The following is a 57,032-nucleotide window of genomic DNA, read 5'->3' on the forward strand; positions in this document are numbered from 1 at the left end:
AAGACTCTCTGCGCCGATGGTACTGCAAGGGGGACCTTGTGGGAGAGTAGGACACCGCCGGACTTCAATTGTAAAATAGCCACACCCTTCGGGGTGTGGCTATTTTGCGTTAACCACCCACCTGCACTGGCAGCAGACAGACTCGCGGCGTAGCGTGAAGAGTAGATGTACCACTGGCCCTCCCGCGAACTCCTCGCCTCAGGGCAACCCCGCGGTACACCTCAGGTGCCAGGAGGCAACCATGCAGGTCATCGTCAATACCGATAACAACATCTCTCTCAGCGAAGACACGATCGCCGCAATCACTGCGGAGCTCGAGAGTAAGCTCGCGCACTTCAGTGCCCACCTCACTCGACTCGAAGTCCACTTGAGCGACGAGAGTGCCGGTCGCAGCACCGGTGATGACATCCGCTGCCAGCTTGAAGCGCGCCCCGAGAACCGCACCCCGGAACTTGCCACCGACAACGCGTCAACAGTGGATGCTGCGCTCAACGGCGCCACTCGAAAGATGCAGCACGTGCTCGAGACAACCTTCGGTCGTGCTGACCACCACAAGGGCGCCAGCTCAATGGGCGGTGTCGAACCCCGCTAACGCGCGAGCAGCCGCTGCGCCGCGTTAGCGTGCTTCGAGGCGGCCGGCCGCGATTTCGCGATCGGCCATCGCCTCGAGGGCCTCGGCGAAGGCCGTGGCAGCGGGCGATAGGCGGCGGGTGTTGGCCCAGCGTAATCCGATCTTGCGGGAAGCATTCTCCGCGTTCACGGGAACGACAACCAGGCTGTTGTCGCGCACGATTCTGGTACCCAACGCACCCATGATTCCGATCCCCAATCCGGCACGGACGAAGGAGAAAACGGTCGTCGGCTGGGTTACCGCGAGGCTGCGTTCGTAGTCGAATGCGACATGCTCCAGGAGTTCCCGGAACTCGAGTCCCACGTGCGGGTCAAGGCCAGCCTCCCCGGTCGTGATGATCGGTTTGCCCGCGAGCTCCTCCAGCTCAAGAAAGCCTGCTGAGGCCGCCGGATGATCGAAGGGCACGACGGCGCGGAACGGGTCAGTCAAGAGGGCCCGCTGCGCGATACCGAGGCGCGGCGTGATCTCCATCGGGCTGATTCCCAGTTCGATCGTGCGGTGGGCGAGCGCCTCATCCAACCAATTGTTGGCGCCTTCGTGCACTTCAAAGCGGACTTCGGGGTGGGTCTCGGAGAATTCAGCGATCAGCGGAGCGATGAGCATAGCGCTCACGCTCGGCACACTTCCCACTGCGACATTGCCCCGCACCTGGCCCTGACCGGCCGCCACCGCGGCTAGCGCCGACTGCCACTCCGTGACGGTCGCGCGAGCATGGGGCAGAAACGCGGTGCCGGCAGCGGTCAGCGTTGGCGGGTGCACATCTCGGTGGAAGAGTTGAGCGCCAAGCTCCGTTTCGAGGGCTGCCACATGGGCGCTGATCCGAGACTGCGAGCGATGGAGGGTGCGGGAGGCCGCAGTGAAGCCGCCCTGCTCGTGCACGGCGAGAAACGATCTGCACCAGACGAGTTCCATGCTGCAACCTTAGCGACCGAGCGTCATCCGCTCATCTGTCGGACGTTGCGGCGCGGCCGGCTCGGGAATGGGCCCGGCGAGAAGCGGGTCGTGGGTATCCCGCATCAGCTGCTCCAGGCGAGCGACGAGGTCGGCTCGCAACTCGGCATACTGCGGATCGTCGATGAGGTTGGTGAGCTCCGAGGGATCCGCGGCGAGGTCATACAGCTCTTCGGCGGGACGCGGATCATTGGGCCAGTCACCCATACCGGCACGCGTCGAGCTCTCTTCTAGGTCGAGGGGAAGCGGCACTCGGACGCCCCGCTCGAAGTTGCGAATGTACTTAGCGTTCGGGGTGCGGATGGCGCGAATCGGGTCATAGCGATCGTGGAAGCTCTTTTCGAGCAGGAGTTCTCGGGTATCTGGCGCTGCATCATCCGTTGTCTGCAGGCGAGTAAGGATGCTCTCGCCCTCGAGCTCGTCGGAAGGGGTTCCGCCGGCAATGGTCACGAGCGTCGGCACGATGTCCAGGTGGCTGACGATGTGGTCGCGGCGGCCAGGCTCAACACCGAACGACTCCGGCGGGCGAACGATGAAAGCGACTTTGACTCCCGAGTCGTAGAGGGTGCTCTTGGCGCGCGGGAAGGCAACCCCGTGGTCGGTGGTGAAAATGATGAGGGTGTCGCGGCCCTTGGGCGATGCGGTGATGCGGTCGATGATCTGGCCGACCGCGGCATCCATCTGGCGAATAGCACCGTGAAAGGCGGCGATGTCGTTGCGCGTGTCTGCGTTATCGGGCAGGTACGGCGGCACGTCGACGGCTGCCGGATCCGCGTACTCGTAGTCTTCAGCAGGCCAGGGGCGGTGGACTTCCCAGATGCCGATCGTCAGCAGCGTGGGGGTGTCGTCGCGCGGTTGCTCGTACCACCAGTCAACGCGGCGGGCCACCTCCATCGCGCGGGGCAAGAATCCGAGTCCGTGCACTTCGTCGTAGCCGAGCACGCGGGCGTCAAAGTCCTCATGCTGCAGCCCAATGAGGGCGCTGCGGTAACCCTCGCGGCGCAACAACTCCGGCAGCGTCGTGACGCCCGGCTTGTAATGCCAACCAGCATGGGTGAGACCCATGAGCCCGTTTTGGTGCGGCAGGCGGCCGGTGAAGATGGAGGAGCGTGCAGGAGTGCACAGTGGCGCGGTCGCGAAAGCTGCATCGAAGATGACGCCGGAGTCAGCAAAAGCCTCAAGGCGGGGGCTGGGCACCGACGGCATGTCGTAGCAAGAGAGCCAATCGCCGAGGTCGTGGCAGTGGATGAGGACGATATCTGGCTGGGAGACCATCGGGGCAACTTTCGTGTGAGAAGGGATGAAGAAGGAACGCTCAGCGCGGGGGAGCGGTGGTGAGGTCGACGCCCCCGCGCTGAGAAGGAGCGACTAACCCATGGGGTAGCCGGCATCCTCGACTACTTGAGTGACCTGCTCCTGCAGTTGAGCCATTCCGTCTTCGGGGCTTACGTCACCAGCAGCGATCGCGGCGATGATGGGCTCCGAGACGGTGAGGAACTCGGTAATGAAGGTGAAACGGAACGGACCGACGGCGGTCGGGGCTGATTCGCGAACGACATCCAAGTAAGCACTTGTTTCGGCGCTGAGCCCGTCGGCATCGTAAGCATCGTCGCGGGTGGGGATTCCGCCGGCTTCAGCGAAGATCTCCATGCCGTGCTCGGACGTGACCCAGTCGATGAAGTCGACGGCAAGTTCGCGACGGTCTTCGGGAAGGTCAGCGGGAAGAGCCAAGTTCCAGAGTCCGGTAGCGGATGCTGCTCCGGGCAGTACCGCGTAGCCGACCTTGCCGACGACATTGGAACTGGATTCGTCATTCATGCTGCTCGCTGCTGCGGCTACGACATCCAGCTGTCCGGCGTCGCCACCCTGCATAGCGGCGATGGCTTCTGCCTGACCGACAGCCTTGGGGTCGGCGGGGCCGAGCTTGGCAAGTTCGCGGAAGTCGCGAGCGGCTTCGAGAGCCTCGGGGGTGTTGAAGGCAGGGGTCCAGTCGGAGCCTTCGTCGACGAAGAAGCTGCCGCCGACTCCGTGAAGCAGACCAGCGAAGTCGTAGGTGACGCCGGGAGCGCCGGGGATTCCCTGATATCGCTGCACGTAGCCGTAGCGGGCGGCATCCGCATCAATCATTGCTTGGCCGTTGGCAATGGTCTCGTCCCAGGTCGTGGGAACCGAAAGGCCGAGGTCGTCGTAGATGTCGGTGCGGTACATCAGAACCTGCAGGTTGCCCATGAGGGGCAGGCTCGTCACGTCGCCGTCGGCAGAGAAGCTGCGCGTCTCTGAGTTCCAATTGGTGACGTTGTTGTACGTGAAGATCTCAGGGTCGAGGGTATAGCCCGCTTTCGCCTCGGTGAAGGGCATCAGAATGCCGGAATCGTTGAGCTGAGCGAGATCCACTTCGTTGACCTGATAAACGTCGAAGGTGTGGTTGCCGGTCTGGGCGTCGTTGAGGACCTGGGTTTTGACGTCGGGGTTGGGGAAGGGGCGAAGGTCAACGTCGACCCCGGTCTCTTCCTCATAGGCCTTGACGACGGCGTCGTAGGCCGGGTTCCATGGAGCCTGACTGGTGATGACGACGAGGCTGTCGCCGGAGCCGAGAGCTCCGCCGGTAGTGCTGCCTGAGCATCCGGTGAGGGCAATGCTCATCGCGGCGACACTGCCGATTGCGATGAATGCTTTCTTCATGAACATGTACTCCTAGCTGTGAGCGGAAACCAAACAGGACGGGCCTGTTTAGCCTTTGATAGCGCCGGCAGTGAGCCCGGCGACGATTTGGCGGTTGGCGAAAATGGACATGACGATGATCGGGATGGCGGCGAGCGTTCCGGCCGCAGCGAGTTCGCCCCACGTGACCGCGAACGGTTGCAGTAGGCCGGCGATGCCGACGGTGACGGGCGCGGTAGCGCCGCCCGAGGTGAGGGTGAGGCCCATTTGGAACTCGTTCCACGCCATGATCGCGGTGAAGACTCCGACGGCAGCGATGCCGGGGCGAACAACGGGAAGCATGATCCGCAGCAGCACAGTCAGCTCGCTGGCACCATCCATGATTCCGGCTTCGCGGAGTTCTTCAGGAATGGTCGAAAAGTACGACGACATGAGCAGGACTGCGAAGGGAAGGTTGAGGAAGGCGTTGACCAACACGAGCCCCCCGACTCCGCCGATCAAGCCGAGATCAGACAGCAAGACGTAGAGGCCGGGCAGCAGCGTCATGGGTGGAATCAACGGAATGAAGCCGGCGATCACGAGCGCCGGGATAGTGATCCAGCGTGGCGGGTGCAGTCGGCTAAGCGAATAGCCGGAGAGCGTGCCGATGACGAGGCAGATGGCGACCGTGCCGAGCACGATCAGGAGGCTGTTGCCGATCTGGGCAATGAAAATGCCATCTTTGAAGACACGTTCAAAGTTGCCGAGCCAGAACGGGAAGTCCCAGCTCGAGGAGACGATCGCGCGGTTGGGGAGGAACGCGAGCAGCGTCGTGAAGGCAATCGGGATGATGCTGAGAACCAGTACAACCCCGAGAGCGATCTCTACGCCAAGGTTGCGCTTAGTGCCGGCGGTCTGGGCGTCGCTCATTTTTCGACCTTCGATCGGGTGAATAGCACGGCGCCAAGAACCAGCGCGGTAAGGATGACAACCACGAGCGAGAACGCTGACGCCTCGCCGAATTGGAGGCTGTCGAAGAAGAGAGTCTTGATGTGTTGAGTCACGAGCGTTGTCGCGAAGTTGGGCCCACCCGAGGTCAGGAGGTACATCTCGTCGAAGGCCTTGACGCCCATGATCACTCGCACGACAACGACCGCAGCGATGGCGGGGCGCAGAGCGGGAAGCACGACGTGCTGGATGATGCGCCACTCGTTAGCGCCATCAACCCGAGCCGCCTCGAGGGTTGCTCCGTCGATGCTCTTGAGGGCCGTATAGAGGAAGAGGAAGACGACCGGAGTCCAGTGCCAGACATCCACCACAATCACCGCGGCCATGGCGGTTGATTCTTGGCCGATCCACCCTTGGAGAGGCAGGCCGAGGGAGTAGAGCGCCTTGTTGAGTCCGCCGGCGGTGGGGCTGAGCAAGAGCAGCCACATCAGACTGACGACTACCGGCGCGATCACGGCAGGCCAGATGAGCACGTTGCGCGCCAGGGGGAGGAGCGTGATGGCGCGATCAACGAGCAACGCGAGGGCGAGGCCGACGATCAACGACAGAACAACGGTTGCCGCGACGAAGATGACGGTGTTGCCGAGCGAACGAAGACCATTGGCATCGGTGAGCACGGCGCCGAAATTCGCAAACCCGATCCAGGTCCACTCAAAAATACCGCCCCGGATCTGAACATCGGAGAGAGCCATGCGGACGACCTGGCCGAGCGGGTACGCGGCGAAGATAGCCCCAAAGACAATGAACGGCGCGAGGGCTACGATCGCGAAGACGGGCTTAGGGCGAGAACGCTTGCGGGCGGTCGGGCGCGGAGAGGCCGATCTCGTGGCGTTGGCGGTTGCGACCATTCTCGATACTCCATCGTGTCGGGCGGCCTGCGAAGCACCGCGAATCCCACGGTAGGGCGCTCGCCAACTATCTGTCCAACACGTAGTTCAGAAGGTCGCTATCTGCTTAACGGATAGGGCGTGCCGGCACTGCCGTCGCCGTCGCCGTCGCGCCAGCGTGGGCCGAGGCTCAGACGCGGGCGGACGGCTCTCCGGCGCGGGGGAGGTGCAGCTCAAAGGTTGCACCGCCTCCGGGGGTTGGCCGCAGCTGCACAGAGCCGTGATGCTGGATCGCGATTTCCAGCGTGACGGCGAGGCCGAGACCGGCGCCGTCGTGACTGCTCCGTACGCGAGAAGGATCTGAGCGGTAGAAGGGCTGGAAGATTTTGTCCCGCTCGTCTTCGGGGATGCCGGGGCCGTGATCCACGACGCTGATCACGGCTTCGCGCTCGGTGATGCTGGCCAGGAAAGAGACGGCGATGTCATCGGGGGTATGCCGGCAGGCGTTCGCTCCGAGGTTGAGCAACGCTTGATGGAGCTGTGCCGGATTGCCTACTAAGGGGACGTCGGTGATGGCGCTGAGGTCGGCGGCAATGTCGCGGGAGGGGAAGGCGACCCGCAGATCGTCGATGACGTTGCGGGCGACTGTGACAAGGTCCACCTGCTCGTGGGCAACTTCAATGGGCTTGCCGTCGCGTACGACTTGCAGCATTGAACTGACGAGAACATTGAGACGGATGCTCTCATCGCCGACCCGCGCCATCGCACGGTCAAGCGCTTCGGGGGTGGTGAGCATGTTTTGCGCGTAGAGGTCGCTGTAACCCTTCACAGCGGTTAGCGGCGTGCGGATTTCGTGCGCTACGTCGGCGAGGAGGCGACGCATGTCATCGCGGGCGCGGGTGGCATCAGTGGCGGACTGCTCACGTTCGGCCAAAGCGTCGCGCAGACGATTCACCATGCGGTCGATGTCTGTCGTGAGCTCGGCGATCTCCTGGGATCCGCCAGCGGGCTCGATCGGGGTTTCGAGCTCGCCGTCGGCAATGCGTGTCACACTTCGAGCGACACCGGCGATAGGGCGAGCGATCTGACGGGCGAGGAACCAGGCCATTGCCGCTTCAAGCAAGGCAATCGTGACGCCGCCGGCAACGAGGGTGCCGCGCAGGCTGGCGAGGGCGGCGTTGTACGTGTCGAGTGAGAGTGCGGTGATCTGTACGACACCATCCGGGGTCGGTGAGATGAGCACGCGATAGTTGTCGACCGTAACGGTGGCGGTTGAGGTTGCGGCTCCGAAGCCCGCGAGGTCTTCTGCGGTGAAGGGGTGCGCAACTCCCTGATTCTCGAGCAGGGTGTCGTCGGGGGCGAGGGTGAACTGAACCGGGAGGCCGGAACCGTCGCCGCTCGAGGAAGTGCTCGGTCGCGGCGCGGGCAGCTCGGGCGCATCGGTCGCGGGCGGCGGAACGGTGGTCACTTCGGCGCGGGCGAGTTCGGCATCCAATTCGGCTAGGCGTAGCGAGCGTTCGCTCACATCGACGGCGAAGGCGAAGGCAAGGAAACCGACAATGATGGTTACGAGTACGGGGAGCAGCAGCATCCAGCGCAGCGAAAGGCGCCTCATTCAGACGCCTCGCGCAGAACGTAACCTATGCCGCGACGGGTATGAATGAGGGGCGGATGACCGGCGTCAAGCTTGCGGCGCAAGTAACCGATGTACAGCTCGACCACGTTCTCGCTACCGGTGAAATCGTCTTGCCACACCTCGACCAGAATCTGGGCTTTCGAGAGCACAACCCCGCGGTTAGCCAACAGATAGTGAATGAGGCGGTACTCGGTCGCCGAGAGGTCGATGAGGGTGCCAGCGCGGCGCACCTCGTGGCCAGCCGGGTCGAGGGTGAGGGAACCGAGTTGCAGCAAGGCCGGACCTGCCGGCGGGGCGGTTCTGCGCAAGATGGCGGCAACCCGAAACACGAGCTCGTCCACGGTAAAAGGCTTGGTGAGGTAGTCGTCACCTCCGGTAGCGAAGCCCCGGATGCGGTCTTCGGGTTCCGCGAGAGCGGTCAAGAAGAGGATGGGCGTTGTCGAGCCGGCAGCGCGCAAACGCCGACATACTTCGAGACCATCGATGCCGGGCAACATGACATCGAGCACGATGAGATCTGCCGGCTGCGCGAGCGCAGACGAGAGCGCTTCGTGGCCGTTGGCGACGTGGGAAACCATGTGGCCCTGAAAAGAAAGGGCCGTCGTGACGACATCGCTAATGGCCTCGCTATCTTCAGCAACAAGGATGCGGTGGGTGGGGGCCTGAGCAGGGTTCGACACGGCCCGAATCTAGCAACAAAAACTGTTTCAATGTTGTGCCGATTTCCACAGCGTCACCACAGTAAAGCCGCTGACCCTGTAACTATGAACAACATCCTTGGGCGTGCACTCCGCCACAAACGATCCACGCTTCTCGTGGGCGCAGTGGTCATGGCAGTTCTTGCCACCGCTGCCTGTAGCGCCGTTGATGCTACCGACTCTGCGTCAACCGAAACCGCCGCTGTCACAACCGGTATTGACCTCGCCCTGTTCGCGGACGATGCCATCGTCGGTGACCCCGAGACCGTCGACTGCACCCTCAGCGGTGGAACGGAAACCACGTGCTACGAGATCACCATCTCGGGCTACCCCTCGACCTACGAAGTAGGGCCTTTCTGCCCCGCTACAACCGAGACCTCCGCCGATGACGCGGGAATTTGGTTCGATGGTGACGCTGTCTACGACCTCGACGGAGAGTTCATCGCAAACCTCGCTGAAACCTATGGCGACGACGGCTGGAAAATGTATGACGAAGACGGCAACGTCTACGTCACCGACACCGTCGAAGCATTCGAAGCTGCCGCTCGGCCCGACGTTGATCCCGAATATCAGAACTACTGCATCGAAGGCAGCCTTGACTTCCTCGATGGTGGCGACCCGATCGAGTCGACCGTGCTGATCCCGACCACTCCTGTTGTCGCAGACTCGGCGTCAGCGACATCCGGAAATTCAGGCATCACACTCGACGGCATCGTTATCGCCGAGCCAGCTCCCGTTGATGCCATTCTCGGCGCCTACACGATTGCCTCGTTCGACGACTGCGGTGGACACTTCAACCCCTTCGAGGGCTACCACCTGCACGGCTCACTCGGCTGTGGAGAAAACGGCGACGCTTCCGACGATGAAACTGCGATCTTCGGTTACGCCATGGACGGGTTCGCCGTGCACAGCGCGTACACCGAAGAACAACTGGCCAACGTAGAACTCGACGAGTGCAACGGCCACACCACCGAAGAAGACGGATACCATTACCACGCCAACTCGGCCGAGAAGAATCAAGTTCTCGAGTGCTTCATTGGCGAAACCGTTGCGGGCGATGAGGCCGCTGGCGGACCACCTGCCGATGCGCCGGCTGGAGGGCCTCCGGCTGGAGAGGTTCCCGGTGAAGAACCAAACGAATAGGACGATCATGAAGACATCCCTACGGACCGCGCTGATTCCCCTCACGTGCCTCGTGCTCTTGGCGAGCGCCTGCGCGACTGGTGAGACAACGACGGAGAGTTCGAGTTCTGCCTCGGACGACACAAGCCTGAGCACCGTCGCGGCATTGTTTGCCGACGGTGCACTGACCGAAGAAGCGGTCATCGTGGACTGCACCCTCGAAAACGGTAGCGAGACCACCTGCTACCAGTTTGAGGTCGACAGCCTCTCGACGACCGTTAACACGGAAGGGCCCTTCTGTCCGGCGACCACGACCGACACTGGCGGCATCTGGGTCTGGGACGGCGATGAGCCGGGGCTTTATGCCCTCGATGAGGACTTCTGGGCGCTCATGGAGGCCCAGGGCTTCGAGTTCGCGAATGAAGACGGCGACATCACTATCGTTGACCCCGCTGGCGGGCAACCTGACTCATCCGGCACCGAGAACTCGTGCCTCGAGGCAACGCCCGACGGTGACTACCACCTGCAGGTATTGATTCCCACGAGCCCCGAGATGCTTGACGAAGTGACGGATCTTTCCACGATCTCTCAGGTCGGGCTCGCGCTCGACGGCGTCACGATCTTCGGCGACGCGCCCTCTGTTCTCGACACCGGTGGACTGCCCGCACTTGACGCCTGCGGTGGACACATCGACCCCTCGGGGTACTACCACTGGCACTTCGGTGCCGAATCGATCCAGTCGAACCTTGACGCTGCAGGAGCTGGCGTCACGTGCGACATCGAGCAAGACAACGAGGCAGTGATTGCGTTTGCCTACGACGGTTACCTCATCTATGGACCGGAAGAAAACGGAACGGTGCCGACCGACCTCGACGAGTGCGGCGGCCACGTTTCTGACACTGAAGAGTTCGGTGAGGTTTACCACTACCACTACAGCACCGAGTCGCCGAACTTGCCGGAGTGCCGCGTAGGCGCATCAGCGGTGGGAAACCTGACGAGCCCGGATGGTGAGAGCGTCAACCTCCCTAACGGTTCTGGCGGCGGCGACGGTGGGCCACCCGCTGGCGACGCACCAGCTCCCGGCAACTAATTAGTGCACGCCTCTCGCACCACTAGTGCTGCGCACCGCGGTGGACTGTCGCCCCTGGCGAAGTTCACCGCGGTGGCGGGCATCGTTCTCGCCACACTCAGCCTCGCCGTGCCCACCGCAGCATGGGCCCACGACGGAACGAGTGAGGCACTGATCTTCTCGATCGACGAAGGCCGTGTTGTCGGCACCGGATTGGTCGAGTTCTCAGCGCTCGGGCTCGAAGACACCTCCGGTGACGGCCTCATTGACGCCACCGAAGTCAGCGAGCAAGAAGCAACCGTGGCGACGACTCTCGTTGACACTATCCGCGACAACGTAACGATCGCGGTCAACGGCGAGGAGCTGTCGATCATCGGGGCGGGGCTCTCATTCCAGAGCACCAGCGCGACGACAGACACCACCGCGGAGACCGAAACGGACGCGAATGCCGCGGTCGACGCATCCGAATATGTCGGCGTTGCATTCGCGACGTCTGCATTCGAAGGCGAGACCAACGAGATCGCAATTTCGTGGTCCTTTAGCTCGCCGAGCAACGCCATCCTGCTGTCGGATTCTGACAGCGCCGTACTCGGGCACCTCAACGATGACGGCGAGGTCCTGTTCTCTCTCGGAACCTGGGCAACCGCAACCAGCTTTCTCGTGCAGGGGTTCGAGCATATTCAGCTCGGGCCCGACCACATTCTCTTTCTCGTCGCCCTCGGGCTCGGCGTGCTTGGCGTGAAAACGGGGCGCGCAGCGATCTGGCCCGCCGTGAAACTCGTAACCGCCTTTACGGTGGGGCACGCCATTAGCTTCAGCCTGGCGTACTTCAACCTGGTCTCGGTGCCCGCTGCGATCGTTGAACCGCTGATCGCGCTTTCTATCGTCGCGGCCGCTGGGCTTGCGTTGAGACGCAAGGGCGGCGACTTCCGCTGGTGGATCGCGGGCCTCGTGGGGCTCGTGCACGGTCTTGGTTTCGCCTCGAGTCTCTCCAGCCTGGGACTCGTGACGTCGGAGCACGCTGTCGCGCTCATCGCCTTCAACCTAGGTATCGACCTCGCGCAGACCGCCGTTGTGCTACTGGTGCTCGCGGTCGCCGCTCTGCTGACACGACTGCTGCCCAAGGGATTCGAAATCATCCGCATCATCATCTGCGTCGCGATCGGCGCGATGGGGCTGTTCTGGACAGTGACGCGGGTCTTCGGGCTGTAGCTCGCGGTTGGGGTTGGGGTTGGCGGTGTGAGCGCTGGTCGCGCCGGCCGTAAGGTGGCGCGTGGGCCGGCTGGCCGGCTACGAAATTTACTTCGTAGCTAGTGAGTGCAGCAGCCCCGGCGTCGCACTCATTGCGCCTGCGCGGTCGACCGTGATGACATCCACATCCCACCGGTCAGTTACATCGTCGAGGGCGGTCTGGCCGCCCGCCACGATCGCCGTTGCCAACACATCGGCGGTCACGATGTCATTCGCGACGACGCTCACTTGAACGAACGAGATCGGCTCGGTGCTGCCTGCGCGCCAGATATGGTCACCGCGTTGTGCGCTGCCCGACGTCGCAATCGCGCGCCGCGGATGTCGCAACTCCAGCGAACACAGGAGCTCCGTAGGCGAGAGCGGCTCGGCGATCCCGGCGCGCATGACCCGCGGCCCGAGCGGCGAAGCCGACGCGGTGGCAGGAGTGGCTGCGCCGGTGGGGGAGACGAGGATGTCGCCACCGACGTTGATGCTCCACTCCGGGCATCCGACCGCGATCAGGTGCTCGCCGGCGTGCTCGATAGCTTCGGCCTTGACGATGCCGTTGAGATCGATGGTGCCATCGGGGCGATGGGGGCTGAAGTTGCCGCCGGTAGCGGAGCGCCACTCGAGGGCGCGAGCGTAACTGGCGAGTAAGGGTGGGCTAGCGTGGGAGAGCGAAGTGTGACCGGCGGCGATCAGACTCAGCTCGGAGTCGGGCGAATAGAGGCTGTAGCGGTCATCAATCATGCGAAAGATGCGCTGCACCTCGCTGACTTCGGAAGCCCACGCGGCAGGCAGTTCGATCGACGCCATCGTGCCCATGGTCGCAAACGCGCGCCGCATCACGCGCCGGCTTGATCGAGCGCCGATTGAAGCGAACTCAAATACGCATCGGTGGTGTACGTTGCCCCACTCACGTTCGAGACTTGGGCGGACTGCGATGACAACACCTCACTGCGCAAAATGGGGGCGGCACGGTTGCTGATCTGCACCGAGCGCCCATCCTCGTCGGTCAACTGCAGGGCGGTGACATCGGTGATGCTGCCGGACGCGATCGTGACCGCCACCTGCACGTTACCGAACCGGGTGCTTACGCTCGACCCGGTGTAGGTGCCGTCGGCAGGGCCCGCTGTCGTGGGGGCAGCGGCAGCGGTGTCCGAACCCGGCGTGCTTGAGCTGGTGCTTCCGGTGCTGCTGTCAGTAGTCGCATCGGTGCCGGCGTTCGTGCCGCCCGCGGTGCCGTTCGTCGCAGCATCCACCGGTAACGACAGCGAAGTGCCGTCGCTCGTCGTGACGCTCACGCCTGCCTGATAGCCGACGATCAGTACGCTCGTCGAGGCGAGAATGCTGCCTAAGATCGCTCGTGTTCTCACCAGTCGAACCTTTCTGCGTGAATCTGCTGGGGGCGGATGCCGGAAGAGTGAACGTCAGCCTCAATAAGATCGAGCCACGCGGTAGGGCCGCAGAGGAAAACGTCCGAGTCAGCCAGGTCGGGGAAGGCGCTCTGCAGGGTGACACCGCGCTCATAGTCCGCAGCGGTCATCCAACTGTCGACTCCGCGGGGGCGGTGGCCGATCATCGAATAACAGGTTGCACCTTTCGCTGCAGCAATGGCCCGGATTTCGTCCCAGTGGTAGGTCTCTTCGGCGGTGCTCGCGCGCAACAGGATGGTCGCTTCGCCGGGCGCGAACGACGCTTGTTCGAGGAGCGCGCGCACCGGGGTGACACCGATCCCGGCGGCGATGATGGCGAGTTTGGGGGAGGTGCGGGCAGCATCCGAAAACAAACCGTAGGGCCCCTCGATGCTCACCCGGGTGCCGACGGGGATGGTGGTGAGTTGGGCGCTGCCCTTTCCCAGATTGCGCACGGTGATGCGTGCCGAGCTGGCCGTCGGCATGGCCGACAGCGAGATGGGGTGCGAGTGCCACCAGGTGCGCGGTGTCCAGAAACGCCAGATGAAGAACTGGCCGCCGGATGCTTCGAGCCCCCGTAGATCGTTGCCCGCAAGTTGAATCGTGCTGACGCCCGGCGCGATCTCGGTGACCGCGGCCACGCGCATCCGGTGGCGGAGGCTCGAGACGAGTGGCTCGGCGAAACGGAACGTTACGATGCTACCGAGGGCGACGACGTAGAGCGCGATCCAGTACACGCGCTGAAGGGTGCCGTCGGCGAGCACGCCACCGACGCTCAGCTGATGGGGAAGCGCGAACGCGACCGACACGTAGCTGAGCAAGTGGACCAGGTGCCAGCCTTCGTAGCTGAATCGGCGACGAACCGCGATCAGCGACGATACGACTACGGCGATCATCAGGCCGAGCGCAATAAACGCGAGGGGCATGTCGGGCAGCGACAGCATCGGGCCGATTTCGGCGATCGGGTTGATGCCCGAACTGAGCCCGTAGCCGGTAAGCAACAGGGCGCCGTGGGCGAGAAGAAGGTAGAGCGCCGGCTTGCCGAGAGAACGGTGAACGGCGATGGCGCGGTCGTGGCCGATGGTGCGATCGATGAGCGGGATACGGGCGGCGAGCACCAGCATCACCAGAATGAAGTCGGTGCCGACCAGGCCGGAGACGATGCCGATGCTCGTGACAGTCTCAGCAACCGAGGTAAATTGGTCGACCCCGCCGGAGGCCAGAAAGAGGGCGGCCGCTGCTGCGCCTGAAGCCCAGAGCGCGACGACGAGCAAATCAGAGAGGCGTGCCCGCCGCGCAAAATTGCGGCGGTAATCGGGCGCGGTAGCGACGGCTGCTAGGGCAGTGCGAGGCCGGGCCGTAGCGGCGCGAGGGCGAACCTGAGTGGACATGTCCCTACTGTGCTGGCTTCAGCTATGGGATCGCTAAGAAAAACCGCCCATTTGCGTGAGCGAATTCACATGTTGGGGATCAGCACCGTTGCACGCAAGCCATCGCCGGTGTTGTCGACCGTGGCCGACCCTCCCGCCGCAGTCGCGATGGCCTGAACGAGAGCAAGCCCGAGTCCGCTGCCCCCAGTCGCGCCCGTGCGTGAGACGTCGGGGCGCGAGAAGCGATCGAACGCGATCGGGATGAACTGCTCAGGCATGCCGGGACCATCGTCGGTGACCTCGAGATGGAGACCATCCACTTCGATACTCAGGGCCGCAAGAATGCCACCGCCGGTCGAGATCGCGGCAATCGCGTTGGAGAGCAGATTGTCGACGAGGCGACCGAACGACTGCGCCCCGATTCGAAAGCGCGCCTCCTCATCGACGGTGGAACACGTGAAATCGACTCTCGCCGCCTTCGCCATACCGAGAAGACGAGCGCGGTCAATGCTGCCCGTGAACTCATCAACAAGTTGTCCGGCGCTCGCCGTCGCCGTGCTCGCCTCCGTCTCGATGCGACTCAGCTCGAGAAGGTTGGTAGCCAATGACGTCAGGCGATCCACGGATGCTTCCGCCGCGGTGACCTGGGCGGCGAGAGCCTCCGCATTGCCAAAGTCGGCGTGTGCGAGCTCAAGCTGGGTGGTGAGCGCCGCCAGCGGCGTGCGCAACTCGTGGGCGGCATCCGACACCATTTGTTTTTCGCGATCGGTGGAGGCTCGCAGGCGGGCGAGGAAGGCATTGAGGGTTGTGGCGAGGGCCGCGAGCTCGTCATCCGCACCACCTACGGGGAGGGCGGTGTCAGTATCGCCGCTGAGCTGTTCCGCTTTGCGGCGCATTGCGTTAACCGGGCGCAGCGCAGCGCTGGCGAGCCCCCACGAGGCGAGGCCGAAGCCGAGCAGCAACACGACCCCCGCAACGATGAGGATGCGATCGAGGCCGTGAAGCGCGAGTTGGCTCGCGGCGGTACTGCGTGCCGCCCACAGCTGCCAGCTGCCCGCGTCCGTGGTGAGGGTGCGCCCGGCAACGACAAACGATAGGGCATCGTCGTCGTCGGTGGCTTTACCGTCGTGGTCGCTGCCGTCATCCTGCACGACAATCGTGGTGTCGCCGGGGTCGGTGCGCGTGACTTCCTTGGTAATGCCCCGGGGAAGAGTATTCACTTGCACATCCCCGTTGGGGTCCGTGATGTAGACGAGAACCCCGGTGCCCGGGTCATCCACAGATTCGTCGGGGTGCGCCGTGATGTCCGCCACAAACGGTGTGAGGTCACTGGTGGCGAGCGAGCGATCAGCTTCGGTAAGAATGTCTTGCACCGCAATGCGCACCACGACGAGCGCGATGAGCAGCAGGATCATTGCGGCCGCAACACTGCCGAGAGTGATGCGGGCGCGAATCGACAGCGTCGAGAACATCACTCCACCTCTGCCAACGAGTAGCCGACACCGCGAACCGTGCTGATGGTGACGCCCGACACTATCGGGTCGAGTTTGCGCCGCAAGTAGCTGACGTACTGGTCGACAACCGTGGCATCAATGTGGGCGCTCGTGCCCCACACCTCCTCCAAGATTTCGGCGCGGCTGAGCGTCTCGCCAGTGCGAGAGCTGAGCATCCAGAGCAGAGCGAATTCTTTAGAACTCATCGGCAATGCTGTGCCGCCGGATGTAGCCCGCACGGTGGCAGCATCGAGCACGAGGTTGCCAATTTTGCGGCTTGCTTTCGCGGCAGTCGTATCGCGGCGAACAAGCGCCCGGATGCGGGCCGCGAACTCCGCAAATGCAAACGGTTTGGTGAGGTAGTCGTCGGCACCGGAGTCGAGGCCGAGTACCCGATCTTCCACGGCGTCGCGCGCTGTGAGAAGCAGCACGGGAAGGTGGTTGCCTTGTTCGCGCAGGTGCCGACAGATTTCGAACCCCGACATTTCGGGGAGCATGACATCGATGGCGGCCGCCGAGAAGTCGTCGCTGGCTACCGCAATGAGCGCATCCATGCCGTTAGCGACCAGAGTGACCGTGTAGCCCTCAGCTTCGAGGCCGTGCTGAACGAGCGCGCCCATGGTCGCGTCGTCCTCCACGACCAAGATGTTTGTCATGATGGCCAGACTACGCCCGTGAACGGGGAACTCGACGAGGTTGCGCGGGCGGACGCCGCGATACCATTGGCGCTGCAGGTGTTGAGAGAAGGGGCATCAATGTCCGAGCAGAATTCGCCGATCGAGCCCCGCCCGGAAACCCCTATTTCGAGCAGCGTAACGGCGCCCGCCTACCTCGACGACGCGGCCGTACGGGCAGCGATTAGCCCCGGCGCGGCCGTTGCTGCCGTTCAGGATGCGCTGAAGGCAGGCTTCGAACCCGGCACAGACCATGCGCGCGTTTTTGAGAAACTGACGCGCGGCGACTTTCTGCTGATGCCCTCAGAAGTTGGCCCGTATGCGGGAATCAAGGTGCTCACCGCTGCTCCGGATAATCCGGGCGTCGGGTTGCCCCGCATCCAAGGTCTCTACATTCTGTTCGACTCCGACACTCTTACGCCGCGACTGTTGCTCGATGGTGCTGCGTTGACGAGCATCCGTACCCCAGCGGTGTCGCTGGCCGCTACGGCGGGGGCACTGCTGCGCTCGTCGGAGCCGCTCGACGTTGTCATCTTTGGGGCGGGGCCTCAAGCGGTCGACCACCTCGCGACCCTGCGTGCTGTTCTTGGAGATCGTCGGCCCCTCGCCTCGGTCACCGTGGTGGTGCGCACGCTGCGTTCGGTGGAGCTGCCCGGTGCGCGGGTCGTGCAGACCGGAAGCGCCGAGGCCGAGGCTGCCGTCGCTGCGGCCGGGGTCATCATGTGCGCCACGACCGCGCGAACTCCCTTATTCGACTCCGCTGTCGTGCGCTCGGACGCCGTGATCATTGCGGTGGGTTCTCATGAACCGGATGCTCGTGAACTCGATAGTGCGCTGATGGGACGATCTCAGGTCGTCGTCGAAGATGTTCCGACAGCGTTGCGCGAATCCGGAGACGTGATCATGGCGATTGCGGAGGGCTCTCTCACGGCGAAGGACCTCATTCCGCTGGCGGACGTTACCCGGGGCGGGAGGGTGCTCGATGACGCTCGCCCGGTGCTCTTTAAGAGTTCGGGAATGAGTTGGGAAGACTTGGCCATCGCGGCTGCCATCGCGCACAGTATCGCGCACAGTACCGAGCACAGTATCGACGCGCCGCAGTCGCCCTAGCTGGCCCCGCGACTCCCGCGGTCCCTTCACATTTCACCTCCGCACGCCACAACGAAAGACAGCACCATGCACTCGACTTCTGATTCTCACCAGCACACCGCGCCGGCGGCTTCGACGACACCCTCAGTTTCATCAGTTCCGCATCCCGATCGCGGCGACCCGCGCCTGCCGCACTTGCGCAATGCCACCGGCTTCGTCGAGTACATGAAGTCGGGGTGGGCGACTCCTGATCGCACGCCCGACACGGTTCCCGGCATCGCGGCGGCGACGGCAGCACATCGTGCACGCCTGAGCCCGGCGTTTCCTGGCCGCACGATTGTGGTGGCCGGCGGTGTCGCTCCGGTGCGCGTGAACGACAACTACTACGGCTTTCGCCCCGACAGCAGCTTCTTCTGGTTGAGCGGATGCTCGGCCGAAGACGCCGTACTCGTGATGAGCCCCACGGCCGGCGGCCACGAGGCCACGCTCTTCATTCCCGCACCGGCATATCCCGGCGAAGCGGACTTCTTTGCGAATGCCGCGCACGGCGAACTCTGGGTTGGCTCCGCACCGGGCATGCCCGAGTGGACGGCCGCGCTGCAGATTGAGACGCGTCCACTCTCGGAACTCGAAACAGCGTTGAACCGCGCGAGTGACATTCTGCTCACCGGCTCACTGCACGGAGCCCACCGGCTGCTGCGCGACATCCCGGTCTCGCACGATCTTGGCCGGGTGCTCTCGGAGATCCGCATGATCAAAGACGAGTGGGAGATCGCCGAACTGCGCGGTGCCGTGAACCACACGATTGAGGGCTTCAAGGCCGTCGCTCGCGAGATCCCGCAGGCCATCCAGTTCGGCGGTGAGCGCTGGTTGCAGGGCACCTTCGACCGCTACGCGCGCACTGTCGGCAATGGCACCGGCTACACGACGATCGTCGGAAGCGGCAAGAACGCCCCCGTGCTGCACTGGGTGCGCTGCGACGGCCCCGTGGATCCCGACGCCGCCGTGCTACTCGACATGGGAGTGGAAGCCCGCTCGCTCTATACAGCGGATGTCACCCGCACGTTGCCGGCATCCGGAACCTTCTCTGCCGCCCAGCGTCAAGCGCACGACCTGGTTGAGAAAGCGCACCGGGCGGGACTCGCGGCGGTCGGCCCCGGCAAGATCTTCAGCGACTTTCACCTCGCCGCGCTCGAAGTAATTGCGACCGGTCTGCACGACTGGGGCATGCTGCCCGTCTCGGTCGATGAGGCGCTGAGTGCCCAAGGTCAGCACCACCGTCGCTACATCGTGTGTGGCATCGGGCATCACCTTGGCCTCGACGTTCACGACTGCGCGCAGTCGAGCTATTCCGCCTATCAGAGCGGCGAACTCATGCCCGGAATGGTCATGGCAGTCGAGCCCGGACTCTACTTTCACGAGTGGGACCTGACCGTGCCTCCTGAGCTGCGCGGCCTTGGCGTGCGCATTGAAGACAACGTACTCGTGACCCCGACGGGCCACGAAGTGCTCTCGGATGCCCTGCCAATTACAGCGGATGGCATCGAAGGGTGGATGCGCGCGCTGTAACCAAGGACAATGGGTGGTGATCGCTCATTTTCTGAAAGGTGCATACATGGAATTCTTCGCCACTGGCGGACTCGTCCTCCTCATCGGGATCGGGGTGGTCGTTCTTGTTGTACTTTTCTTGGTCATGCTGTTGATCGCCCGCGCCTGGTTCAAGGTCGCTCGCGCCGACGAGGCCCTGGTTGTCTCGGGTCGTTCGCAGAAGGATGGCGCGGGTAATGACTCCGCTGTCACCGTTATCGTCAACGGCAAGGCTTTGGTCAACCCGATCACGCAGCGCCACGAAACGATTTCGCTGCGTTCGCGCCAAGTCTCGATGACCGCAGAGGCGCAGTCGGCTGACAACGTGACGCTTCAGGTCGAAGCCGTGGCGATCGTGAAGATCGGTTCTGACGCGAACCTCGTGCGCCGCGCCGCCGAGCGCTTCGCTTCGCAAGACAGCGCCATCGAGCAGTTCACGACCGAGCAGCTTGAGGGTGCCCTTCGTGGTGTCGTGGCAACACTGTCGGTCGTTGAACTCATGCGTGAGCGCAAGAAGTTCTCCGACCAGATCGCTACCGATGTTTCTACCGAGCTGTCGGAGCAGGGTCTGATTCTTGACTCGTTCCAGATCAAGGGCATCGGCGACAAGGTTGGCTACATCCAGTCGCTCGGAACCCCGCAGATCGAGTCGAAGCGTCGCGAAGCAGAACTCGCTACGGCCGACGCGAACCGTGAAATCTCCAAGCGAAACATCACCGTTGCTGAGGCGAACCTGATCGAGCAGACCGCGCTCGACAAGAACACCGCAGACTCCAAGGCCGAGGTCGGTAAGGCTAACGCTGAAGCCGAGCAAGCCGAAGCTCTCGCCCGCGCCCGCGCCGAGCAGGGCGTTCTGCAGCAGCGTGCTGAGAACCGTCAGGCAGAGCTCGACGCCGACGTGAAGCGTCTCGCTGACGCCAACCTGTACAAGGCTCAGAAGGATGCCGACTCCGACGCCTACCGTCTCGTCAAGGGTGCCGAAGCTCAAGCTCAGATCGCCGCCGTTGAAGCCGAAGCAGTGCGCGTTCGCGCCGCTGCTGACGCGGATGCCACCCGCCTTGCCGGTGAAGCAAAGGCTGCCAGCATCGAAGCAGAAGCTGGCGCGCTCGCCAAGCACCAAGACGCGCTCCTCGCGCAACGTGCCCTCGAAACTCTGCCGCAGGTTATGGAGCAGTGGGCCAAGGGTTACGGCCAGATCGGTTCTGTCACCGTTATCGGCGGCAGCGGAGCCAGCGGTGGAGATACCGTCGGCACCGAAAGTGCTGTCGCATTGCGCGGCACGTTCGAGTCGATCAAGGCTGCAACCGGTCTCGACCTGGCGTCGATCATCCAGGGCCGCACCGTCGGTCAAGCGGTCGGCGAAGGCGCTCGTGGCCAGTCAGGTGACAGCACCCTCGCTGCCACCCTCGCCCACGCCGCTAACACCGTGGCGGATGCCGCACCCCAGTCGGCTCCGGTCGCCAGCGAGGGCGACACCGCCGAGTAGCACAGCGCCACACGGCAGTCGCGCTGAGCGATAGTCGGAACGCGCGAAGGGCGGGCATCCTGTGGGGATGCCCGCCCTTTCGTGTGTCGTGGAGCGAACGTTAGTCGTGCGGGCGTGCGCCGGACTCAGGCGTGTGAGCCGCATCCCCCGCACCGCTCGGATCGATGCCGAGGCCCAGATAATTGACCGTGCGAGCGGCGCGGCGCTGCCCGTCATCCTGACGCTCCAGCTCGGCCAGTTGGCGCACGATAGCGTGACCAACTCTGCGGCAAAAATCAGCGGGTTCGACGTCGGCAGTGGGCCATTCTTCGACGATTTCGTGGACGATCCCGTCGTCGAGCAGATCCTGAGAACGCACGCGCTGCTCGACCGTCATGCTCGCCGCATGGGTGGTGTCGCCGAACATGATCACGCTCGCGCCCTCGGGCGGTAGCGGTGCGAGCCACCCGTTTCTGGCCGCGATCACCCGGTCGGCGGGCATGAGTGCGAGGGCGCCGCCACCCGTTCCTTCGCCGAGAATGACGGCAATGGTCGGCACCGGCAGGTCGAGCATTTCCGCCAGACAGCGTGCAATTTCTCCGCCGAGACCGCCCTCCTCAGCCTCGCGAGAAAGGGCTGCTCCGGGCGTATCAACGACGGTGATGAGCGGCAGCCCGAGCTCAGCGGCGAGAGCCATTCCGCGACGGGCTTGGCGCAGAGCATCCGGACCCAGCTCGGCTTCGCCCTGTGCTCGCCGATCAAGCCCGACGACAACAGTTCCTCGTCCGCCAATGGTGGCCAAGGACACCACGGCTGACTTGTTCGACTCGCCTTGACCCGTTCCGCTCAGGGGAACGATGGAGGTCGCGGCGTGGCGCAGAAGCGAACGCAGGCCGGGGCGCCCACTGCGGCGCGAAATCTGAATCGACTCCCACGACGATGGAATTTGCGTCGTAGGTTCCTCCGCCGGCGGGGGAACGTAATCCCCGGAAGCAGCAATGATCGCGAGTGCCTCGCCCGCCATAGTGCGCAAGTGTTTGGCATCGAGCACGGCGTCGACGATGCCGTGGGTGAAGAGGTTTTCAGCAGTTTGAACACCCTCGGGAAAGTCGGTACCGTACAGCGCCCTGTAGACCTTCGGGCCGAGAAAGCCAACGAGAGCTCCCGTTTGGGCAACCGTGATGTGGCCGAGCGAACCCCATGACGCGAACACTCCACCGGTCGTGGGATGCCGAAGATACACAAGGTACGGCAGTTTTGCCGCCTTGTGTGCCACGACTGCTTCGGTGATCTTGACCATCTGCAAGAACGCTCGGGTGCCCTCTTGCATGCGCGTTCCCCCCGAGATCGGGGCCGCAAGCACGGGCAAACCTTCTGCCGTTGCCCGCCGAACTGTTTCCACCATCCGGGTCGCGGCGTTGACGCCGATCGAGCCTCCGAGAAAACGAAACTCGCCAACGATGACTGCCACGCGTGAACCGTTAAGCAGGCCTTCACCGGCCACGAGCGACTCGTCTTCGCCGGTCTTGGTTCGCGCGGCCTCAAGCTCTTTACGGTAGCTGTCCTCGATGGGCAAGGCAGGTAGCGGTGAATTCCAGCTGACGAATGTGTCGTCATCGAGCGTCATCGCGATGAGTTCGCGGGCACTGGGGCGGGCGGTCATTCGCTTAGCCATTCGCGCACAGAGTCATTGTGTTGCCCCAGCGTGGGCGGCGCACCGTGCGCTGTGCGGGTTCGTTCTTCGCCGTCCGCGTTGAAGAATCGCAGTGGTGGCCCGGGCAGGCTAATCGATCCGAGAGTGGCGTGGTCAACATCCACGATGAGTCCCTGCGATTGTGTTTGGTCCCATTCGTACACCTGCTGAAGGTTGCGCACTCGCCCGGCCGGGATCCCTGCTTCTTCGAGAGCGAGGAGAAGATCATCCGCATTCCACGAGGAGAATATTTCTTCCAAGGCGGTGATCAGCGAATCACGGTTGTCAACGCGCAGGCCGTTGGATGCCCACCGCTCGTCATCGACGGCGATCCCCGTCATGGTGCACAAACGGGCCCATAGTCCCTCTGAGCCCACTGCAATTTGCACCGCACCGGAACCCGTGTGAAAGAGCCCGTAGGGAGCGATGGACGGATGATGGTTGCCATTCGCGAGGCCGACTTCGCCGGCGACAGTCCATCGGGTTCCTTGGAAAGCGTGCACCCCGACAACGGAAGCGAGAAGCGACGTGCGAACAACCTGACCTTTGCCTGTGCGCTCGCGTTCGAGTAGCGCCGCGAGCACGCCGTAGGCGCCGTACATTCCGGCAAGCAAGTCACCGATGGGAACGCCGACGCGCTGAGGGTCATCGGGCTTGCTGCCCGTAATCGACATGAGGCCGGCTTCGCCCTGCGCAATCTGGTCGTAGCCCGCCCGACCGCCCTCCGGACCGTCGTGCCCAAATCCACTAATCGACAACAGCACGAGGCGCGGGTTGAGTTGCTCTAGTCGTTCGGGAGGGAATCCCAAGCGGTCGAGGGTGCCGGGGCGAAAGTTCTCCATAAGGACATCAGCGCGCGTGATGAGGTCTGCCAGCAGTGCCGAGTCAGACGGATCCTTCAGGTTGAGGGTGATCGACTCTTTATTGCGATTCGCGGAGAGAAAGTAGGTCGACTCGCGTGCTCCCTCATCGCCGACAAACGGTGGGCCCCAGCCGCGGGTGTCGTCGCCGGTGCCCGGGGTCTCCACTTTGATGACTCGCGCACCTAAGTCGCCCAGCATCATCCCAGCATGAGGGCCGGCCAAGGCTCGAGTGAGGTCGAGTACGAGATAGCCGCTGAGCGAACCGGTGTCGTTCATGCTCGTGCTTCCAGGCTGGCGACGCCGAGTTGGTTACTGAAGGCGAGAATCATGGCGCTCGTCTCGGTCCCGGCAGAGGCACCAAAGGTATAAAAATCAGGGCGGATGAGCACGCTCTCGGCATTGAGCTGGTCGAGCCATGCCGCGTACGTGCCGTCGACTTCGCCAATCGTGATGACGGCGGGATGCTCACCGGAGAGCGCTACGACGGTGACGCCGCGATCGCGGAGTGCATCAGTTGCCTCCGCGGTGACGAGCTCGAACAACTCCGCTTGCGCCAGCATCAGTATCGACCCTGAGTACAGATCGTCGAAGCGGGCAGTGGAACCGTCGAAACGGATAGCGGCTTGGGGAGAGAGCTGTCCGCCGTCGGGCAGGTGAAGCCCTGGCCCCAGAAGCGGAGCCGGAGGTGCAGGGGGAGCGTGTCCCTTGGCGAGTTCGGCGATCATCCGCTCATCGCGTTCTGCTGCTTCTGCAGGGTCGGTGATGCAGATCACCCGCCCCAATGAAATGGAGAAGTCGATGAACTCGCGAATGTGGGTGAGGCGTTCGGTCTCGTAGGTATCGAGAATGCTCTCCGCTGCGTGGCCGTCGAGCACTGCCCCGAGCTTCCAGAATAGGTTCATGACATCGCGCAGACCAGCGCCCAAACCCTGGCCGGCGAACGGAGGCATGAGGTGGGCGGCATCTCCCGCTAACAAGACGTGACGCTTGCGCCAACTGGTGGCCCAGCCAGCTTGGAAGGTATAGACCGAGTGGCGTTCGAGCTCCGAGTTTTCGGGGCGGATGCCAAACGGTTCGAGCAACTCCCACGCCCGTTCGGTCTTGTTGAGCGACTCGATCGTCTCGTGCGGCAAGCGCATGAACTCCCAGCGCCGCCGCCCGGGACCACCGGGAACCATCGTGGCGGGGCGAGCGATGTCGCAGGTCTGAATCGCGACATGAGGAAACTCAAGCGAGGGATCGGGGATGACGTCGACAACGAGCCAGTCATAGAAGAATCCCATGTCGTGCCAGTCGATGCCGGCCCACCGGCGAACGGTGCTGTTCGCTCCATCTGCGCCCACTAAATAGCGGGACGTCACGAGGAGTTCCTCTGCCGTGGCGAGGTTGCTGAGCGTGGTCGAGACTACGTCGTCATCGGCGATGACCTCTGCCGACCATCCGCGAAGCACCGTCACAGTGGGCAATGCCAGGAGCACCGCCTCCATGCGGTCTTCGAGCGCAGGCTGGCTAAAGAAATAGGTGTTGTACCAACCGGAGGATCCGATTCCGCTCCAGTCGACTTCGACGAGGCTTTCACGGTCGGCATTACGCCAGACATACATATCGTCATACGGCTCGGTGATCTCGGGGATCGTATCCGGCGCAAGACCGATCGACTGCAAAATCCGTGCGAACTCAAAATCATGAGTCACTGCCCGGGGCAGGGGATAGCCCTCAGTCTTGCGATCAGCGATGAGAACGCGGTGGCCAGCACGGCCAAGTTGGATGGCCAGTAGCTTTCCCACTGGGCCAAGCCCCACGATCATTACGTCATAGTTGTCGGTTGCCGCTGTTGGCGGCGTAGCTTCATTGCTCACGTCGCCGAGCCTAGAAGTAGCGAAAGCGGGCGCCGAAGTTCTGTCCCGAAATACGGGATGGAAAGTTGTTTGCTCGCCAACAGGGTTTGAGTATGGGGTATCCCGTGCACCACGGGCCGCAATCAAAGGAGATTCGCGATGCACCTCAGTACCCGACGTAGGCGCTTGGCTGGCGGCCTCGCGTTCATTACGGCAACAGCACTTGCCCTCACCGGCTGCAGCCCCATAGGGGCGGATGGCGAAACGTCTGATTCCTCAGAACCCATCCGAATTGGAGCAACAATTCCGCTCAGCGGAACCCTCGCCGGCTTCGGTAGCTTCCTTCAATGGGGCTACCAGCATGCCGTCGATGAGGTGAATGCCGCTGGCGGCATCATGATCGATGGAACAGCCCGCGAGGTCGAACTCACTCTCGTTGATGACAAGTCCGACCCCAATGAGGTCACCTCGTCGATCAAAACCCTCATCTCTTCCACCAACGTGGATGCGTTGCTCGGTTCCTGCACGCCCGACCTCGTCAACCCAGGGGCTGTCGTTGCCGACGCGCAAGGCGTTCCCTTTGTGGCAGAGTGCACTCCCATCGAGGTATTCAAGTCGGTGAAGGAATGGACCTACGCCTGGGACATCTTCTTCTCGGTTGCCGACCAAGCTGTCGCTCCGTTCGAAGCGCTTGAGGCCAATGGGATTGAAACCAACAAGCAGGTTTTCATCCTTCACGACAACGGTCCTGATGGTCAGGCAATCGGAAACGAGATCTGGCCGGTCGTTGCTGAGGAACAGGGTTACACGGTCGCAGGAAACATTGAGTTCCCCGCCGATAACACCGACTTCTCGGCTGCTATTCAGAAGGCGAAAGAGTCGGGAGCTGACATCGTTCTCATCTCGTCGATCACTCCAGCGGCGATCTCGATCCGCAAGCAGATGGCAGCCATCGGGTGGACCCCGAAGGTCATCGTCGCCGAAAAGGGCGCCGAGCCAGTGCAGTTTGCTGAAGCACTCGGAGACCTCGCCGATGGCATCATCGTCGGAGCGTACTGGGACCCGTCCTTCGGCTACCCTGGCGCAGAAGAACTGAAAGACGCTTTCGAATCCGAGACCGGCCTGACCTCAAGCCAGCACATTGCCGACAGCTACACGGCAGCAATGGTGCTGATGGATGCCATCGCAGCAGCAGGGTCGCTCGACAAGGACGAAATCAACGACGCCATCGGAGAAACTGACGGCATCTATGCGGTCGGCCCGGTGAAGTTTGACGACGAACACGCCGCCAAGATTCCCGTTGTGTCGTCGCAGTGGCAAGACGGCGTGCCGATCATCGTGTGGCCCACCGACCAGGCAACAGGGGACTTCCTCTTTCCCGTTCCCTAATCCGGTGTCTTAGGGGGTCGGCGTTGAAGTGCCGGCCCCTCACCTCACCGCCCCTACAACGATGTGGATGACCCTCGAATGAATTCGATCGACCCTGTAGGACTGGCTAATACAGTCCTCGGCGGAGCCCTTCTTGGTGGGCTCATCGCCCTCAGCGCGGTAGGGCTCTCCCTCGTGTTGGGCGTGATGAAGCTCGTCAACCTCATGCACGGCCAGATCGTCGTGCTCGGCGCCTACGCCGCCTTCTATCTTGCAGCGTTCTGGGGCATCAGCCCTCTTCTCGCGTTGCCCATCGTCTTTGTGCTCGGGTTCGCCTTCACGGCACCTGTTGAGAAATTCATTCTTGCGCCGGTAGCCAAACACGGCGAAGAAGCTGGCCTGCTGACCACGTTCGCCCTCGCGATCATTCTTGAGAACCTGTTCATTCGGTTCTTCTCTGGCGACAGCCGATCGCTCGACACCGCGTTCAGCCGCGAGACGATCGCCATCGGCCCCATCAACCTCCCCACGATTTACCTCATCGGGTTCGCCATCTCACTGACTGTCTGTCTCGCTGTGTGGATGCTCGTCACTCGCACCTCGTTCGGCCGATCGCTGCGGGCCAGTTCAGAAGACCCGATCTCGGCGGCCATCGTGGGTATTCACGTGAGCCGGGTGCGCTGGGGCACTTTCGCCCTCAACGGCGGGTTGGCATCGATGGGTGGAGTGCTCATCGCACTGTGCTTCTCGTTCACCCCGTCATCCGGCTCCGAGTACCTCCTCACGGCGTTCGCGATCATCGTGCTCGGCGGTCTCGGCAACATCATGGGCACCTTCGTGGGCGGAATAGCCCTGGGGGTTATCCAGTCGCTCGGCGCCTACTTCTTCGGCGACGGCTACCGCACCTTCGTCGGCCTTGTCATGCTCATTATTCTTCTGGCCATCGCGCCTAACGGAATCCTAAAACGGAGGCGCTCACTGTGAAGAATGGCATCTCAATCCTGCTCAGTCGCATCGCGACCCCCACCCGTGTGGGTCCACGAGACTTCATCATCGTCGCCGTGCTGGCCGCGATCGCGTTCGCGGTGCCCTACTTCGCCGGCACTTACCAACAAGAAGTTGGCTTTCGCATCCTGCAGCTGGGCGCGCTCGCTGCAGCATGGAACATTGCTGCCGGCTATACCGGCCTCGTCTCACTTGGCTCGGCAGCATTCTTCGGAATCGGCGTGTACACGATGGCAATGGCAAGCAATGCCGGTCTCCCGCTCGTTCTCTGCGTTGTACTCGCTGCGGTAGTGGCGGGGCTGTTCGCACTCATTGTGAGCCCCGCGTTGTTCCGTCTTCGCGGCCTGTATTTCACGGTGGGAACCCTCGCGCTCGCTGAAGCGATGCGCATCTTCGTCGTGAACAGCCCGTGGTTTGGTGGCCAAGCAGGTATCTTCCTGACGGCCAAAGCGCCGAAGGCCTACGACCTGTACTGGATCGCGCTTCTTGTGGCGGTGATTGTTGTGGTCGGGGTTCTGCTGTTGCTCCGAAGCCGATGGTCGTACCGGATGCAGGCCGTGCGTGACGATGAGGATGTCGCTAGTCAGCTGGGGGTGCGCACCTATCGCACGAAGCTCTGGGCGTTCGGCCTGTCGGGCGCCTTTATCGCCATCATCGGATCGATCCAAGCGCTCAATCAGGGCATCGTCCAGCCCAACGGCGGGTTCGGAATGAGTTGGACGATCGACATCGTTTCTGTTGCCATCATCGGCGGCATGGGTACCAAAGTTGGCCCGTGGGTCGGTGCCGTGTTTATCGTTCTGCTCGGTGAGTTCCTCATCCAGTTCCCGGAGATTCACTTGGCCGTCGTTGGCGTGGTTCTCGTGCTGGTCATCCGCTTTATGCCCAATGGAATCTGGGGCACGCTGACGCTCGCTCTGCAGAAGAAGAGGAACTTCTCATGACCGCTGTTTTGCAACTCGAGTCGATTACCAAGTCGTATGGCGGGGTTCGTGCGCTCGACAGTCTGTCGTTGCACGTCGCTCCCGGCGAAGTTCTGGGCGTGATTGGTCCGAACGGCGCCGGCAAGAGCACTCTCATCGGAGTAATCGGCGGTGCACTCACCCCGAACTCCGGAACGGTCACCTTCGATGGCCGCGATATCAGCACACTGAGCTCTGCCGATCGGGCCCGCCTCGGCATCGGTCGCACCTACCAGATCCCCCGACCATTCACTCGGATGACCGTGGCTGACAATGTGCGTCTGGCCGCAACAAACTCGGGTCACCACCTTTCGCACCGCGAGCTCGAGCCCTTCGTGGCTGGCATCCTAGAACGCTTGGGGCTCACCCCGTTTGCGGAGGAGGTAGCGGGCAAGCTGCCCCTGCTGCGCCGCAAGCGCCTCGAGCTGGCACGAGCGCTGGCGTTGAAGCCGCGGGTGCTGTTGCTCGACGAAATCGGCGCTGGACTGGTTCGTTCCGAGACTGAAGAGCTGATTTCGATCATCCAGAGCCTGCGCACCGAGGTCGAGTCGATGGTGCTCATCGAGCATGTGATGGATGTCATTTCGCAATGCTGCGATCGCACCGCGGTTCTTGACTTCGGCAAGATGGTCACGGTTGACGAGACGCCCAAGGTGCTCGCTGATCCCGTGGTCGCCTCCCTGTACCTCGGCTCGGTCGCAGAGAGTGCCGACACTATTGTGGTTGATGAGAGTAAGCGGGCAGCGATCCGTGCCTCGCTGACGTCACTCGTGAGCGCACCGAACATGGCGTCCGGCACGCCACTCCTCACCGTCGACGACGTGTGGGTGCGCTACGGCGGACTGAACGCCCTCAAAGGTGTCTCGCTCTCGGTGAACCCCGGCGAATGCATCGCCCTGTTGGGTGCGAATGGTGCGGGCAAGACCACAATGGCGCGCTCACTGGCGGGCGCTGTTCCACTGACCTCGGGAACGATCTCGTTCGCAGGCAAATCCATTGCGGGCCTCCGCCCCGATGAGGTCACCGCGCTGGGAATCGCTCAGTGTATGGAGGGTCGCAAGATCTTCGGCACCCTCTCGATCGAGGAGAACCTCATCGCGGGCGGGCTCGATGCACGCAAGCACGTCAAGGCAGAACGACTCGAGGCGGTTTACTCGATCTTTCCCATCCTCAAGCAGCGCCGCAAAAACTCAGGAACCGCCCTGTCTGGCGGGCAGCAGCAAATGCTTGCCATCGGCCGCGCGCTCATGTCTGCGCCAACGCTCCTGGTCTTCGACGAGATCTCCCTCGGGCTCTCGCCCATCGCGGTCGACGAAGTGTACGAAGCGCTCGGAGCGATCCGAGACTCGGGCGTCTCCATGATCGTCGTCGAGCAGAGCGTCGACCGCGCATTGGGCCTTGCCGACCGTGCGATGGTGCTCGGCCAGGGTGAGATCACGCTCGAGGGCAAGCCTGCAGAGCTGCTCGCAGATGCCCGCCTGCTGGCGAGCTACCTCGGCTGACCGGCGGGCGGCTGGGCGGGGTGCCTAGCTAGCTAGCTGGCCGATGGAATGTTGCGAGGATCGAACAGAAGGTTTCGGGTGTCGACACTGCCTTGCAGCTTCGTGAGCCGTTCAACGAAGAGTGCCTGCAGCACGTTAAACCGTTCGGTGGGGGCCACAATCGCCACAGCTTGATTGACGCCCGCAGAGTTCTGGATGCAGGTAGCAACGGCCGAGATACCGACGTCGCGTTCTTCGTGGTCGAACGCCAGATTGTTGGCGCGTACCTCGTCGAGCTCGGCGATGAACTTGTCGACGTCGGTGATCGTTTTGTTAGTGTGTCCGACGAGCACGGTCGGCAGAACTTCTCGCACTTTCTCGTTGGGCAGCTGCGCCAAGAGCACTTTGCCGATGCAGCTTCCGTGCAGAGAAAAGCTCTTACCAACTTGGGTCACAGCGTGGAGCCGGGCGGTCGAGGCGACCTGGTCAACGACAACGACCTCGCGACCGCTAAAGATGGCGAGCTCAACGTTCTCGTTGACGGCGCGGGCGAGAGAGGTGAGCACGGGGCGCATGCCAGCAACGAGTTGCAAGTGGCTGTTCATCCCGAACTTCAATACGCCGGGACCGAGGGCGTAACCGCCGGCCGAGGATGCACGAATGACGAAGCACTCACGTTCGAGTTCTTGGATGATGCGGTGCACGCTCGAGCGGGGCAGGCCGCTGCGTTGGGAAAGGTCGGTCAGGGAGAGCTGCCCGCGGCCCTCGGCAACAATATTGAGGATCGTTGTGGCGCGGCCGAAGATGGACATCAGCTCACCGGCCACGTTCGAGTGACGATGAGGGAATCGATACCCCAGGTGTGCCCGTCGCGCGAGAATGACATCTGGTACTCTCCCATCGTCGTCAAGAGTGGGGCAGGAGTGAACTCCCACCGGTTATATAAAGCTACGGCTGAGTATCCCAGTTCTGACTCAACAAGGCGAACATTGGTGATGACGTGGCGGTGGCTGTTGGGTTTGCCCCACAGCTCGGAGTAGAGCTCGGTGAGCTGAGCATCACCGGTCACCGAGCGCTGCGGAAACGTCACTGTTGCCCGGCGAAAGAGCTCCAGCGCTGCCGGAATGTCTTTCGCGTCGGCGATCGCCCCATAGCTATAGAGAAGCTGTTGGGCTGCGGCCAGCGCATCCTCAGTCATGCGTGGCCTCGTACTGGCGAAGCAAGGCTCGGCCGTAATCGTTGCCGTTGGGAGTGCGCACGATGGTGTGGATGTGGAATCCCGCAGGCTCAGTGTTGCTGAGGAAGACACCGCAGTGGTGGTCGAGTTCGAGAATCACGACGGGGCTCTGCACGCGGATGTAGAACACATCCTCGGGGCCAGTACCGCCGATCCAGGAGATCCAGGTCTCATCGAAGTGCGCCTCGATTTCGAGCTGTCGAGCTCGTGCGGGGCCTTCGGGTAAGTAGTCGATGAACTCGCGCACGAACTCACGGAGTCGATCGCGCGCATCCGAGCCGAGCTCTGAAACACACACGCCCTCATAAGGGATGACGCGGTTGTCTTGAAACGCGCCAGCAAGGTGGCGTTCATCGCCGGGATGGATGCGGCCCGCCGGCATAGCGGGATCAACCATCGAATCAAAGAGCACGGCTGTGTTCTTCTGGGCCGGAGTCAGGGCAGCCAGGAGCGCGCGAGCTTTCGTCACGCGCGGGGTCAGCGCGGGGTCGTCGCCATCGTGAAGCTTGTCCGGTTCGGCGCCAAAGAAAATCGGTGAAATCACGAGTTGGTCGGCCACGACCGCGCAATTCAGAGCGAGGTGGTGTCCGAAAATCTGCCACCCCCACGGCTCGGTGAGCGAAGGAGTTCCGTAGAAGGAGACGTTGTAGCTGAGGTCATTCATGATCGGCTCAAGGCCGGTGAGCCCGCCCAGGTAGCCATTGATGTGCATGAGCTTGCGAGCGAGCGTGGCGCCCTGGGGGCTCAGCGTTGCATCGAGCAGCCCCAGCAGTGCTTCGCGAGCGTCGGCGTTGAGAAACTCCAGCCGCAGGCCGGTGTCGTGTTGCATGAATTCGGGGTTCGCCCACGATTGCCACTGCACGGCATCCACGGGGTACTGCAGCGTTTCGCGCTCGGCGGGGGTGAGCGCCGCGAGTGCTGCTGTTGCTGCGCTCACCATCGCTGCGACGGGCGCACCGTTGGGGGCCGCTTTGAAGAGATCGGGGATGATCGTGCCATCAGAGGTGACGCCGACAAACTCTGAGGGATAGAGAGGTTGCCACCCCCGAATCAGGTCTCCCGTGAAGGCGTCGTGCTTCGCAGCCTCCCGATAGGAGTACGCATCGAGGCCCCGAAGGCCCACGATTCGTTCATCGTCCGATGGGTATAGGAATTGCCGGAAACCAGCGTCGTCGCTCATCACCTCGCTATTGAAGCACAGCAGCTGTTTGCTCCCGTAGGAGGTGTCCCGTGAAGTGAGACAGGCAGTTGACCGAGGTCGTCGGTGGGCTCAGGATCGATCTCAAGCAGGGTCGCTTAGCGCTAAGCCTGCATCCATCGCTTAGAAAGGCGCGGCATGAGGCTTGTCGGAGCACGACTCTCCCCGGGGAGCGATACGTTCATCGCAGAATTGACGATGAAGGATGGCGTGGAGGCCGCCCGCATCCTCACGGACCTAGAAACTTTTTGGGCTTCACCGGCCGCTGCCTTGGCTAGCTACTCGTCCGAGGGCGGAACGGTAGTTCCTCTTGACCAACTGCAGCTTGTGCCTCCCGTCTTGCCGAGCGCCCGAGTCATTTGCATCGGGCTCAACTATCTCGATCACGTGCTCGAAGGAAGCTATGCCGATGCAGGCCTTCCTGAGTACCCAACACTTTTTGCCCGCTGGACTTCGTCTCTCACCGTGAGTGGCGCGCCGATTCCCGTGCCGTCTAATGAGGACGGAATTGACTGGGAGGGCGAGATCGCTGCCTATATCGGTGTGCCCCTGACCGATGCGGATGCCGATAAAGCGCGTGCCGCCGTGATGGGATATTCGGCGTTCAACGACGTCACTTCGCGACGAGCCCAGAAGCTCACTTCGCAGTGGATCCTGGGCAAGAACGGCGATAACAGCGGCCCGTTGGGTGCGCTCGTGACGGTCGACGAAGTCGGAGACCTGCGCGACGGCTTGCGGGTGCAGACTCGCGTGAACGGCGAACAGGTGCAAGACGGCAACACCAAGAACATGATTTACGAACTGGGCGAGGTTCTCTCGCTCGTGTCGCACAGTTTCACGCTGAAGCCCGGCGACATCATCTGCACCGGTACTCCCTCGGGCGTCGGTTACTCTCGCACGCCCGCGTGGTTGCTGCAGCCTGGCGACGTGGTCGAGGTGGAAATCGAACGCATCGGAACCATCAGCAACCCGATCGTGTCGAACTCGCTGCGCCTCGAGGGCTAGTCGTCGTCGCTCACGAGTTCTGAGCCTTCGGGATACACGTCGAGCTGCGGCTTGCGGGCGAGAAAGATGATGCTGGCGATGAGGCCGCCCCAGACGAGCACTGCGGCGATGATGAAGAACGTGATGGCGATGCCGCTCATTTCTTGAGCTCCTTCAGTGCTTGGGTGCTGGGCCACGGGGCGAAGTCATCCGGATCGTGCTTCCAGCGCAGAGCCGTCATCGTGATTGCGCCAATCAAGATCACTGCGATGGTGCCCCAGCCCGCTACCGCGAGGTACCAGAGCGGGTATCCCTCGTAGCCTTCCGTGACGAGCACGATGATGCGTTGGATGAGCATGTAGAGCAGCACCGCCGGGGCGAGAACGCCGACGAGGAGCTGCCAGATTCGCCCGACCTTAAAGGTGGAGACAGCGTTGAGATGGCCGGCCAGTTCGGGGCCCTTGCGGAACACCCAGATCACGAGAATCGTGGACGCGATCGCCGCGACGACGATGCCGATATTGTTCGCCCACTGGTCGACGGTATCGAGAGTGATCAGGCCGGTAGTGGTCGAGAACAGCAGCACGGAGACGATCGCGAGAGCGGAACCCACTCGAATCGAAGCCTGGCGGGCGCTGATCCCGAACTTGTCTTGGAAGGCGGAGGACACGACCTGAAGCACGGACAGCAGGGACGTGAATCCGGCCATGACGAGCGAGCCAAAGAACAGTGCGCCGAAGAGGGGACCGCCCGGCATTTGCGACACGATCGCGGGGAACGTGATGAACGAGAGCCCGACACCGGTGATGCCTTCGAGCTCATCAATGCCGACACCTTGTTGGAAGGCGAAGAAGCCGAGAGTCGCAAAGACTCCGATACCGGCGATGATCTCGAACGACGAGTTGGCGAAGGCCACGACCAAAGCAGGCGCCGTGACGTTGGCCTTGCGGTTGCGGTACGACGAATACGTGATCATGATGCCGAAGGCGATCGACAGCGAGAAGAAGATCTGACTGTACGCGGCGATCCACACGCTGGGGTCGCCGAGCGCCGAGAAGTCTGGAGTGAACAGCGCGTCGAGGCCGGTCATTGCACCGTCTAAGAACAGCGCCCGCACGACAAGGATCAGGAAGGCGACGACGAGCAGCGGCAAGAAGATCAGATTGGCGCGCTGCACACCCTTGGCGATGCCAGAACCGAGCACAGCCAACACGGCAACCCAGACGAGCACCAGCGGGATGAGAACCGCGGGTACGAACTGCGCGCTGAAACCGGGAGCTGACGTTTGGAGGAATTCGTTTTGGAAGAAACCAGCGGTGTCATCACCCCAGCGCAGATCGAAACTGAACGTGAAGTAGCTGGCCGCCCACGCGACGACCGCCGCGTAGTACACGGCGATGACGATGCAGATCCACACTTGGAACCAGCCAAGCGACTCGAGCCACTTGCCTGCCTTGCCGCCGAGACGACGGAACGCGGTCGGTGCTGACCCGCGAAAGCGGTGACCGATCGCATAGTCCAGAAAGAGAATCGGGATGCCGGCCGTGACCAACGCGATCAGGTACGGAATCAGGAATGCCCCGCCACCGTTCTCGTAGGCGACACCGGGGAAGCGCCAAATGTTGCCGAGCCCCACGGCGGAGCCGATGGCTGACAGGATGAAACCAAGCTGGCCCGACCACTGTTCACGCGGTCGTGACGCGACCGTTCCGTGTTCTCCCGAATGCTGTTTCGTTGCCACAGTTGCTCCTCTGTGTGATGGTCACCCGAATGACCGTCGCTGGGGCCGCCCCGAAATAGTGGCCCGCTACCCCCGAGGGAGTGTTCTCACGTTAACACTCGAGGGTGTCGCATTGCGACATGTGACCGCACGAGAGACGCGAACGTCGGTGCGAATAGTGGCGGGCCAGCAGTCTGAAACCTAAGCGCTCACCGCCATCAATTGAACGGTCGCCGCGGTGCCGACATCCTGCGGCGAACCGGCAGAGACGGTCATGGTGCGGGCAACGGCATCCAGCGTCACAGTGGCGAGTGTGGCCCACCGGTCGCCAAAGACTGAGCCGGGCGCGGGCACGCAGCACAGTTGAGCGGCATCGCCGGGCTCCGACAACATATAAGGAATGAGGTCGCGCGCTACCGAAGGCAAGGGCTTCGCGGCGACCCGTTCAACGAGCACGTCGTAGCGCGCTTGCGTGTCGGGGTCATAGAGGCCGAGCTTTTCGCCGGTGCTGAGCACGGGATCCACGAAGTGGTTGGTATGCACCAGCACGCCGTCAACCGGCTGCAGCACCGCGGCGCCTTCGGGGTTCAGCTCGACAATCACCGCTCCCTCGGGGCTCACCACCGTGATCGCGCTCGAGGTGCTGACCGGGGCGGTGCTGAGAATCTCCACGGCCTCGGCGAGCGTGGTGGCTTCGGCAAGCACGCGTGCGCCGACGAGGTGAACGGGCACGCCATCCGGCCGGTCGGCGGTATGACCGAGGATATTGAGCATGATCCCGACGCCGGCATCGTTGATGCCGATTTTGCTGAGGATGCCATGCTCCGTGAGCCCCACAAAATTGCGTGGAGTTCCCGAGACTTCCTGTAGGTGCCAGAAGGCAGAGAGCTCTTCGTGCCAGTCCCAGGTCTGGGCGCTCACCGGGTTACCGGCGGCATTCACGATCGTGGAACATTCGCCCGGCTTTGCGCCGACCGAGCGAGACAAGATCTCGGTGCGGGCGTTGAGAGCCCCAATCTTCCACAGCGGAATCTTGCTCCCTGAGGCAACGCCGCGCATCTCATCAGCGAGATCGGCGCTCCACGCTTCGGTGACCACGACGGCTTGCTCACCGTGCTTCTGCACCTCGGCGCGCGGGATGCCCGAGGTCTCGAACAGGTCGAGGTAGATCTCGACTCCCTGACGCAGCGCCTCGGCGGTGTCGAGCCCGCGAGAGAGCCCGCGCTGAAACGCATCCACTGAATCGATGCGGATGATGGTGGGTGTCGTGCCGGTCATGAAGCGATCTCTTCTCGAAGCTTGGCGATCATTCCGCGTTGGGGTTTCCAGCCCGGGCGCGGAGCGCAGGCAAGCAACAGGCGGGTGTACGGATGCTGGGGTGCGGTGAGCACCTCGGTGGTCGTTCCGCGTTCAACGATGCTTCCCTTGCGCATCACGACCACCTGATCGGCGATCATTTGAACGACAGAGAGGTCGTGAGTGATGAAGAGGTACGTGAGCCCTTGCGAGACACGCAGTTCAGCCAAGAGCTCCAAGATTTGCGCCTGCACTGTCACGTCGAGGGCGGCGACCGACTCATCGAGCACGATGACCGAGGGGTTGGCAGCTAGCGCGCGAGCGATAGCCACGCGCTGTTTCTGGCCGCCGGAAAGTTCGCTCGGCAGGGCATCCATGAATCGTGTTTCGAGCCCGACGAGCGTGAACAGTTCGGCGCAGCGTTCGCGCCGAGCAGGCCCACTCAGGTCAGCGTGGGCACGCAGAACCTCGTCAACGGCAACCCGCACGGGCAGCCGGCGGTTCAACGAACTTTGCGGATCCTGAAACACCATTTGGATGTCGCGGGCTCGGCGCCGCAGTTCCTTGCGGTTCGCGCGCGGGGCGACGGGTTCGCCGTTGACAGCCACCTCACCGGAGTCAGGAGTTTCGAGCCCCACGATGATGCGCGCAAGGGTCGTTTTTCCCGAGCCGGATTCGCCCACGACGGCCAGGCACGAGCCTTTGTCGATCGTGAGCGAGACGGCATCGAGCGCCGTCATGCGCTTCTTGGGGCCGGTGGGAAACGTCTTGGTCAAGTTGGTCACGATGATTGCTGGCGTGGTCATGGTGTCGTGTCGCCTTCCAGAGTCCAGGTGATTCCCGCGGGGCGCGATTCCATCAGGGAGCGCGTATACGGATGCTGGGGGTTGTCGCGAAGCTGTTCCGGCAATCCGATTTCCACGATTTCACCATCCTTCATGACGGCGATGCGGTCGCACACGGCGGCGGCAAGGTCGAGGTCGTGGGTGACGAAGAGCATGGCCATGCCGAGGTCGTGACGGCATTCGTCGAGAATGGCCATCACTTCGGCCTGGGTGGTCACGTCAAGCGCGGTGGTGGGTTCGTCGGCGAGCATGAGCCGCGGCTTGCCCGCAATCGCTCCGGCAATGACGACGCGCTGCAGCATGCCGCCCGACAACTGGTGCGGGTAGGAACGCAGTACGCGCTCTACGGCATCGATGCCGACTTGCTCGAGCAGTTCGCCGGCCCGCAGCCGAGCGGTGCGAGTCGGCTGGCCTTGAGCGTCATGCATTCCCTCGATGAGGTAGCGCTCGACGGGCAGTACGGGATTGAGAACCGCGTGTGGGTTCTGGGCGATCATCGAAACATCGTTGGCCCGCATCCGTCGGAGCTCTTCGCCACGGAGGGCGCGAACGTCGACGTCGTCGAGGGTGATGGAACCGGTGACTTCGGAGCCGGTTGGCTCAATCTGCAGAATTGAGCGCAGGGTCATCGACTTGCCGCTGCCCGATTCGCCGACGAGTCCGACGGCTTCTCCGGTGGCGACAGCAAGGGAGACATCGCGCAGAATCTGGCGATCGGCGCCGATCGTGAGTGAGAGGCTGGTGATATCGAGCATCAGGCTTTCCTCCCTGCAGCGGCACGGCCGCCGAGTCGTTCGCCGACATAGCCGACTGCTGCCACGGTGATCACGATACTGAGGCCCGCGAGCACGCTCTCGGCGGGGTAGCCGTTGAGCAGCGATTGTTGACCGTTCGACACCATGAGCCCCCAGTCAGCTTCGGGCGGTTGAACGCCCAAGCCGAGGAACGACAGTGCGGCGAGCTCGATCATGGCGAACCCAAAGTTGATCGTGGCGCCCGTGACGATGAGCGGGGCAACGTTGGGCAAGAGATGGCGCACGGTAATGACAGCGCCGGAGATTCCCTGCAGTTCAGGGGAGCGGATGTACGGCAGGTTACGTTCGCGCATTGCCATGCTGCGCACCACACGTGCCGAATACGGAATATAAGCAACCGCCAGTGCGAGTGCCGCCGTGGTGAGGCTCGGGCCGAAGACCGCAATCGCGAGCATCGCGAGAAGCAGGTTCGGGAAGGCGAAGAGCAGGTCGAGAAGGCGGCTGAGCGCCGAGTCGACGAAGCCGCCAAACCAGACCGCGGTGAGCGCGATGCCGGTACCGAAGATAGCGGTGATCACGACGACGATGAGCGGCCCGGTCAAGCTGGAGCGAGCTCCCCACACCAGTCGCGAGAAGATGTCGCGGCCGGCCTGGTCGGTGCCGAACCAGTGCTCGGCAGACATGCCTTGGTAGCGCTGGGTGACGGATCCGATGGTCGGATCGTAGGGGGCAATGATCGGGGCGAGGAGCGCGCCGAGAACCACGACGAGGATGATGCCGCAGGCAATGAGGCCCAGCGTTCCCATTCGTTCAGCGAATTGTTTCATCGGGTCTGCTGCACTTTCACTCGCGGATCGATGGAGGCATAGAGGAGGTCAACGAGAAGGTTGATCACACCGAAAGCAGCGACGAGCACAATCGCGATGGCTTGAACGACCGCGAAGTCTTTGCGCTGCACGGCGTCGACGAGCAGGGTGCCGATTCCGTCGAGCGTGAAGGCGTACTCCACGACGAACGAACCAGCGATGAGGCCCGCAATGTGAACGCCGACGATCGTGCTGACCGGCAGCATCGAGTTACGGATGACGTGGCGGCGCATGACGAGGCCCTCGGCAACGCCGCGAGCCCGAGCCATCACCGAGTGTTCGGAGTCGCGCTCTTCGCGAATGGAGGTGCGCGTGATGCGCGCCACGACGGCAGACGAGGGGAGTGCGAGAGCAAGCGCGGGCAAAGTGAGATGCCAGACGCGGTCGATGAAGCCGTCGCCCGAACCAAACACCGGGAACCAGCCGAGGCCGACGCTGAAGATGCTCATCAGGATGAGGGCGGCGAAGAAGGTGGGGATGGCGAAGCCGAGGTTGGAGCCGAGCAGCACTACCTTGTCGACGATTCCACCCTTGGTGCCCGCGAGGATACCGAGACCGACACCCAACACGATGATGATGATGGCGGCAAGGGAGACCAGCATGAGGGTGGTCGGCAGGCGCCCGGCGAGGAGGTCTCCGACATCCTGCTGGTTAGCGAGCGAGCGGCCGAAGTCACCTTGAAGAACGTTGATGAACCAGTTCCAGAAACGAACGAGGAAGGGATCGTCGAGGGAGTACTGGGCGCGAATCGCGGCAAGCACCTCGGGACTGACGGTTCGACCCTGAACCAGAAAGTTTTCGGGGCTGCCCGGAGCCGCATACATGGCGGCAAAAACAAGAAAGCTGGAGGCGATGAGGACCCCGATGAGGGCCGCAAGTCGTCGAAGGATGAAAGTCACTGCGGTGTCTACTTCCGTGGGGATGAAACCCGGGGGCTGCCAGCCGAAGCGGCAGCCCCCGAGAATGAACTATTCGCCCGAAGCGCCGAGGTCGGCAGCCCAGGGGTAGTACAGGTAGACGAAGGATGCCGGAGCGCCCGTGATGCCATCCTTCATGAAGAGTCGTACAGCGGGGTCAACGATCGGGATCCACGGAAGGTCTTCCATGGCAGCTTCCTGAACCTCGTTGACGAGCAGGGCGCGCTCGCCTTCGTCGGTGGCTGCTGCGGCTTCGCTCAGGAGCGAGTCGATCTCGGGGTTGCTGTATTCGCTGTAGTTCTGCGAACCGTCGCTTCCCACGATCGCACGGAGGAACGAGAGCGGGTCCGGCACATCCATGTAGTTGTAGGTGACGAAAGCATCGTGACCTTCACGTGCGGCGGGGTCGGAGAAGAACGCGCCGAACTGCGCGCTGGGAACACCTTCGGGTTCAACCGTAAGCCCGATTTCGCGAGCACCATTGGCGATTTCCGAAATGATGTCGGCGTAGTAGGTGCGCTCCGAGGGGTAAACGATCGAGATTGGCTGAGTGATGTCAACCGTGGCGCTCTCGAGAACCTTCTTGGCTCCTTCGATGTCGATCGCGGTTTCGGCGAGGTCATCGCGACCTGCCGTGAACTCGCTGTCGCCGTAGGCCCAACCATTGTTGGGGACGAGTGAGCGGGAGGCGGTAGCCGTGCCCTCGAAGACCGTCGCGGCGATGGCATCCCGGTCGGTGGCCATCATGAGAGCCTGGCGAACAGCGGGGTCAGCAAAGGCGCCGTTTCCGGTGCCGATGATGGCAACGAGCTGAAGCGAATTGCCGAGGTAGAGCGTTCCGGCTTCGGATTTCTCCAGTGTCGGCAGTGCTCCGAGCGGCACATCGTACGAACCGTCGATGGCGCCGGTGTCGAGCGCGGTGGCGATCGAGGCGGAATCAACGATGAAGTTGATGTCGACCTGAGTGGTCTTGGCCTGCTTGGCGGTGTTCCAGTAGTTCTCGTTCTTGATGAGCGAGATCGACTGACCCTGATCCCATTCGCCTACCGAGTAGGGGCCGGTGCACATGACCTGCCCGGTGGGGTTTCCGTAGCTATCGCCGGCAGCTTCGCGGTGTGCTTGCTGCACGATGGTTCCCGCGGGAGTGACCATGTAGGAGTTGAAAGTGGCGTCAGGTTCGGTGAGGGTGACGGTGACTTCCCAGTCATCCGTCTTCTCGATCGAAGCGATGTTGCTGATCAGGCCGCCGGCCCAGTAGCTGCCTTCGTTGGCATCCGCGTGGCGACCGAGGCTGAACACTACGTCGTCGGCGGTCATTTCGGCGCCGTCCCAGAACTCAACGCCCTGGCGGATTGTGTAGATGTAGGTGAGGTCGTCGGGGGTCTCGACCTTTTCAGCAAGCCCGGGCTCAATCGAGAAGTCGGGCTGCAACTGCATGAGACCTTCACACAGGTTCGCGACGACGGTGTTCTCGGGATAGTTGAACGACTTGATGGGGTCAATCGACGCTGGCTCTCCGAACGGGAGGTTCCAGGTCACCAGATCGAGCTCGCCGGTAGCGGCGGGAGTCGTAGTGAGAAGGCTGTCGGTATCGATGCTGGATGAGGTGTCGCCGCTGCTGCCTGCGGCACAGCCGGTCAGTGCAATGGCAAGAATGCTGCCGATCGCGATTGCTTGTTTCTTCATTGAATTGCTCCTAGGTAGATAGAACCTGAACGCTAAGACGCTTGATGTGTGTGAAAACCTAGCTGACCAAAACGTTTTGGGGGAGATATTGCCAAAACGTTTTACATTCCGGAAATGAGCGCTAACCTGCCAGAGTGAGTACTGCGCGAGGGCGACGACGATCAACCATCCACGATGTGGCGAGGCACGCCGGGGTCTCCATCACCACGGTTTCGCACTCCCTCAACGGCAAAGGCGTGGTCGCGAAAGCCACGCGCCAACGCGTCATCGAGGTCGCCGCCGAGCTGGGCTATAGCGCGGATGCCATCGCTCGCGGATTGCGCAGCAACCGGCTCGGATTGCTGGGCCTCGTCATCCGCCCCCTCGATACTCTCGGCTCGTATCAGCCCGAAGGTGTCGACTACTTTCTGCGCTTCGCCGGGGCTGCCGCGGTCGAAGCGCTGGACTGCGGCTACGGGCTTGTGCTGATGCGCGACCCCACCGCCGGTAACGCACCAGGCATCGCGCTCGCGGCCGACGGTTTCATCATTTCGGATCCGCTCGCGGGCGACCCGGTGATCGATTTGCTCACGCGAAACGCGATCCCGCTCGTTGCTGTCGGGCGCGATGTTGAGCGGCCAGACTTCACCGCCTGGCTCGGTGGTGGCACGCTGCGCAACGTCGACAGCGTCATCGCGCACCTCAGTGAACGTGGGGCTCAGCGCATCGCGCTGGTCACGGGAACCGACGAGAACTCGTGGAACGCCGACAGCGAGAACTCGTACCGCGAGTGGGCTGCCGAAAACAACCAAACGCCGATCGTCTACAACCAGGACGAACGATTGGGTGAAGAGGGCGGGCGTGAGATTGCCGAGGAGCTGCTGGCTTCGGATGCGTCACTACCGGATGCGATTTACTGCCTCACGGGGCGGCATGCGGCCGGTATTCAGGCCGGGCTGCAGGCCGCGGGCTATCGCATCCCGGAGGACGTAATGATCGTCGCCGGCTCCGATTCGGAGCAGACCCGCAACAGCGCCCCGCCGATCACGTCGGTGGATCTTGCGCCCGAGGCGACCGCGAAAGCCGCCGTCGCTTACCTCGTGGCGTTGCTCGAGGCCGACGAAGACAACCAGCCGTTGCCGCCCGAAATCGCGTATGAGCTTCGCGAGCGGGCGTCGACGCAGCGCGGCTAGAGCGGCGCAACCAATCCGTCGAACGAGAGCTCAGTTCCGAGAATGTTCTCGGCCGCGCGGTGACCCGAGCGCAGCGCCGCGGTGACGGTGGCGGGGTCATCCGTCCACGTTGCTTCGCCGGCAAAGTGCAGCACGTTCTCGACCGGTGTGGCCATCAGGTCGTGGTCGTCGGGCGTGGATCCCGGGCTCATGTAGGCGTATGACCCGTACGAGTAGGGGTCGTCCTGCCAGCGCGTCACGAGCACGTCGTCTGGTTGTTCGACGCGCTCGCCGTAGAGCCCGCGCAGCGCATCGAGCACAGAGGAGCTGATCTTCTCATCGCTCCAGTCGCGCGCTTCGATCGCGCTGGGGCCGGCCGCGAACGTGAGCAGGGTGGGAACGCCGTGCAGGTCAGTGAGGTCGTACCAGGAGTGCCACCACTTTCCGGCCTCGCCCTGCTGGCGAATCGCGTAGACATTCTCATCCCAGAAGCGAGTCGGAAAGCGCAGAAACACCTTCTCGAAATTGTTCATCTCAAAGCCATCGATGGCGTGGGTGAGCCACTCGGGCAGTGCTGGCTCGAATGTGAGATCGCCGCTCTTGAGCACCCCGATCGGCACCGTCACGACCACGCGGTTCGCAGTGAACTCGCCCTGCGCGGTGGCAACCGTGGCGCCCTGTTTCGACCAGTGGATGTCGGTGACCACGTGCTCGAGACGCACATCGAGCCCCTTGGTGAGATTGGTGGCCAGCTCGTCATAGCCGTGGGGGAACACAACCTCGTCGCCCTCGACCGTGTCATCGTCGAGACCGTGCGCATCGAGCGACCCGGCGTGCACGCCGTACTGCTCCTCGGAGCGGTGCAGCACGAACTCGCGCACGCGCTCCGCCCGATCGGGGTTCCAGCCGAGGGCGGAAAGCGCGGCGTCGGCCGCCTGCTCATAGTTTGAGCCGAGAGTGGAAGCCTGCACCGCCGTCGCGAGATGGGCGTCGAAGGTGCGTACGTCATCCGCGAACTGGGCGACAGCGTCGTCGCTGAGGCGCTCGCCGATGGGGCTGTAATAGGCGATGGGGCGGCCGGTGGGTTGGTAGCTGCCGACCGTGAACTCGACCGTGCGCATGCCGAAGGAGTTGACGATGTCGGTGAGGGGGTTGTCGTCGACGCCGTGAATCCAGGATGCTCCGCGGTCGGTAGCAACGTCGCCCGAACGTTCAGTGTGGGTGCGGCCACCCGTGCGATCGCGGGCTTCGAGCACGAGCACACGCTGCCCGGCCTGCGCCAGAAAGCGTGCCGCGGTGAGGCCGGAGACTCCGGCGCCGACGACGATCGTGTCGAAGGGTGTCGCGGCAGGGTCGACGGTGGGCGCGATAGCGAAGTCGGTCATGAGGTCACAGTAGCAATGCTGTGCCGGGTTCGGCTGACCTTGAGGAAAACCGTGTTCGGCTGACCACGCTGATCCTCACATAGCCCGCTTCAGAGTCGAGATTCGGCGGCCCCACAGGATCAAATGGACCCAAGGACCTCGTTAGTGGTCTGTCGAGAAAGAGCGCTAGAGGCCTCAAGTTGAAGCGTAGTTGCGGCCGGGGTGACGGCTCGCCTTGAGAACTTTCAAGGCCACATCTCGGGTAGTCAGCACTTCAATATTTCAAAACCAACCTGCGCAGAATTCCTGATTGCAAGCGGTAGGTCCTCAAGGACATGGTGTGCAGTCGCATGTCGATGTCAGGCCAGTAGATGCAACGAAGCCTTGGAGTCCGCCATCAGCCAATCAAAGTTGCAGCAGACCTGACCCACCAACGAAGATCTGAGGTCACCCACATGATCGCAGCAACTGTGAAGTCGAGCTGCCGACGCTCGGTTCTGCAGAGTCGTCAGCGTAGGCTGATGCGGCGCGAGGGCTTTAGCTGGGCAGGAGGCGTTCGGGCGGTAGGGTTTTACCCATGGAGCATGCAATCGTGGGTTTCGAGCCGCTCGGGGACCCGGTTCTTGGCGGTGAGTTCGTCCCATTCGAGGGCGGCCTAAATGTGATCTACGGCCTTAACGGCGCGGGTAAGAGTCGGCTCCTAACGGGCATCAGGAATTCGCTGCTCGGGGTTTCGTCAGATGTGCGAGTTGGTCTCATTGCACGAGTTCACCGGCCCTCCGCTTTAGATGTGGAGTCCGACGCCGCGCTTCCCTCCTATCCCGGACGAGATCAACGCTGTTCGGGCGCGGGGCTGCTGCTCGCTCTCGCAGACAGTATTGGTGGTCCATATGAAAAGGAACGCCACCCTCGTGGCTCGAACGAACTGAAGTATCCACTCTCAGGGGCGTTCGAATTGGTGCAGGAGCATCTTCGCGCAAAGTTGGAGCCATTCTTCCCTGAAGGTCCCGTCGAAATTCAGACAGAAGAACTCGAAAATCAGCTCCTCGATGATCGCCTCTTCCTCCTTTTCCCCGACGGAACAAGGGATGCCCCGCGTTGGCAGGCTTGGCCGGTCGCCGATCGTCGACACCCAGCAGTCAGAAACTGGGAAAAGCGCTGGGCGAACGTCCTTGAGTTGGACTGGGATGAAGATGAAGAAGGGAGTCAGGAGCTAGTCGATCGCCTTTCGAACGTTGGGCTAAGTGAGCGTGGTGCGGTCGGCAACGATGTAGATTCGCCAGAGGAATTTGAAGGCTACGGAATGTCTACCCGCGAGGGAGGAGAGATCCGCTCGAACTCGTTTGTGTTCTTCTCGAACGATGTCTCGGCAGGGGAGGTGCCATCGATCAATCTTCAAGGCTCGATCGACTTCGGCATCGACGTAGTCGCCACTGACTTGGACCCCAACATTACGACTCTTGCCCTCCTAGATAAGGCGATGGTTTATTCCACAGGTAAGGCCCTAGGGCGATTCCCCGAACTCATCGATCTCGAAACAGTCGACCAAAATACCAAGGAGATCCTTTTCGGGTCTGGGTCTTCTGCTCATCTGGAGGCGGACCAGGTGGCGGCGGCTCTCCTTGCGGGCTCGAATTCAGCGGAGAAACTCGCGGTCCAACTTGCAGAGCAAGTGAACGACCTGATGATGAGTGTGCTTTTGGATCCGCCATCTGCTGCTATTCAATTTCAGCCACCAATGCTCCGTTTTTCGAGCCCCGCGGCGCGGTGGACGTTTCACGTTAGCGAGAGGTGGGGCGTCAGCTTGTCTCAGCTGTCGAGCGCGGAGCAGAGATGGGCAACACTTGCGATTAGTATCGCCACTGCAGAATCGCAGCGGGCAGGCCGATTCCAAGGAGGCAGCCCGTTCCGCCCCATCCTCCTTGTGATCGACGAGCCTGAGGCAGCTCTTCACCGAGCGGCAGAAGCTCGAGTGGCCGATTTCCTCGTTTCTTGGACCCGTGATCCAAGGCATGTGGCTTTTGTGGCGACCCATTCTCCCGAGCTCCTTGACGTCCCAGAAGCCTCACTAACTGAGGTATCAAGGCAGATCAATGGCATCTCAAAATCAAACGTCCGGCGACTCGACCTCGCTGACCGGGATGCGCTAGAGAGACTAGGTCTTCGCCCCAGCGACCTTCTGCGCTGGCCGCGCGTCTTCCTGCTCGTGGAGGGAGAGCACGATAAGCAGATGATCGAGAGCTATTTCGGCTCCCGCCTTCGAAAGGCACGAGTCGAGTTGCTGCCAATGCGCGGAGCCAAGCAGCTGGCGAGCACAATCGACAGCCGCGTGCTTTTTGAATACACCAACGCCACTGTGGTTGCTCTTCTGGACAACATGGTCGCCGAGTCTGTGAGGGACTCTTGGCAGCAGGCACAACTTGCCAGAATGACCGACGGAGTCACAGCAGCGAAACAGATCGTTGTCGACTGGTTCGCAGGGGACAAATCCGAAGAGTCCAGGTACATGAGCGGATGGTTGACCAGCGCTCTCGACGCGGGGCTTGAAAGTCGTCTGCTCCCCTATGGACTTTCGGCAAGAGATGTTATCGAGTATTTGCCCGTTTCAGAAATAGTGCCTGGTGCCGTGACTTGGGAGGCACTCCATCACGAACACCAAACAGACAGAGCGCTAAAAAAGGGTCACCCGAATGAATTCAAGCCCTGGTTGAAAACACGAAAAGGGGTCGCAGTAACCGAGAAACTCATTCAGTCAGCATTGGATGCCGCGCCGGAACCGCCGGCGGATCTTGAGCAAATGATGAAAACGCTGGAATCCGTGAGCGCCGAACCCAGGGCGGCAGGGGCAGCTGCGCCTCCACGGTGAGTCGCGTAATCTCTGACGTCAACGGACCGAAGCTGTCGCGTACTCAATCTCGAGCGCTGGAAAACTAACCTTCGAGAGGTAGTTCGGCCGTGTTGACCCTGCGTGTGTTGTTTCCGACGACTCTAGACCGGACGGCGGTCTCTGACTCGACGGCAGGGTCGCGGATAGCGCATCCGTGGAAAACCGTCACAGAGGTAGGTGTGATGCAAACTCTTTCCCTCGGCAACATGTCTGTCCGTAGGGCAACCGTCGCCAGCATCCTCGGAATCGGGGTCAGGTCGTATGAGCGCGGATGATTAAGTGATCGTGGAAAGACCGCCCAGCGGGGATGCCGCTTTCGACTGACGCGCTCGGGATAAAGTGGCGATCACATGAAGAGCTCAGTGAGTCAGTTGCGCGGTCGTGGATTTTTGCGCGACGAGGACATCGATGCGTCCCGTCATTTGTCGGCGGCTGAGCTGACGCGACAGTTGGATTCCACTGACGCTGTCGAGCGATCAGCCGCAGTGCGGTTACTTTCGCGTGCTGCGCGTCCGGATGTTTCGCTGAATCGGCTTTTCGTGGAGCGACTCATGCGAGAGACCAAGCTCTATACCAAGCTCGAACTGTGCGAAGCGCTCCAAACGGGCGGCCAAGAAACCGCCCAGCTGCTCATCCCGCTGCTCGGTGCTATCGGGCAGAATCAGCACACCCAGCCCGCTGTCGAAGCGTTCAAGAAGACTAGTTACCCGCTTCCGCGAGACATCGTGGCGCGGATTCTCGCGCGTATGGACCCTGTGGTGTTGCCAGCCTTGATCACGGCCGTTGTCGACGGATCACGGACGCAGGCAGTTGAGGCGATCGATGCCGTCGGCTTCCTGTGTTTCTATTCGGCGGCGACAGTGACGGATCGGCTGGCAGCGCTGAACGCGCTCACCGAGAAGCTTCGGGGCAACCCTGATGACGAGCTCATGCAGTGGAAGATCGTGCGTGCGCTCGAGAGTTTCAATCATCCGGATGCCACGCTCGTCCTCGAACAAATTGTCGCGAGAAATGCCAATCCGGTGATAGTTCGGGAAGCCCAGCGGTCACTCGTGGTGGTTGCCGAACAGCCAGCGCTGCGGGCTTCGTTCGACACCGAGATGCGCTGAACGCGACGTCGAATGGCGAGGTTGACAGTGCGCCGATTCTGCGGCCCGGAAAGATCCGCGACTTTTACCGATCAATGAGATTTCAGGCAAACTACGTCTCAACGTAGTTTCTTAAAGAGGCTCTCCCAACATAGGATCAAAACATGGGAATGAGAGCTGCAACAGGGCGCCGGCACACCACGCGCGCGACGACGATTGCCGCTGCGGCATCCGCCCTTCTTCTCGGTCTCGCTGGCTGCACTGCGGTGTCGGATGCGGGCGCCACGACCGACCCGGATGACGACCGTCCTGTCGTTCTCACGACCTTTACGGTGCTCGCCGATATCGCCGAGAATGTGGCCGGCGACAACCTGCGGGTGGAATCCATCACCAAGGTGGGTGCCGAGATCCACGGCTACGAGCCCACTCCGGGCGACATTGCCAAGGCGGCCGAAGCTGACCTGATTCTCGATAACGGGCTCAACCTTGAGGTGTGGTTCGCGCAGTTCGTCGATGGTCTCGACGTTCCCCACGTTGTGGTTTCTGACGGGGTGGAGCCGATCGATATCACCGAGGATGCCTACGCTGGTTTGCCCAACCCGCACGCCTGGATGAGCCCCCTCAACGCACAGATTTACGTCGATAATATGGAGGCCGCGTTCGCCGAACTCGACCCCGAGAATGCCGCCGACTACGCCGCGAATGCCGAAGCCTACAAAGCCGAACTGCAGCTCGTGAACGATGAACTCACGGCCGAGCTCGCTGAGTTGCCGGCGTCACAGCGCGCTCTCGTCTCGTGCGAAGGAGCGTTCTCGTATCTGGCTCGCGACGCTGGGCTGAGCGAGCATTACCTCTGGGCGGTCAATGCTGAGCAGCAGTCGACCCCGCGCCAGATTGCGTCGGTGATCGAATTCGTGAGAGTCAGCGATGTGCCCGCCGTCTTCTGCGAATCGACCGTCTCGGACCGCGCCATGCAGCAAGTGGTCGAAGCAACCGACGCCAGCTTCGGCGGAACCCTCTACGTCGATTCGCTGTCGGAGGAAGGTGGCCCCGTGCCGACCTACCTCGAGCTGCTGCGCCACGACGCCGAGACCATCATCGCCGGATTGACCGGGGCGCCCCAATGAGCGGCGAGCGCGCCGGCGCTGCACGAGACGGCGGGGGAGCCGCGTCATCCACCCCGCTCGGTTCAGTGCGAGCGACTGACGTGCCCGCCATCGATGTGCGCAACGTCACCGTTCATTACGGCGATGTGCTCGCGCTCGACAACGTGAGCCTCAGCCTCGCGCCTGGCCGCATCTATGGCCTCATCGGTATGAATGGCTCGGGCAAATCCACGCTCTTCAAGACGATTACCGGGATGCTGCGCCCCGACCGCGGAACGGTCGCGCTGGCCGGTCAGCAGCCTGCACTCGCGCGCAAGGCCGGAGCGGTCGGCTACGTTCCGCAGAGCGAAGACGTCGACTGGGCGTTCCCGCTCTCGGTGCGCGATGTGGTGATGATGGGCCGCTACGGGCACATGGGCATCTCCCGCCGCCCGAAGGCCGCCGACAAATCTGCCGTTGCTGAGGCCCTTGCCCGGGTTGAACTGACCGACCTCGCCGACCGCCAAATTGGCCAGCTCTCGGGCGGGCAAAAGAAGCGGGCATTCGTGGCGCGCGGCATTGCCCAGGGCGCGACGATTCTGTTGCTTGATGAGCCCTTCGCCGGCGTGGACAAACGCTCCGAGGGAACGATCACGAAACTCTTGCGCGAGCTCGCCGCCGAGGGAGCCACCGTGCTCGTCTCCACCCACGACCTCAACGCGCTGCCGAAGCTCGCCGACGAAGCGATCTTGCTCATGCGCACCGTGCTGCTGCAATCCACTCCCGCCGAGGTGCTGAAGCCCGAAAACCTTGCGCGGGCCTTCGGCCTCGATGTCACAGCGGGAGACGTCGCGTGAATCCTCTCGACTTTCTGCTCGAACCCCTCAGTTACGACTTCATGGTGCGGGCTCTCGCCACGAGCGTGACCGCCGCGATTGTGTGCGCGGTGCTGTCGTGCTGGCTTGTGCTCGTGGGCTGGTCGCTCATGGGCGACGCCGTTTCGCACGCCGTGCTGCCCGGCGTCGTGCTCGCCTACGTTGTCGGTGCCCCGTTTGCTGTGGGCGCGGTTATCTTCGGCTTCCTTGCCGTCGCCCTCATTGGCATCGTGCGAAACACGAGCCGCATCAAAGAGGATGCCGCGATTGGCATCGTCTTCACCACCCTGTTCGCCCTCGGAATCGTGCTCATCTCGGTGACGCCTTCGCAGACCGACCTGAACCACATCATCTTCGGCAACCTTCTCGGAGTCTCATGGGCCGACCTCGCCCAAGTGCTCATCCTCGGCGCAATCACGCTCACGATCCTTCTCGTGAAGCGCCGCGACTTCACCCTCTATGCCTTCGACGCCACCCACGCCCACGCGATTGGCCTCAACCCCAAAGTGCTCGGCGCCGCCCTCCTCGGGCTTCTCGCCCTCACCGCGGTCGTTGCCCTTCAGGCCGTCGGCGTCGTTCTCGTCGTGGCACTGCTCATCATCCCCGGCGCCACCGCCTACCTACTCACCGATCGCTTCTCGCACATGCTCGTGATCGCTCCGGCGATGTCGGCGCTCGCGGCCGTCACCGGGCTCTACCTCAGCTACTACCTCGACACGGCATCCGGCGGCATGATCGTGCTCGTCGAAGGCTGCATCTTCGCGCTCGTTTACCTGTTCAGCCCCACGCAGGGCGTGATCGGCAAGCGACTCGGCGCAATGAAGCGGCAGCGGATGCTCGCCGCCCAGTAAAGGCAAAGACACCGCCTGCGCGCAGAACCCGCGCGGTGCGCCTCAGGTCATTCGGTGAGGGTGCCGCCCGATACGTAGAGTGCGTCGGTCGCGCTCCGGCCCAGGCTGATCGGCACAGCGGATTGGCGCCCGCCCTTGTTGCTCGCCTCGCCGGCGTCGCCGACCACCACCACTTCAAGCGCATCCGAATACGGTGCCCCGGCGTTCACGCTGAGGGTCGCTTCGAACACGATGCCGCGCTCTTCGAAGAACTTGAGCAGTTCGGGGTCGTCGTCAGAGATACGTTCCACGACGACGGTGCTGCCGGGGGCCACGCGGCTGAGCTGCACAGCATCCGGAATCGTGATGACGCCGTCGGCGCTGGGGATCGGGTCGCCGTGCGGGTCGCGGGTGGGGTGCTCGAGAAACTCGTCGATGCGTTCGACCATGAAGTCAGAGACGGCGTGCTCAAGGTTCTCGGCTTCGTCGTGCACCTGGTCCCAGCCGTAGCCGAGCACGCTCACGAGGAACGATTCGATGAGGCGGTGGCGGCGAACCATCGCTACGGCGTGAGCGCGACCCACATCCGTGAGGGCGATGGAACCGTAGCGGGCATGATCAAGGAAGCCTTGATCGGTGAGGCGACGCACGGCATCCGACACACTCGAAAGCGTGTAGCCGGTGCGTTCAGCGATCACGGTGGCGGTGACGGGGGCATCTGACCATTCGGAAAGACTCCACACGGTCTTCAGATAGTTCTGGGTGCTGACCGAGAGCTCTGTAACCGACATGCGCCCAGTCTAGAGCCGAAGATTGAAGTACGGCCCGACGTAGTTAAAGACGCTTGCCCCCGCCCGGAGAACATCAGGCGAGGGCAAGCGGGTGAAGAAAGTTAGTTGAAGATGCCGTTCAAGCCGAGGTCACCGGTGATGTCACCGATGAGGTCGTCTGCGTCGACAACGTCGTTGAGGATGTCGTCAACATCAACGATGTTGGTTACGTCGGTCACGACGTCAGTCGCGTTGTCGACAACGTCGGTCACCTGAGTGGCGTTGTCCACGACGTCAGAGACGTTGGCGTCGTTCGCTACGTCAGAAACGTTCGCGGAGTCGCTCACATTTCCGACGGCGGTGTCGTTGCCCGAAGCTACAGGAGCGTTGACCTCGTTGCCGGACGCAACAGCGTTGCCGTTGAGGAGATCACCGTTGAGAATGCCGCCACCGAGAAGGTCGCCACCCAGGAGGTCAACGTCGCCAACCTCGGGTGCTACGACGACGGGGATGTCGGTCTGCTTGGGGGAAGAGTAGGAGTATGACTTCGTCGAGGTGTAGCTGTCACCGGTTGCTGCCATGGCGGGAGCTGCTGCTCCGACTGCGATGAGGGCTACTGCGGTAGCGGTTGCGCCGATCGTGGTCTTCTTCGTGAATGCGTTCATTACTGAACTCCTTCTTACGTCGTCAGCCTCCGTAGAGGCCCTGCGTCTCGAGGCTTTCCCGAGCCGCAATGAGTACTCCGGAGTGAGGCCGTGACCGGTTTGGGGGTCAGTTCAAAAAATGCGAAATTCGAGCAATCTGGGGTGCGGATGCGGGCGCTCGGGAGCGTACAGATCCGCATGTTTCCGGGGCTGTTAGAGCAAGCTGGCAGTCAACTGAGTGGAGTCTGGCGAAGTGCCGGGCGGTGCATCCAGTGGCCTATTCCGCCGCCGCAGCCTTCACTGCCTTGTACGCCTCGAGGGCTTCGCGGCGGGTTTCGGCGAGATCCACGATCGGTTCGGGATACGCGTCGGTGCCGAGTTCGGGAATCCAGTACGAGACATAGGCGCCGGTGGGGTCGAACTTTTTCTGTTGCAAGACCGGGTTGAATACGCGGAAGTAGGGGGCGGCATCCGCCCCGGATCCGGCAACCCACTGCCAGTTGGCCGGGTTGCTGGCCTCGTCGGCGTCAACGAGGGTGTCCCAGAACCACTGCTCGCCAGCGCGCCAATCGATGAGCAGGTTCTTGATCAGAAAGCTTGCGACGACCATGCGCACGCGGTTGTGCATGGTGCCGGTGTGCCACAGTTCGCGCATCCCGGCGTCGACGAGGGGGATGCCGGTGCGGCCACGACGCCACGCCTCGACTTCGCTGACTCCCGCGGGTTCGTCCACGGCGCCGAGTTCGTCGACCGTGTATCCCCAGGGGAAGGCGTTGTAGGCGGGGCGGTAGCTGTCGGTCGCAAGGCGAGGGTTTTCGAAGAGCAGGGCGGTGGAGAATTCACGCCACCCGATTTCGCTGAGAAACTTGGCGACGTTCTTGCGGGCTGCGGTGGGGATGCCGGCCGAGCCCGATTCGGGGCCGGAGCCAGAGCTCGAGCCGCGCAGCCGGTGCCAGATCTGCGCAGAGCTGATCTCGCCAAACCGCAGGTGCGGGCTGAGGCCACTCGTGGCATCCACGGAGGGTGCGTCGCGGCGGTGGTAGTCGGCCAGGCGGTCGGCGACGAAGCTCTCGAGGCGATCGAGCGCGCCGGTCTCGCCGGGAGTCCACGTCTCGCGCAGCCCCTCGGCCCAGTCCGGACGCGTCGGCAACAGCGACCACTCGGCGAGGTCGTCGCTCACGGGGGAGTCGGCAGGCCAACTCAGCGCACTCGCTTCGGGCGTAGGCAACAACTCGCGCACCGGGCGCTCCTGCGCCGCGCGCCAATACGGGGTAAAAACTTTGTACGGCTCGCCCTGCCCGTTGCGAATCTGCCACGGCTCGTTCAACAGATTGCCCTGATGGCTTTCGACCGTGAGCCCCTGCTCGCGCAGACTCGTTTTGAGGCCGGCGTCGATATCGCGGGCCGCCGTGTAGCGACGGTTCCAGTGCACCGAGGCGGCGCCGAGCTCGTCCACGAGCGCCGGCAGCACCTGCGCGGCGGGGCCGTGACGCAGGGTCAGTTGCCCGCCTAGATTCTGCAGGGCGGCATCCAGAGCAGTGAGGCTGTGATGCAGCCACCACTTGCTTGCCGCACCCAGCGGGCGGATGCCGTCGCCGGTTTCGTCGTGAATGTACACAACCACGAGTGGTCGGCCTTCACTCGCGGCCGCCGTCAGGGCTGGGTTGTCGGCTAGTCGCAGGTCGTTTCGCAACCATACGACGGAGGGCTGATTCTGGTTTCCGCTCACCCCGCCACTCTACGTTTCGCGCCTGAAAAGAGCAGGCGTAAAATCGCACCTCACAGGTCGCGTTGCCGATGGTGGCGATGCGCGAGAGGGGTGACCGGGTATGGCTGCTTTCACAGTTCAGCTCGAAACGGCTGACTTCGGCGATGTGCTTGACCGGGTGCAGGGCATTTTCACCAGCCTTTTCTTGGCGTTGCCCAACGTCATCCTTGGCGTGCTGGCCTTCGTGGTCTTCTGGGCAATTTCGTGGCTGGTCGCGAAGCTCGTGCGCTCGGCGGCGCGGCGAGCAGGGCAGCCGCGCGGCTTGCAGGTCGTGCTGAGCCGATTGGTCGCGTGGTCGATTCTCGCGTTCGGGCTGCTGGTGGCGCTGACGATCATCTTTCCGACGATCACGCCGGCGTCCCTCTTCGGCACCCTTGGGGTGAGCGGTGTGGTGATTGGGTTCGCGTTCCGGGATATTTTTCAGAATCTGCTGTCGGGCATCCTGATTCTGTTCACACGCCCGTTCCGGATCGGTGATCAGATTGTGTCGAGCGATCACGAGGGTGAAGTTATTGACATTCAGGTGCGGGCCACGAGGGTGCGAACCTACGACAATCGGGTAGTGGTGATCCCGAATAGCCAGCTCTATACCGAGCGCGTTGTCGTCAACACGGCCTTCGACAAGCGGCGACTGAGTGTGGCCGTCGGCATCGGTTATGACGACAGCATTGCGGATGCTCGTGCCGCGATCGTCGACGCCATCACCGCCTTGCCCGGCATCATCGACGACCCTGCCCCGACCGTTTTGGTGACGTCGCTCGGTGACTTCAGCGTGAACCTTGAGGTGCGGTTCTGGATCAACCCGCCGAATCGCCGGGAGGCTCTCGAAGCTCAGGATCAGGTGCTTGAGGCGATCAAGAAGGCGCTCGGCGACGCGCAGATTGAGATTCCCTTCCCCATTCAGCAGCTCAAGATCGAAGACGGCTCTGCACGCACTCGCGAGAGCGACGCGGGGTAGATCGCGGGGCGGCTAGCGGGGCTGGTTCACTGCAATCGGCGCGGTCGTCGCATCCGGAATTTTCAGAGTCGGTTGAGCGGGTAAAAGTGCTCGCACTGCCAGCGCTGGGTGCTCTGCGCTTGACGGTTGCGGGTGTCGGCCCAGGGCGGGTACACGCGAAAGCCGCGTTTGCCGCCGTGGCCGTCGACCGAAACGATGCCGCGCGCGAGCAGCACGCTCAGCGGAAAGACGAAGGCACCGAAGCCGTTGTCGTCGCGGGCCACAACGACGAGCCGCTGAGTGCCGTCGTCGCTGCGGAGCGGTTGCGTCGTGCCGTCAGCGTCTCGCCGCCAGACGGTGACGAAGAAGCCGGGTTTGGTGGGGGTGAGTTTCGCGACCCGAAACCGCGTTGCAGCGGGGTGAGTGGTCACGGCGCCGTATTCGGCGTTGTCGGGCTCAGCAATGAGCTGATCGTGCTCGGGTAGCGCGTCGCCGAGGCTGTGGATGGCGTGGGCGACATCCGGATGCAGAGGGGCGGCGGTCACGGTCATCCGTTCGATTCGGTGGTCGTGCCAGCCTAGATCGTGCCCACCGGAGTCGTGCCCGCTTCAGTCGTGCCCGCTTGAATATTCGGGCACCCGTTAAATAGTTCGAGGGCCGGTTTCAGAGGCATGAAACCGACCCTCTCCCTTTGCACCAAGAGTGTCCTGCAATCACATTCCGCAGTAGCTGCCACAGCAAACAACTTCTGCTCTATGAATGTATAACGGAAACATAACGCTGTCTAGTTATCGTTCTGTTATTTTTAGAGATTTCACAGAAAAGGTTGTCTACCCCCTGCATTTCTGGGCGAAACAGGCTTAAAACGGATGCTTTCTGCGCAGATGAGCGGCGGGGGTGCGAGCCGCGCTACTCGCATGGCGGTGGAGCACGCGCAAGGCTGCGAATGCTCCCCGAGGCGGTTGATGTTCCCCGTCGCGGGCGGCACCGAATTCGCCCCAAGTTATTTGATTGAATAGATATAACAACAGCACCGTTGCTAGGGGTTCCATCGTAGGAACAGCGTTCTGTGGCATCGCCGCTGATTGCATAATGGTTGCCTCGTCAACCGATTGTTCGCTAGCTAGTCCCGTCACCGGGCGCAAGGAGAATGAAATGACGAAAGAATTCGAAGGAAAAACCGCAGTCGTTACCGGCGGCGGGTCAGGCATCGGAAGAGCTGTTGCTCTCGGGCTCGGGTCACGGGGTGCAAATGTCATCGTGAACGACCTCAAGCACGAGGTCGCCCAGGTTGTCGTGGATGAGATCGTCGCTGTCGGCGGAACCGCTACAGCGATCGCAGGGGATGTCGGCAACCCGGATGACGTCAAAGCCGCGGTCGACCTCGCGGTTTCCAGCTATGGCGCACTCCACTTAGCGTTCAACAATGCCGGCGTCGGCGGTCCTCAGGGTCTCGCCGAAGACATTGACATCGAGGGTTACCTGAAGCTCATGGACGTAAACCTTCACTCCGTCTTTTACGGAATGCACTTCCAGGCACCTGCAATTGTCGCGGCCGGCGGTGGCGCGATCGTTAACACCTCGTCGATTCTCGGGGTTGTGGGCGACGCGAACGCGCTACCGTACGTCACGGCTAAGCACGGTGTCTCTGGAATGACTAAAGCGGCCGCACTTGGGTATGCCTCCAAGGGAGTTCGAATCAACTCGGTTCACCCGGGCTACATCGACACTGCCCTCCTTGCCGGAATCCCGACGGAAATCTACGACATGCTCGTAGCAAAGCACCCGGCCGGCCGCCTCGGCACCTCAGAGGAAGTTGCTGAGCTCGTGCTATTTCTTCTGAGCGACAAGGCGAGCTTCATCACCGGTTCGCAGCACCTCGTCGACGGTGGCTATACCGCGCAGTAGCGAGGTAGCGCAGCTTTGCGCGAAAGGAGGTCGCCTTCGCGCGTCCTCCTTTCGTGTCTCGGTAAGAGCGTCTGTGGACCCTAGTGCGAAGACTCGACCAACTTCA

General features: G+C 62.5%; 52 protein-coding genes (1 of these 52 running past the window's edge). 20 read left to right on the top strand and 32 right to left on the bottom strand.

Going from position 1 to position 57,032, the window contains the following annotated elements; genetic code table 11:
- The first annotated feature begins 241 nt into the window (after positions 1-241).
- Complete coding sequence (locus I6E60_RS09890) at positions 242-592, top strand: HPF/RaiA family ribosome-associated protein (RefSeq protein ID WP_197180108.1); 351 nt, start codon at positions 242-244, stop codon at positions 590-592.
- 24 nt (positions 593-616) lie between these two features.
- Here the strand turns inward: I6E60_RS09890 and I6E60_RS09895 are convergent, their stop codons facing one another.
- The 7 genes from I6E60_RS09895 to I6E60_RS09925 form a co-directional block, all read right to left on the bottom strand.
- Positions 617-1,543, bottom strand: a complete 927-nt coding sequence (locus tag I6E60_RS09895; protein WP_197126268.1) for a LysR family transcriptional regulator — start codon at positions 1,541-1,543, stop codon at positions 617-619.
- A 9-nt stretch (positions 1,544-1,552) separates the two neighbouring features.
- Positions 1,553-2,857, bottom strand: a complete 1,305-nt coding sequence (locus I6E60_RS09900) for a sulfatase (protein ID WP_197180110.1) — start codon at positions 2,855-2,857, stop codon at positions 1,553-1,555.
- A 93-nt stretch (positions 2,858-2,950) separates the two neighbouring features.
- Positions 2,951-4,264: an ABC transporter substrate-binding protein gene (locus I6E60_RS09905; protein ID WP_197180111.1), complete on the bottom strand. Its 1,314-nt coding sequence runs from the start codon at positions 4,262-4,264 to the stop codon at positions 2,951-2,953.
- Between the two features lie 48 nt (positions 4,265-4,312).
- Positions 4,313-5,152 (bottom strand): carbohydrate ABC transporter permease, encoded by an 840-nt coding sequence (locus tag I6E60_RS09910; protein ID WP_197180113.1) that lies wholly within the window; start codon positions 5,150-5,152, stop codon positions 4,313-4,315.
- Positions 5,149-6,078, bottom strand: coding sequence for a carbohydrate ABC transporter permease (locus tag I6E60_RS09915; RefSeq protein ID WP_129072896.1), 930 nt, complete (start codon positions 6,076-6,078; stop codon positions 5,149-5,151). Before I6E60_RS09915 ends, I6E60_RS09910 begins: the two co-directional genes overlap by 4 nt.
- Before the next feature lie 169 nt (positions 6,079-6,247).
- Positions 6,248-7,672, bottom strand: coding sequence for a cell wall metabolism sensor histidine kinase WalK (locus tag I6E60_RS09920; protein WP_197180116.1), 1,425 nt, complete (start codon positions 7,670-7,672; stop codon positions 6,248-6,250).
- On the bottom strand, positions 7,669-8,373 hold the full coding sequence (locus I6E60_RS09925; RefSeq protein WP_197180118.1) for a response regulator transcription factor: 705 nt from the start codon (positions 8,371-8,373) through the stop codon (positions 7,669-7,671). The genes I6E60_RS09920 and I6E60_RS09925 overlap by 4 nt, the downstream gene beginning before the upstream one ends.
- 84 nt (positions 8,374-8,457) lie before the next feature.
- Between I6E60_RS09925 and I6E60_RS09930 the strand changes: the two genes are divergently transcribed.
- From I6E60_RS09930 to I6E60_RS09940, 3 genes are all read left to right on the top strand, one after another.
- A complete protein-coding gene (locus I6E60_RS09930; protein WP_197180120.1) occupies positions 8,458-9,534 on the top strand; it encodes a YHYH protein in 1,077 nt (358 codons plus the stop codon).
- Positions 9,535-9,541: 7 nt separating this feature from the next.
- Positions 9,542-10,603, top strand: a complete 1,062-nt coding sequence (locus I6E60_RS09935) for a YHYH protein (RefSeq protein WP_197126320.1) — start codon at positions 9,542-9,544, stop codon at positions 10,601-10,603.
- A gap of 72 nt (positions 10,604-10,675) precedes the next feature.
- On the top strand, positions 10,676-11,794 hold the full coding sequence (locus I6E60_RS09940; RefSeq protein WP_307841816.1) for a HupE/UreJ family protein: 1,119 nt from the start codon (positions 10,676-10,678) through the stop codon (positions 11,792-11,794).
- 87 nt (positions 11,795-11,881) lie between these two features.
- On the opposite strand, the gene I6E60_RS09945 is transcribed toward I6E60_RS09940, so the two are convergent.
- The 5 genes from I6E60_RS09945 to I6E60_RS09965 all read right to left on the bottom strand — a co-directional run bounded on the left by I6E60_RS09945 (position 11,882) and on the right by I6E60_RS09965 (position 16,746).
- Positions 11,882-12,658, bottom strand: a complete 777-nt coding sequence (locus tag I6E60_RS09945) for an FAD:protein FMN transferase (protein ID WP_231601495.1) — start codon at positions 12,656-12,658, stop codon at positions 11,882-11,884.
- Positions 12,658-13,188: an FMN-binding protein gene (locus I6E60_RS09950; RefSeq protein ID WP_197126317.1), complete on the bottom strand. Its 531-nt coding sequence runs from the start codon at positions 13,186-13,188 to the stop codon at positions 12,658-12,660. Before I6E60_RS09950 ends, I6E60_RS09945 begins: the two co-directional genes overlap by 1 nt.
- Positions 13,185-14,618: a ferredoxin reductase family protein gene (locus I6E60_RS09955; protein WP_197180122.1), complete on the bottom strand. Its 1,434-nt coding sequence runs from the start codon at positions 14,616-14,618 to the stop codon at positions 13,185-13,187. The genes I6E60_RS09950 and I6E60_RS09955 overlap by 4 nt, the downstream gene beginning before the upstream one ends.
- A 65-nt stretch (positions 14,619-14,683) precedes the next feature.
- The gene (locus I6E60_RS09960) at positions 14,684-16,069 is read right to left on the bottom strand and encodes a cell wall metabolism sensor histidine kinase WalK (protein ID WP_197180124.1); all 1,386 of its coding nucleotides are present in this window, start codon (positions 16,067-16,069) and stop codon (positions 14,684-14,686) included.
- Positions 16,069-16,746 carry a response regulator transcription factor gene (locus tag I6E60_RS09965; protein ID WP_197126303.1) on the bottom strand — a complete coding sequence of 226 codons (678 nt, stop codon included), beginning with the start codon at positions 16,744-16,746 and terminating at the stop codon, positions 16,069-16,071. The genes I6E60_RS09960 and I6E60_RS09965 overlap by 1 nt, the downstream gene beginning before the upstream one ends.
- A gap of 99 nt (positions 16,747-16,845) precedes the next feature.
- Here I6E60_RS09965 and I6E60_RS09970 point away from each other — a divergent pair, with 99 nt between their 5' ends.
- The 3 genes from I6E60_RS09970 (at position 16,846) to I6E60_RS09980 (ending at position 20,926) form a co-directional block, all read left to right on the top strand.
- Positions 16,846-17,874, top strand: a complete 1,029-nt coding sequence (locus tag I6E60_RS09970; RefSeq protein WP_197180125.1) for an ornithine cyclodeaminase family protein — start codon at positions 16,846-16,848, stop codon at positions 17,872-17,874.
- A 66-nt stretch (positions 17,875-17,940) separates the two neighbouring features.
- Complete coding sequence (locus I6E60_RS09975) at positions 17,941-19,422, top strand: aminopeptidase P family protein (RefSeq protein ID WP_197180127.1); 1,482 nt, start codon at positions 17,941-17,943, stop codon at positions 19,420-19,422.
- Positions 19,423-19,468: 46 nt separating this feature from the next.
- Complete coding sequence (locus I6E60_RS09980; RefSeq protein ID WP_231601496.1) at positions 19,469-20,926, top strand: flotillin family protein; 1,458 nt, start codon at positions 19,469-19,471, stop codon at positions 20,924-20,926.
- Between the two features lie 100 nt (positions 20,927-21,026).
- Here I6E60_RS09980 and I6E60_RS09985 read toward each other — a convergent pair whose 3' ends face one another.
- Genes I6E60_RS09985 through I6E60_RS09995 form a run of 3 tightly spaced genes read right to left on the bottom strand, consistent with a single transcriptional unit; the run spans position 21,027 to position 25,320 of the window.
- Positions 21,027-22,568 (bottom strand): carboxyl transferase domain-containing protein, encoded by a 1,542-nt coding sequence (locus tag I6E60_RS09985; protein ID WP_197180129.1) that lies wholly within the window; start codon positions 22,566-22,568, stop codon positions 21,027-21,029.
- Positions 22,565-23,737 carry a CaiB/BaiF CoA-transferase family protein gene (locus I6E60_RS09990; RefSeq protein WP_197180131.1) on the bottom strand — a complete coding sequence of 391 codons (1,173 nt, stop codon included), beginning with the start codon at positions 23,735-23,737 and terminating at the stop codon, positions 22,565-22,567. Before I6E60_RS09990 ends, I6E60_RS09985 begins: the two co-directional genes overlap by 4 nt.
- The gene (locus I6E60_RS09995) at positions 23,734-25,320 is read right to left on the bottom strand and encodes a bifunctional 3-(3-hydroxy-phenyl)propionate/3-hydroxycinnamic acid hydroxylase (protein ID WP_197180133.1); all 1,587 of its coding nucleotides are present in this window, start codon (positions 25,318-25,320) and stop codon (positions 23,734-23,736) included. Before I6E60_RS09995 ends, I6E60_RS09990 begins: the two co-directional genes overlap by 4 nt.
- Positions 25,321-25,458: 138 nt before the next feature.
- Here I6E60_RS09995 and I6E60_RS10000 point away from each other — a divergent pair, with 138 nt between their 5' ends.
- The 4 genes from I6E60_RS10000 (at position 25,459) to I6E60_RS10015 (ending at position 30,136) form a co-directional block, all read left to right on the top strand.
- Positions 25,459-26,688, top strand: coding sequence for an amino acid ABC transporter substrate-binding protein (locus tag I6E60_RS10000; protein ID WP_197180134.1), 1,230 nt, complete (start codon positions 25,459-25,461; stop codon positions 26,686-26,688).
- Between the two features lie 78 nt (positions 26,689-26,766).
- A complete protein-coding gene (locus tag I6E60_RS10005; RefSeq protein ID WP_197180136.1) occupies positions 26,767-27,651 on the top strand; it encodes a branched-chain amino acid ABC transporter permease in 885 nt (294 codons plus the stop codon).
- Positions 27,648-28,616, top strand: coding sequence for a branched-chain amino acid ABC transporter permease (locus I6E60_RS10010; protein ID WP_197180137.1), 969 nt, complete (start codon positions 27,648-27,650; stop codon positions 28,614-28,616). Before I6E60_RS10005 ends, I6E60_RS10010 begins: the two co-directional genes overlap by 4 nt.
- Positions 28,613-30,136, top strand: coding sequence for an ATP-binding cassette domain-containing protein (locus tag I6E60_RS10015; protein WP_197180139.1), 1,524 nt, complete (start codon positions 28,613-28,615; stop codon positions 30,134-30,136). The genes I6E60_RS10010 and I6E60_RS10015 overlap by 4 nt, the downstream gene beginning before the upstream one ends.
- 32 nt (positions 30,137-30,168) lie before the next feature.
- Here the strand turns inward: I6E60_RS10015 and I6E60_RS10020 are convergent, their stop codons facing one another.
- The 3 genes from I6E60_RS10020 to I6E60_RS10030 are packed head-to-tail and all read right to left on the bottom strand — an operon-like array spanning position 30,169 to position 32,532.
- Positions 30,169-30,927, bottom strand: a complete 759-nt coding sequence (locus I6E60_RS10020; RefSeq protein WP_197180141.1) for an IclR family transcriptional regulator — start codon at positions 30,925-30,927, stop codon at positions 30,169-30,171.
- The gene (locus I6E60_RS10025; RefSeq protein WP_197180143.1) at positions 30,927-31,313 is read right to left on the bottom strand and encodes a nuclear transport factor 2 family protein; all 387 of its coding nucleotides are present in this window, start codon (positions 31,311-31,313) and stop codon (positions 30,927-30,929) included. The genes I6E60_RS10020 and I6E60_RS10025 overlap by 1 nt, the downstream gene beginning before the upstream one ends.
- The gene (locus I6E60_RS10030; protein ID WP_197180145.1) at positions 31,306-32,532 is read right to left on the bottom strand and encodes a DUF3500 domain-containing protein; all 1,227 of its coding nucleotides are present in this window, start codon (positions 32,530-32,532) and stop codon (positions 31,306-31,308) included. Before I6E60_RS10030 ends, I6E60_RS10025 begins: the two co-directional genes overlap by 8 nt.
- Positions 32,533-32,688: 156 nt before the next feature.
- Here I6E60_RS10030 and I6E60_RS10035 point away from each other — a divergent pair, with 156 nt between their 5' ends.
- Positions 32,689-33,555, top strand: a complete 867-nt coding sequence (locus tag I6E60_RS10035; protein WP_197180147.1) for a fumarylacetoacetate hydrolase family protein — start codon at positions 32,689-32,691, stop codon at positions 33,553-33,555.
- Here the strand turns inward: I6E60_RS10035 and I6E60_RS10040 are convergent.
- The 8 genes from I6E60_RS10040 to I6E60_RS10075 all read right to left on the bottom strand — a co-directional run bounded on the left by I6E60_RS10040 (position 33,552) and on the right by I6E60_RS10075 (position 41,619).
- On the bottom strand, positions 33,552-33,695 hold the full coding sequence (locus I6E60_RS10040; protein ID WP_197180149.1) for a MetS family NSS transporter small subunit: 144 nt from the start codon (positions 33,693-33,695) through the stop codon (positions 33,552-33,554). The genes I6E60_RS10035 and I6E60_RS10040 overlap by 4 nt on opposite strands.
- Positions 33,692-35,275: a sodium-dependent transporter gene (locus I6E60_RS10045; protein ID WP_197180151.1), complete on the bottom strand. Its 1,584-nt coding sequence runs from the start codon at positions 35,273-35,275 to the stop codon at positions 33,692-33,694. Before I6E60_RS10045 ends, I6E60_RS10040 begins: the two co-directional genes overlap by 4 nt.
- Positions 35,276-35,455: 180 nt before the next feature.
- The gene (locus I6E60_RS10050; protein WP_197180153.1) at positions 35,456-36,532 is read right to left on the bottom strand and encodes a C45 family peptidase; all 1,077 of its coding nucleotides are present in this window, start codon (positions 36,530-36,532) and stop codon (positions 35,456-35,458) included.
- Positions 36,529-37,356 (bottom strand): ABC transporter ATP-binding protein, encoded by an 828-nt coding sequence (locus I6E60_RS10055; RefSeq protein ID WP_197180155.1) that lies wholly within the window; start codon positions 37,354-37,356, stop codon positions 36,529-36,531. The genes I6E60_RS10050 and I6E60_RS10055 overlap by 4 nt, the downstream gene beginning before the upstream one ends.
- Complete coding sequence (locus tag I6E60_RS10060; RefSeq protein ID WP_197126286.1) at positions 37,353-38,150, bottom strand: ABC transporter ATP-binding protein; 798 nt, start codon at positions 38,148-38,150, stop codon at positions 37,353-37,355. Before I6E60_RS10060 ends, I6E60_RS10055 begins: the two co-directional genes overlap by 4 nt.
- Positions 38,150-38,977 carry an ABC transporter permease gene (locus tag I6E60_RS10065; RefSeq protein WP_197126284.1) on the bottom strand — a complete coding sequence of 276 codons (828 nt, stop codon included), beginning with the start codon at positions 38,975-38,977 and terminating at the stop codon, positions 38,150-38,152. Before I6E60_RS10065 ends, I6E60_RS10060 begins: the two co-directional genes overlap by 1 nt.
- A complete protein-coding gene (locus tag I6E60_RS10070; RefSeq protein WP_197126282.1) occupies positions 38,974-39,915 on the bottom strand; it encodes an ABC transporter permease in 942 nt (313 codons plus the stop codon). Before I6E60_RS10070 ends, I6E60_RS10065 begins: the two co-directional genes overlap by 4 nt.
- A 69-nt stretch (positions 39,916-39,984) precedes the next feature.
- A complete protein-coding gene (locus I6E60_RS10075) occupies positions 39,985-41,619 on the bottom strand; it encodes an ABC transporter substrate-binding protein (protein ID WP_197180156.1) in 1,635 nt (544 codons plus the stop codon).
- A gap of 134 nt (positions 41,620-41,753) precedes the next feature.
- Between I6E60_RS10075 and I6E60_RS10080 the strand changes: the two genes are divergently transcribed.
- Positions 41,754-42,791, top strand: coding sequence for a LacI family DNA-binding transcriptional regulator (locus tag I6E60_RS10080; RefSeq protein ID WP_197180158.1), 1,038 nt, complete (start codon positions 41,754-41,756; stop codon positions 42,789-42,791).
- Here I6E60_RS10080 and I6E60_RS10085 read toward each other — a convergent pair.
- Positions 42,788-44,155, bottom strand: coding sequence for an FAD-dependent oxidoreductase (locus I6E60_RS10085; RefSeq protein WP_197180160.1), 1,368 nt, complete (start codon positions 44,153-44,155; stop codon positions 42,788-42,790). The two genes, I6E60_RS10080 and I6E60_RS10085, sit on opposite strands and share 4 nt — an antisense overlap.
- A 556-nt stretch (positions 44,156-44,711) precedes the next feature.
- Between I6E60_RS10085 and I6E60_RS10090 the strand changes: the two genes are divergently transcribed.
- The 5 genes from I6E60_RS10090 (at position 44,712) to I6E60_RS10110 (ending at position 50,920) form a co-directional block, all read left to right on the top strand.
- On the top strand, positions 44,712-47,000 hold the full coding sequence (locus I6E60_RS10090) for an ATP-dependent endonuclease (protein ID WP_197180162.1): 2,289 nt from the start codon (positions 44,712-44,714) through the stop codon (positions 46,998-47,000).
- A 371-nt stretch (positions 47,001-47,371) separates the two neighbouring features.
- Positions 47,372-48,130: a hypothetical protein gene (locus I6E60_RS10095; RefSeq protein ID WP_197180164.1), complete on the top strand. Its 759-nt coding sequence runs from the start codon at positions 47,372-47,374 to the stop codon at positions 48,128-48,130.
- A gap of 143 nt (positions 48,131-48,273) precedes the next feature.
- Positions 48,274-49,236 (top strand): metal ABC transporter substrate-binding protein, encoded by a 963-nt coding sequence (locus I6E60_RS10100; protein WP_197180166.1) that lies wholly within the window; start codon positions 48,274-48,276, stop codon positions 49,234-49,236.
- Positions 49,233-50,051, top strand: coding sequence for a metal ABC transporter ATP-binding protein (locus tag I6E60_RS10105; RefSeq protein ID WP_231601497.1), 819 nt, complete (start codon positions 49,233-49,235; stop codon positions 50,049-50,051). The genes I6E60_RS10100 and I6E60_RS10105 overlap by 4 nt, the downstream gene beginning before the upstream one ends.
- On the top strand, positions 50,048-50,920 hold the full coding sequence (locus I6E60_RS10110; RefSeq protein ID WP_197180168.1) for a metal ABC transporter permease: 873 nt from the start codon (positions 50,048-50,050) through the stop codon (positions 50,918-50,920). The genes I6E60_RS10105 and I6E60_RS10110 overlap by 4 nt, the downstream gene beginning before the upstream one ends.
- A gap of 47 nt (positions 50,921-50,967) precedes the next feature.
- Here I6E60_RS10110 and I6E60_RS10115 read toward each other — a convergent pair whose 3' ends face one another.
- The 3 genes from I6E60_RS10115 to I6E60_RS10125 all read right to left on the bottom strand — a co-directional run bounded on the left by I6E60_RS10115 (position 50,968) and on the right by I6E60_RS10125 (position 54,042).
- Positions 50,968-51,690: a metal-dependent transcriptional regulator gene (locus I6E60_RS10115; protein ID WP_197180170.1), complete on the bottom strand. Its 723-nt coding sequence runs from the start codon at positions 51,688-51,690 to the stop codon at positions 50,968-50,970.
- A 101-nt stretch (positions 51,691-51,791) separates the two neighbouring features.
- The gene (locus I6E60_RS10120) at positions 51,792-52,334 is read right to left on the bottom strand and encodes a hypothetical protein (RefSeq protein WP_197180172.1); all 543 of its coding nucleotides are present in this window, start codon (positions 52,332-52,334) and stop codon (positions 51,792-51,794) included.
- 256 nt (positions 52,335-52,590) lie between these two features.
- Entirely contained in the window at positions 52,591-54,042 is a 1,452-nt protein-coding gene (locus I6E60_RS10125) for a deoxyribodipyrimidine photo-lyase (protein ID WP_197180174.1), read from the bottom strand.
- A gap of 100 nt (positions 54,043-54,142) precedes the next feature.
- On the opposite strand from I6E60_RS10125, the gene I6E60_RS10130 reads away from it, so the two are divergent.
- Positions 54,143-55,039 carry a mechanosensitive ion channel family protein gene (locus I6E60_RS10130; protein WP_197180176.1) on the top strand — a complete coding sequence of 299 codons (897 nt, stop codon included), beginning with the start codon at positions 54,143-54,145 and terminating at the stop codon, positions 55,037-55,039.
- A gap of 62 nt (positions 55,040-55,101) precedes the next feature.
- Here I6E60_RS10130 and I6E60_RS10135 read toward each other — a convergent pair whose 3' ends face one another.
- Complete coding sequence (locus I6E60_RS10135) at positions 55,102-55,569, bottom strand: MepB family protein (RefSeq protein WP_374189217.1); 468 nt, start codon at positions 55,567-55,569, stop codon at positions 55,102-55,104.
- Between the two features lie 604 nt (positions 55,570-56,173).
- On the opposite strand from I6E60_RS10135, the gene I6E60_RS10140 reads away from it, so the two are divergent.
- Complete coding sequence (locus tag I6E60_RS10140) at positions 56,174-56,926, top strand: SDR family NAD(P)-dependent oxidoreductase (protein WP_197126261.1); 753 nt, start codon at positions 56,174-56,176, stop codon at positions 56,924-56,926.
- Between the two features lie 80 nt (positions 56,927-57,006).
- Here I6E60_RS10140 and I6E60_RS10145 read toward each other — a convergent pair whose 3' ends face one another.
- Positions 57,007-57,032, bottom strand: partial view of a multidrug efflux SMR transporter gene (locus tag I6E60_RS10145; protein ID WP_197180180.1) — the end only. The gene runs 298 nt beyond the window's last position; only the last 26 of its 324 coding nucleotides appear in the window; the start codon falls outside the window, past its right edge; the stop codon is at positions 57,007-57,009.

Origin of the sequence: Salinibacterium sp. SWN167 (genome assembly GCF_015864665.1) — a bacterium.
GTDB lineage: Bacteria > Actinomycetota > Actinomycetes > Actinomycetales > Microbacteriaceae > Rhodoglobus.

Bases quoted from the DNA above. Each gene is read 5' to 3' on its own strand.
- I6E60_RS09890 (WP_197180108.1), top strand. From the start codon at position 242: ATGCAGGTCATCGTCAATACCGATAACAACATCTCTCTCAGCGAAGAC.
- I6E60_RS09895 (WP_197126268.1), bottom strand. From the start codon at position 1,543: ATGGAACTCGTCTGGTGCAGATCGTTTCTCGCCGTGCACGAGCAGGGC.
- I6E60_RS09900 (WP_197180110.1), bottom strand. From the start codon at position 2,857: ATGGTCTCCCAGCCAGATATCGTCCTCATCCACTGCCACGACCTCGGC.
- I6E60_RS09905 (WP_197180111.1), bottom strand. From the start codon at position 4,264: ATGAAGAAAGCATTCATCGCAATCGGCAGTGTCGCCGCGATGAGCATT.
- I6E60_RS09910 (WP_197180113.1), bottom strand. From the start codon at position 5,152: ATGAGCGACGCCCAGACCGCCGGCACTAAGCGCAACCTTGGCGTAGAG.
- I6E60_RS09915 (WP_129072896.1), bottom strand. From the start codon at position 6,078: ATGGTCGCAACCGCCAACGCCACGAGATCGGCCTCTCCGCGCCCGACC.
- I6E60_RS09920 (WP_197180116.1), bottom strand. From the start codon at position 7,672: ATGAGGCGCCTTTCGCTGCGCTGGATGCTGCTGCTCCCCGTACTCGTA.
- I6E60_RS09930 (WP_197180120.1), top strand. From the start codon at position 8,458: ATGAACAACATCCTTGGGCGTGCACTCCGCCACAAACGATCCACGCTT.
- I6E60_RS09935 (WP_197126320.1), top strand. From the start codon at position 9,542: ATGAAGACATCCCTACGGACCGCGCTGATTCCCCTCACGTGCCTCGTG.
- I6E60_RS09945 (WP_231601495.1), bottom strand. From the start codon at position 12,658: ATGCGGCGCGCGTTTGCGACCATGGGCACGATGGCGTCGATCGAACTG.
- I6E60_RS09955 (WP_197180122.1), bottom strand. From the start codon at position 14,618: ATGTCCACTCAGGTTCGCCCTCGCGCCGCTACGGCCCGGCCTCGCACT.
- I6E60_RS09960 (WP_197180124.1), bottom strand. From the start codon at position 16,069: ATGTTCTCGACGCTGTCGATTCGCGCCCGCATCACTCTCGGCAGTGTT.
- I6E60_RS09965 (WP_197126303.1), bottom strand. From the start codon at position 16,746: ATGACAAACATCTTGGTCGTGGAGGACGACGCGACCATGGGCGCGCTC.
- I6E60_RS09970 (WP_197180125.1), top strand. From the start codon at position 16,846: ATGTCCGAGCAGAATTCGCCGATCGAGCCCCGCCCGGAAACCCCTATT.
- I6E60_RS09975 (WP_197180127.1), top strand. From the start codon at position 17,941: ATGCACTCGACTTCTGATTCTCACCAGCACACCGCGCCGGCGGCTTCG.
- I6E60_RS09980 (WP_231601496.1), top strand. From the start codon at position 19,469: ATGGAATTCTTCGCCACTGGCGGACTCGTCCTCCTCATCGGGATCGGG.
- I6E60_RS09985 (WP_197180129.1), bottom strand. From the start codon at position 22,568: ATGACCGCCCGCCCCAGTGCCCGCGAACTCATCGCGATGACGCTCGAT.
- I6E60_RS09990 (WP_197180131.1), bottom strand. From the start codon at position 23,737: ATGAACGACACCGGTTCGCTCAGCGGCTATCTCGTACTCGACCTCACT.
- I6E60_RS10000 (WP_197180134.1), top strand. From the start codon at position 25,459: ATGCACCTCAGTACCCGACGTAGGCGCTTGGCTGGCGGCCTCGCGTTC.
- I6E60_RS10005 (WP_197180136.1), top strand. From the start codon at position 26,767: ATGAATTCGATCGACCCTGTAGGACTGGCTAATACAGTCCTCGGCGGA.
- I6E60_RS10015 (WP_197180139.1), top strand. From the start codon at position 28,613: ATGACCGCTGTTTTGCAACTCGAGTCGATTACCAAGTCGTATGGCGGG.
- I6E60_RS10020 (WP_197180141.1), bottom strand. From the start codon at position 30,927: ATGTCCATCTTCGGCCGCGCCACAACGATCCTCAATATTGTTGCCGAG.
- I6E60_RS10025 (WP_197180143.1), bottom strand. From the start codon at position 31,313: ATGACTGAGGATGCGCTGGCCGCAGCCCAACAGCTTCTCTATAGCTAT.
- I6E60_RS10030 (WP_197180145.1), bottom strand. From the start codon at position 32,532: ATGAGCGACGACGCTGGTTTCCGGCAATTCCTATACCCATCGGACGAT.
- I6E60_RS10035 (WP_197180147.1), top strand. From the start codon at position 32,689: ATGAGGCTTGTCGGAGCACGACTCTCCCCGGGGAGCGATACGTTCATC.
- I6E60_RS10040 (WP_197180149.1), bottom strand. From the start codon at position 33,695: ATGAGCGGCATCGCCATCACGTTCTTCATCATCGCCGCAGTGCTCGTC.
- I6E60_RS10050 (WP_197180153.1), bottom strand. From the start codon at position 36,532: ATGACCGGCACGACACCCACCATCATCCGCATCGATTCAGTGGATGCG.
- I6E60_RS10055 (WP_197180155.1), bottom strand. From the start codon at position 37,356: ATGACCACGCCAGCAATCATCGTGACCAACTTGACCAAGACGTTTCCC.
- I6E60_RS10060 (WP_197126286.1), bottom strand. From the start codon at position 38,150: ATGCTCGATATCACCAGCCTCTCACTCACGATCGGCGCCGATCGCCAG.
- I6E60_RS10065 (WP_197126284.1), bottom strand. From the start codon at position 38,977: ATGAAACAATTCGCTGAACGAATGGGAACGCTGGGCCTCATTGCCTGC.
- I6E60_RS10075 (WP_197180156.1), bottom strand. From the start codon at position 41,619: ATGAAGAAACAAGCAATCGCGATCGGCAGCATTCTTGCCATTGCACTG.
- I6E60_RS10085 (WP_197180160.1), bottom strand. From the start codon at position 44,155: ATGACCGACTTCGCTATCGCGCCCACCGTCGACCCTGCCGCGACACCC.
- I6E60_RS10090 (WP_197180162.1), top strand. From the start codon at position 44,712: ATGGAGCATGCAATCGTGGGTTTCGAGCCGCTCGGGGACCCGGTTCTT.
- I6E60_RS10095 (WP_197180164.1), top strand. From the start codon at position 47,372: ATGAAGAGCTCAGTGAGTCAGTTGCGCGGTCGTGGATTTTTGCGCGAC.
- I6E60_RS10100 (WP_197180166.1), top strand. From the start codon at position 48,274: ATGGGAATGAGAGCTGCAACAGGGCGCCGGCACACCACGCGCGCGACG.
- I6E60_RS10105 (WP_231601497.1), top strand. From the start codon at position 49,233: ATGAGCGGCGAGCGCGCCGGCGCTGCACGAGACGGCGGGGGAGCCGCG.
- I6E60_RS10115 (WP_197180170.1), bottom strand. From the start codon at position 51,690: ATGTCGGTTACAGAGCTCTCGGTCAGCACCCAGAACTATCTGAAGACC.
- I6E60_RS10120 (WP_197180172.1), bottom strand. From the start codon at position 52,334: ATGAACGCATTCACGAAGAAGACCACGATCGGCGCAACCGCTACCGCA.
- I6E60_RS10130 (WP_197180176.1), top strand. From the start codon at position 54,143: ATGGCTGCTTTCACAGTTCAGCTCGAAACGGCTGACTTCGGCGATGTG.
- I6E60_RS10135 (WP_374189217.1), bottom strand. From the start codon at position 55,569: ATGACCGTGACCGCCGCCCCTCTGCATCCGGATGTCGCCCACGCCATC.
- I6E60_RS10140 (WP_197126261.1), top strand. From the start codon at position 56,174: ATGACGAAAGAATTCGAAGGAAAAACCGCAGTCGTTACCGGCGGCGGG.